The 55,773-nt window shown below is 63.2% G+C and carries 55 protein-coding genes and 2 riboswitches (2 of these 57 cut by a window edge); of the genes, 36 read left to right on the forward strand and 19 right to left on the reverse strand.

Going from position 1 to position 55,773, the window contains the following annotated elements:
• On the forward strand, positions 1–442 hold the 3' portion of the coding sequence (locus tag K3F44_RS08115) for a substrate-binding domain-containing protein (protein WP_188036110.1). Its footprint begins 866 nt before the window's first position; only the last 442 of its 1,308 coding nucleotides appear in the window; the start codon falls outside the window, past its left edge; the stop codon is at positions 440–442.
• A 164-nt stretch (positions 443–606) separates the two neighbouring features.
• Positions 607–1,698 (forward strand): TerC family protein, encoded by a 1,092-nt coding sequence (locus tag K3F44_RS08120; RefSeq protein WP_259407043.1) that lies wholly within the window; start codon positions 607–609, stop codon positions 1,696–1,698.
• On the opposite strand, the gene K3F44_RS08125 is transcribed toward K3F44_RS08120, so the two are convergent.
• Both K3F44_RS08125 and K3F44_RS08130 read right to left on the reverse strand, forming a co-directional pair.
• Entirely contained in the window at positions 1,695–2,171 is a 477-nt protein-coding gene (locus K3F44_RS08125; RefSeq protein WP_220633744.1) for a GNAT family N-acetyltransferase, read from the reverse strand. The two genes, K3F44_RS08120 and K3F44_RS08125, sit on opposite strands and share 4 nt — an antisense overlap.
• A 211-nt stretch (positions 2,172–2,382) precedes the next feature.
• A complete protein-coding gene (locus tag K3F44_RS08130) occupies positions 2,383–3,612 on the reverse strand; it encodes an acyl-CoA dehydrogenase (protein WP_220633745.1) in 1,230 nt (409 codons plus the stop codon).
• A gap of 139 nt (positions 3,613–3,751) precedes the next feature.
• Here K3F44_RS08130 and K3F44_RS08135 point away from each other — a divergent pair, with 139 nt between their 5' ends.
• Together K3F44_RS08135 and K3F44_RS08140 are read left to right on the forward strand one after the other, a co-directional pair.
• Positions 3,752–4,678 carry a LysR family transcriptional regulator gene (locus tag K3F44_RS08135; RefSeq protein ID WP_101319940.1) on the forward strand — a complete coding sequence of 309 codons (927 nt, stop codon included), beginning with the start codon at positions 3,752–3,754 and terminating at the stop codon, positions 4,676–4,678.
• Positions 4,679–4,810: 132 nt separating this feature from the next.
• The gene (locus K3F44_RS08140) at positions 4,811–5,965 is read left to right on the forward strand and encodes a cysteine desulfurase family protein (RefSeq protein ID WP_101319943.1); all 1,155 of its coding nucleotides are present in this window, start codon (positions 4,811–4,813) and stop codon (positions 5,963–5,965) included.
• 15 nt (positions 5,966–5,980) lie between these two features.
• Here K3F44_RS08140 and K3F44_RS08145 read toward each other — a convergent pair whose 3' ends face one another.
• Entirely contained in the window at positions 5,981–7,180 is a 1,200-nt protein-coding gene (locus K3F44_RS08145; RefSeq protein WP_220633746.1) for an MFS transporter, read from the reverse strand.
• Between the two features lie 113 nt (positions 7,181–7,293).
• On the opposite strand from K3F44_RS08145, the gene K3F44_RS08150 reads away from it, so the two are divergent.
• A complete protein-coding gene (locus K3F44_RS08150) occupies positions 7,294–8,229 on the forward strand; it encodes a LysR family transcriptional regulator (RefSeq protein WP_188036113.1) in 936 nt (311 codons plus the stop codon).
• Here the strand turns inward: K3F44_RS08150 and nfsB are convergent.
• Complete coding sequence (gene nfsB, locus K3F44_RS08155; RefSeq protein WP_101319950.1) at positions 8,216–8,866, reverse strand: oxygen-insensitive NAD(P)H nitroreductase; 651 nt, start codon at positions 8,864–8,866, stop codon at positions 8,216–8,218. The genes K3F44_RS08150 and nfsB overlap by 14 nt on opposite strands.
• A gap of 191 nt (positions 8,867–9,057) precedes the next feature.
• On the opposite strand from nfsB, the gene K3F44_RS08160 reads away from it, so the two are divergent.
• Together K3F44_RS08160 and K3F44_RS08165 are read left to right on the forward strand one after the other, a co-directional pair.
• Positions 9,058–9,888, forward strand: a complete 831-nt coding sequence (locus K3F44_RS08160) for an AraC family transcriptional regulator (RefSeq protein ID WP_101319953.1) — start codon at positions 9,058–9,060, stop codon at positions 9,886–9,888.
• A gap of 50 nt (positions 9,889–9,938) precedes the next feature.
• Positions 9,939–10,523: a LysE family translocator gene (locus tag K3F44_RS08165; protein WP_150569074.1), complete on the forward strand. Its 585-nt coding sequence runs from the start codon at positions 9,939–9,941 to the stop codon at positions 10,521–10,523.
• A gap of 8 nt (positions 10,524–10,531) precedes the next feature.
• Here the strand turns inward: K3F44_RS08165 and K3F44_RS08170 are convergent, their stop codons facing one another.
• On the reverse strand, positions 10,532–11,734 hold the full coding sequence (locus tag K3F44_RS08170) for a sugar transporter (RefSeq protein ID WP_101319957.1): 1,203 nt from the start codon (positions 11,732–11,734) through the stop codon (positions 10,532–10,534).
• Positions 11,735–11,934: 200 nt separating this feature from the next.
• On the opposite strand from K3F44_RS08170, the gene K3F44_RS08175 reads away from it, so the two are divergent.
• On the forward strand, positions 11,935–13,251 hold the full coding sequence (locus tag K3F44_RS08175; protein ID WP_220633747.1) for a hypothetical protein: 1,317 nt from the start codon (positions 11,935–11,937) through the stop codon (positions 13,249–13,251).
• A 15-nt stretch (positions 13,252–13,266) separates the two neighbouring features.
• On the opposite strand, the gene K3F44_RS08180 is transcribed toward K3F44_RS08175, so the two are convergent.
• A complete protein-coding gene (locus K3F44_RS08180; RefSeq protein WP_101319963.1) occupies positions 13,267–14,319 on the reverse strand; it encodes an NAD(P)-dependent alcohol dehydrogenase in 1,053 nt (350 codons plus the stop codon).
• Positions 14,320–14,498: 179 nt separating this feature from the next.
• On the opposite strand from K3F44_RS08180, the gene K3F44_RS08185 reads away from it, so the two are divergent.
• Positions 14,499–15,434 (forward strand): AraC family transcriptional regulator, encoded by a 936-nt coding sequence (locus K3F44_RS08185; RefSeq protein WP_101319965.1) that lies wholly within the window; start codon positions 14,499–14,501, stop codon positions 15,432–15,434.
• A gap of 31 nt (positions 15,435–15,465) precedes the next feature.
• Here the strand turns inward: K3F44_RS08185 and K3F44_RS08190 are convergent, their stop codons facing one another.
• The gene (locus K3F44_RS08190) at positions 15,466–16,062 is read right to left on the reverse strand and encodes a TetR/AcrR family transcriptional regulator (protein ID WP_220633748.1); all 597 of its coding nucleotides are present in this window, start codon (positions 16,060–16,062) and stop codon (positions 15,466–15,468) included.
• A gap of 90 nt (positions 16,063–16,152) precedes the next feature.
• Between K3F44_RS08190 and K3F44_RS08195 the strand changes: the two genes are divergently transcribed.
• The gene (locus K3F44_RS08195; protein WP_220633749.1) at positions 16,153–16,752 is read left to right on the forward strand and encodes an NAD(P)H-dependent oxidoreductase; all 600 of its coding nucleotides are present in this window, start codon (positions 16,153–16,155) and stop codon (positions 16,750–16,752) included.
• Positions 16,753–16,814: 62 nt separating this feature from the next.
• On the opposite strand, the gene thpR is transcribed toward K3F44_RS08195, so the two are convergent.
• Positions 16,815–17,360 carry an RNA 2',3'-cyclic phosphodiesterase gene (gene thpR, locus K3F44_RS08200; RefSeq protein WP_220633750.1) on the reverse strand — a complete coding sequence of 182 codons (546 nt, stop codon included), beginning with the start codon at positions 17,358–17,360 and terminating at the stop codon, positions 16,815–16,817.
• Between the two features lie 216 nt (positions 17,361–17,576).
• Between thpR and lpxO the strand changes: the two genes are divergently transcribed.
• From lpxO to K3F44_RS08215, 3 genes are all read left to right on the forward strand, one after another.
• Entirely contained in the window at positions 17,577–18,476 is a 900-nt protein-coding gene (gene lpxO, locus K3F44_RS08205; protein ID WP_220633751.1) for a lipid A hydroxylase LpxO, read from the forward strand.
• A gap of 155 nt (positions 18,477–18,631) precedes the next feature.
• The gene (locus tag K3F44_RS08210; RefSeq protein WP_181089237.1) at positions 18,632–18,976 is read left to right on the forward strand and encodes a carboxymuconolactone decarboxylase family protein; all 345 of its coding nucleotides are present in this window, start codon (positions 18,632–18,634) and stop codon (positions 18,974–18,976) included.
• A 77-nt stretch (positions 18,977–19,053) separates the two neighbouring features.
• Complete coding sequence (locus tag K3F44_RS08215) at positions 19,054–19,623, forward strand: GNAT family N-acetyltransferase (RefSeq protein WP_220633752.1); 570 nt, start codon at positions 19,054–19,056, stop codon at positions 19,621–19,623.
• A gap of 57 nt (positions 19,624–19,680) precedes the next feature.
• Here the strand turns inward: K3F44_RS08215 and K3F44_RS08220 are convergent, their stop codons facing one another.
• Entirely contained in the window at positions 19,681–20,427 is a 747-nt protein-coding gene (locus K3F44_RS08220) for an outer membrane beta-barrel protein (RefSeq protein WP_101319980.1), read from the reverse strand.
• Positions 20,428–20,590: 163 nt separating this feature from the next.
• A riboswitch (cobalamin riboswitch) is annotated at positions 20,591–20,795 on the forward strand.
• Positions 20,796–20,906: 111 nt separating this feature from the next.
• On the opposite strand from K3F44_RS08220, the gene K3F44_RS08225 reads away from it, so the two are divergent.
• From K3F44_RS08225 to K3F44_RS08255, 7 genes are all read left to right on the forward strand, one after another.
• Positions 20,907–23,030, forward strand: coding sequence for a TonB-dependent siderophore receptor (locus tag K3F44_RS08225; protein WP_220633753.1), 2,124 nt, complete (start codon positions 20,907–20,909; stop codon positions 23,028–23,030).
• A gap of 140 nt (positions 23,031–23,170) precedes the next feature.
• Positions 23,171–24,337 carry a DUF1624 domain-containing protein gene (locus K3F44_RS08230; protein WP_220633754.1) on the forward strand — a complete coding sequence of 389 codons (1,167 nt, stop codon included), beginning with the start codon at positions 23,171–23,173 and terminating at the stop codon, positions 24,335–24,337.
• Positions 24,338–24,365: 28 nt separating this feature from the next.
• A riboswitch (cobalamin riboswitch) is annotated at positions 24,366–24,568 on the forward strand.
• A gap of 126 nt (positions 24,569–24,694) precedes the next feature.
• Complete coding sequence (locus tag K3F44_RS08235) at positions 24,695–25,708, forward strand: ABC transporter substrate-binding protein (RefSeq protein WP_220633755.1); 1,014 nt, start codon at positions 24,695–24,697, stop codon at positions 25,706–25,708.
• Positions 25,705–26,721 (forward strand): iron ABC transporter permease, encoded by a 1,017-nt coding sequence (locus K3F44_RS08240; protein ID WP_220633756.1) that lies wholly within the window; start codon positions 25,705–25,707, stop codon positions 26,719–26,721. The genes K3F44_RS08235 and K3F44_RS08240 overlap by 4 nt, the downstream gene beginning before the upstream one ends.
• Positions 26,718–27,506 (forward strand): ABC transporter ATP-binding protein, encoded by a 789-nt coding sequence (locus K3F44_RS08245; protein ID WP_220633757.1) that lies wholly within the window; start codon positions 26,718–26,720, stop codon positions 27,504–27,506. Before K3F44_RS08240 ends, K3F44_RS08245 begins: the two co-directional genes overlap by 4 nt.
• Positions 27,507–27,523: 17 nt before the next feature.
• The gene (locus tag K3F44_RS08250) at positions 27,524–27,964 is read left to right on the forward strand and encodes a pseudoazurin (RefSeq protein WP_188036124.1); all 441 of its coding nucleotides are present in this window, start codon (positions 27,524–27,526) and stop codon (positions 27,962–27,964) included.
• The gene (locus K3F44_RS08255; protein ID WP_259407044.1) at positions 27,961–29,307 is read left to right on the forward strand and encodes an OprD family porin; all 1,347 of its coding nucleotides are present in this window, start codon (positions 27,961–27,963) and stop codon (positions 29,305–29,307) included. Before K3F44_RS08250 ends, K3F44_RS08255 begins: the two co-directional genes overlap by 4 nt.
• Before the next feature lie 139 nt (positions 29,308–29,446).
• Here K3F44_RS08255 and K3F44_RS08260 read toward each other — a convergent pair whose 3' ends face one another.
• A complete protein-coding gene (locus K3F44_RS08260; RefSeq protein WP_150572442.1) occupies positions 29,447–29,944 on the reverse strand; it encodes a GNAT family N-acetyltransferase in 498 nt (165 codons plus the stop codon).
• Positions 29,945–30,241: 297 nt separating this feature from the next.
• Between K3F44_RS08260 and K3F44_RS08265 the strand changes: the two genes are divergently transcribed.
• From K3F44_RS08265 to K3F44_RS08295, 7 genes are all read left to right on the forward strand, one after another.
• On the forward strand, positions 30,242–30,709 hold the full coding sequence (locus K3F44_RS08265; protein WP_101323038.1) for a hypothetical protein: 468 nt from the start codon (positions 30,242–30,244) through the stop codon (positions 30,707–30,709).
• A gap of 77 nt (positions 30,710–30,786) precedes the next feature.
• A complete protein-coding gene (locus tag K3F44_RS08270) occupies positions 30,787–32,382 on the forward strand; it encodes a sensor domain-containing diguanylate cyclase (RefSeq protein ID WP_181089250.1) in 1,596 nt (531 codons plus the stop codon).
• A 60-nt stretch (positions 32,383–32,442) separates the two neighbouring features.
• Entirely contained in the window at positions 32,443–33,474 is a 1,032-nt protein-coding gene (locus tag K3F44_RS08275) for a UV damage endonuclease UvsE (protein WP_220634162.1), read from the forward strand.
• 85 nt (positions 33,475–33,559) lie between these two features.
• Entirely contained in the window at positions 33,560–33,928 is a 369-nt protein-coding gene (locus K3F44_RS08280) for a hypothetical protein (RefSeq protein ID WP_150569058.1), read from the forward strand.
• Positions 33,929–34,124: 196 nt separating this feature from the next.
• Positions 34,125–34,898 (forward strand): ParA family protein, encoded by a 774-nt coding sequence (locus tag K3F44_RS08285; RefSeq protein ID WP_101323039.1) that lies wholly within the window; start codon positions 34,125–34,127, stop codon positions 34,896–34,898.
• Between the two features lie 72 nt (positions 34,899–34,970).
• On the forward strand, positions 34,971–35,378 hold the full coding sequence (locus tag K3F44_RS08290) for a DUF2946 family protein (RefSeq protein WP_220633758.1): 408 nt from the start codon (positions 34,971–34,973) through the stop codon (positions 35,376–35,378).
• Between the two features lie 66 nt (positions 35,379–35,444).
• The gene (locus K3F44_RS08295; protein WP_220633759.1) at positions 35,445–37,595 is read left to right on the forward strand and encodes a TonB-dependent siderophore receptor; all 2,151 of its coding nucleotides are present in this window, start codon (positions 35,445–35,447) and stop codon (positions 37,593–37,595) included.
• A gap of 7 nt (positions 37,596–37,602) precedes the next feature.
• Here the strand turns inward: K3F44_RS08295 and K3F44_RS08300 are convergent, their stop codons facing one another.
• From K3F44_RS08300 to K3F44_RS08320, 5 genes are all read right to left on the reverse strand, one after another.
• The gene (locus tag K3F44_RS08300; RefSeq protein ID WP_220633760.1) at positions 37,603–38,331 is read right to left on the reverse strand and encodes a bifunctional 2-polyprenyl-6-hydroxyphenol methylase/3-demethylubiquinol 3-O-methyltransferase UbiG; all 729 of its coding nucleotides are present in this window, start codon (positions 38,329–38,331) and stop codon (positions 37,603–37,605) included.
• An 84-nt stretch (positions 38,332–38,415) separates the two neighbouring features.
• Positions 38,416–39,153, reverse strand: coding sequence for an amino acid ABC transporter ATP-binding protein (locus tag K3F44_RS08305; RefSeq protein ID WP_103437627.1), 738 nt, complete (start codon positions 39,151–39,153; stop codon positions 38,416–38,418).
• On the reverse strand, positions 39,140–39,790 hold the full coding sequence (locus K3F44_RS08310) for an amino acid ABC transporter permease (RefSeq protein ID WP_181107562.1): 651 nt from the start codon (positions 39,788–39,790) through the stop codon (positions 39,140–39,142). The genes K3F44_RS08305 and K3F44_RS08310 overlap by 14 nt, the downstream gene beginning before the upstream one ends.
• Positions 39,787–40,452, reverse strand: coding sequence for an amino acid ABC transporter permease (locus K3F44_RS08315; RefSeq protein ID WP_181089255.1), 666 nt, complete (start codon positions 40,450–40,452; stop codon positions 39,787–39,789). Before K3F44_RS08315 ends, K3F44_RS08310 begins: the two co-directional genes overlap by 4 nt.
• Positions 40,453–40,475: 23 nt before the next feature.
• Positions 40,476–41,261 carry a transporter substrate-binding domain-containing protein gene (locus tag K3F44_RS08320; protein ID WP_150569052.1) on the reverse strand — a complete coding sequence of 262 codons (786 nt, stop codon included), beginning with the start codon at positions 41,259–41,261 and terminating at the stop codon, positions 40,476–40,478.
• A gap of 287 nt (positions 41,262–41,548) precedes the next feature.
• On the opposite strand from K3F44_RS08320, the gene K3F44_RS08325 reads away from it, so the two are divergent.
• Positions 41,549–42,241 (forward strand): FadR/GntR family transcriptional regulator, encoded by a 693-nt coding sequence (locus K3F44_RS08325; RefSeq protein ID WP_101323040.1) that lies wholly within the window; start codon positions 41,549–41,551, stop codon positions 42,239–42,241.
• A 164-nt stretch (positions 42,242–42,405) separates the two neighbouring features.
• Positions 42,406–43,731, forward strand: a complete 1,326-nt coding sequence (locus tag K3F44_RS08330; protein WP_101320020.1) for an MFS transporter — start codon at positions 42,406–42,408, stop codon at positions 43,729–43,731.
• A 37-nt stretch (positions 43,732–43,768) separates the two neighbouring features.
• Here the strand turns inward: K3F44_RS08330 and K3F44_RS08335 are convergent, their stop codons facing one another.
• Both K3F44_RS08335 and K3F44_RS08340 read right to left on the reverse strand, forming a co-directional pair.
• On the reverse strand, positions 43,769–44,020 hold the full coding sequence (locus K3F44_RS08335) for a hypothetical protein (protein ID WP_101320022.1): 252 nt from the start codon (positions 44,018–44,020) through the stop codon (positions 43,769–43,771).
• 85 nt (positions 44,021–44,105) lie between these two features.
• Positions 44,106–44,810, reverse strand: coding sequence for an SDR family oxidoreductase (locus K3F44_RS08340; RefSeq protein WP_101320024.1), 705 nt, complete (start codon positions 44,808–44,810; stop codon positions 44,106–44,108).
• A gap of 195 nt (positions 44,811–45,005) precedes the next feature.
• Here K3F44_RS08340 and K3F44_RS08345 point away from each other — a divergent pair, with 195 nt between their 5' ends.
• Complete coding sequence (locus K3F44_RS08345; RefSeq protein WP_220633761.1) at positions 45,006–47,654, forward strand: excinuclease ABC subunit UvrA; 2,649 nt, start codon at positions 45,006–45,008, stop codon at positions 47,652–47,654.
• On the opposite strand, the gene K3F44_RS08350 is transcribed toward K3F44_RS08345, so the two are convergent.
• Positions 47,640–48,356 carry a DUF72 domain-containing protein gene (locus tag K3F44_RS08350; protein ID WP_220633762.1) on the reverse strand — a complete coding sequence of 239 codons (717 nt, stop codon included), beginning with the start codon at positions 48,354–48,356 and terminating at the stop codon, positions 47,640–47,642. The two genes, K3F44_RS08345 and K3F44_RS08350, sit on opposite strands and share 15 nt — an antisense overlap.
• Positions 48,357–48,518: 162 nt before the next feature.
• Here K3F44_RS08350 and K3F44_RS08355 point away from each other — a divergent pair, with 162 nt between their 5' ends.
• The 4 genes from K3F44_RS08355 to K3F44_RS08370 are packed head-to-tail and all read left to right on the forward strand — an operon-like array spanning position 48,519 to position 51,983.
• A complete protein-coding gene (locus K3F44_RS08355) occupies positions 48,519–49,115 on the forward strand; it encodes a paraquat-inducible protein A (protein ID WP_101320028.1) in 597 nt (198 codons plus the stop codon).
• Positions 49,112–49,768 (forward strand): paraquat-inducible protein A, encoded by a 657-nt coding sequence (locus K3F44_RS08360; RefSeq protein WP_220633763.1) that lies wholly within the window; start codon positions 49,112–49,114, stop codon positions 49,766–49,768. The genes K3F44_RS08355 and K3F44_RS08360 overlap by 4 nt, the downstream gene beginning before the upstream one ends.
• Positions 49,749–51,404, forward strand: a complete 1,656-nt coding sequence (locus K3F44_RS08365) for an intermembrane transport protein PqiB (protein WP_220633764.1) — start codon at positions 49,749–49,751, stop codon at positions 51,402–51,404. Before K3F44_RS08360 ends, K3F44_RS08365 begins: the two co-directional genes overlap by 20 nt.
• A gap of 15 nt (positions 51,405–51,419) precedes the next feature.
• Positions 51,420–51,983, forward strand: a complete 564-nt coding sequence (locus K3F44_RS08370; RefSeq protein ID WP_220633765.1) for a membrane integrity-associated transporter subunit PqiC — start codon at positions 51,420–51,422, stop codon at positions 51,981–51,983.
• On the opposite strand, the gene K3F44_RS08375 is transcribed toward K3F44_RS08370, so the two are convergent.
• Positions 51,984–53,090, reverse strand: a complete 1,107-nt coding sequence (locus K3F44_RS08375) for a Gfo/Idh/MocA family protein (protein ID WP_150569046.1) — start codon at positions 53,088–53,090, stop codon at positions 51,984–51,986.
• Between the two features lie 225 nt (positions 53,091–53,315).
• On the opposite strand from K3F44_RS08375, the gene nikA reads away from it, so the two are divergent.
• Positions 53,316–54,878, forward strand: a complete 1,563-nt coding sequence (nikA, locus tag K3F44_RS08380) for a nickel ABC transporter substrate-binding protein (protein WP_220633766.1) — start codon at positions 53,316–53,318, stop codon at positions 54,876–54,878.
• 3 nt (positions 54,879–54,881) lie between these two features.
• Positions 54,882–55,773: the 5' portion of a nickel ABC transporter permease subunit NikB gene (nikB, locus tag K3F44_RS08385; protein ID WP_220633767.1), read on the forward strand. 50 nt of this gene lie beyond the right edge of the window; 892 of the gene's 942 nt are visible here — the first part of the coding sequence; the start codon lies at positions 54,882–54,884; the stop codon falls past the right edge of the window.

Consider the following 55,773-nt stretch of genomic DNA (forward strand, 5'->3'; position numbering starts at 1 on the left):
CCAGGTCATCGTTGCTGAACAAGGCTTCGTCAATCAGCAAGTCAAAGCTTTGCCGATCCCTACCCAGACAGACATGCCGGCGCGCTACCGCAGCCTTGCTCTGGAAGGGCGTCGGCTGACGGTGAACTTTCGCTTCCAGGAAGGCAGTGCGAGCCTGGACAGCAAAGCGCTGCGCGACGTACACCGCGTCGCAGACTTCCTGCAGCAGGCCGGCCACGAGCAAACCAGGACGCTATTGGTCGGCTTCGGCGATCCCAAGGAAACACCGGGCAGGGCCGCCTTGCTCTCGCGCCTGCGGGCCATGGCAGTGCGCCGCGAACTGGCCCATGAAGGCGTGCAGAACATCGACGTGCTGGGTATGGGCGCCGAGCTGCCGGTAGCGGGTAACGAGCAAGAGCAAGGCCGCCACCGCAATCGCCGGGTCGAGGTGTGGGTGTATTGAGGAATGCAGATGGCCACGCAAAGAAATGTAACAGGCTGCCACTCGGCAGCTCCGGCATCTGGGTCTAGGCTCTAACCCATGTGATACCGGGCCCCTCTGACGGCTGCCACGCCGCCATGTCGGATCACTGTTGCCATGCAACGTCGACAATCAAGGAGGGGCTCATGACAGCTCTACAGACCTACCTCACTACTCCCGTACTCGGTACCAGCGCCTGGCTGTGGCTGGTTTTCGTCGTCATCGTGGTTGGGCTGCTGGTGCTTGACCTTGGCGTCCTGCACCGCAAAGAACGCGAAATCGAAATGCGTGAAAGCCTGCTGCTGTATTCAGGCTATTTCAGCGTGGGTGTACTGTTCGGCGCCTGGGTCTGGTTCGAGTTGGGGGCGCAGTCGGCGCTGGAGTTCTACACCGGCTTCCTGGTCGAGCAATCGCTGTCGATGGACAACGTGTTCGTCATGGCGATGATCTTCAGCTACTTCGCCATCCCACGCCGCTACCAGCACCGCGTGTTGTTCTGGGGCATCCTTGGGGTGGTGGTGCTGCGCGCGATCATGATCGGCGTTGGCGCTGCGCTGGTGCAGAACTTCGCCTGGGTGCTCTACCTGTTCGGCGCGTTCCTGCTATTTACCGGGGTGAAAATGGCTTTGTCCAAAGAGGATAGCCAACCGGACCTGGCCAACAACCCGGTGCTGAAGTTTCTACGCCGGCATATGCGCGTCACTGACGACGTGCACGGGGCAAAATTCTTTGTCCGGCTGACGCCGCCCGGTGAAAGCAAAGCGCTGCGTTACGCCACACCGCTGTTTCTGGCGCTGGTGTTGATCGAACTGGCCGACCTGGTGTTTGCCGTCGACAGCGTGCCGGCGATCTTTGCCATTACTCAAGACCCGTTCATTGTCTACACCTCGAACATCTTCGCCATCCTTGGCTTGCGCTCGCTGTACTTCGCGCTGTCCGCCCTGATGCATCGGTTCGTCTATCTGAAGTACGCGCTGGCACTGGTGTTGATCTTCATCGGCTGCAAGATTTTCTATCACGGCCTGATAGGCAAGGTGCCGGCGCTGCTCTCGCTGGGGGTGACCTTTGCACTCTTGCTGGGCGGGGTCGTGCTGTCGTTGCTCAAGACCCGCAATGAGGCGACAGCGGGTGGTCCGGCTTACCATGGACCAGGCCCGGTCGCCCATGATCAACCCGCACCTGACACATCTCAGGATAGAGAGATCGCTGATGACCCTGGCTCGCTCAGGAATCGCTAGCCTGGAGCATGCAGGGCCTTGCGCATCGGCACGCAGGCCAGCTGCAGCCCGGAGGGTGAGTGGTAGATGCCTTGGTCATCACCAGCGAAGCCACAGGACCGGTAAAACGCAGCTGCATTCAGCGTCGCGTCAAGCGTGATCTGGGTCAGCCCCGCCGCCTGCGCCAGCCCCTCCAGATGGGCCATCAGCAGGCGGCCGATACCACGCCCCATGTAATCCGGGTGCACAAAGATCGCACCGATTTCAGTCCTGGCCACGTCGAGCATGCCAGTGGCAACCACCATGCCCTGATCGCAGACCAGGTAAAAGTGCGCCGCAACCAGATCGCTGAATGCTTCGCTGAGCGAACCCTGGGTCCACCTCAGCATTGCTTCTTCGCTGTAGGCGCCAATGCACTGCGCACGGATGGCCAGGCGGCGGATATCGAAAGCGGTCAGCGCATCCTGGCGCGTGGCACGGCGAATCTCGAACATACTCTGTCTCCAAGTGGTGGCGCGGACAGAGCAACAAAAGGCCCCGTCCATTGCTGGCGGGGCCTCAGGGTTCAAACGGGGTGCAGGGCAGCCGTTACCTCATGGCCCGCCAGAGGCGGTCATGCAGGGGCACATCATTCGGCTAGCGGCTGAGTAGCTCATAGCGCCTGACTATAGATCGAATGCCAGGGCGCTGCCTAGGGCACAATCATCAGCGGCCCATGCGCAGTAACTCCGCCGGCACATACTTGCCGATTTCATATTTGCCGATGGCGGCCCGATGCACCTCGTCCGGCCCGTCCGCCAGGCGCAGGGTGCGCTGCATGGCGTACATATAGGCCAGCGGGAAATCAGCGCTGACCCCTGCCCCGCCATGGATCTGGATTGCCCGGTCGATCACTTTTAGCGCGACATTGGGCGCGACCACCTTGATCTGCGCGATCTCGCTGCGGGCGACCTTGTTGCCAACGGTGTCCATCATGTAGGCCGCCTTCAGCGTCAGCAGGCGGGCCATGTCGATCTCCATACGCGAGTCGGCGATCTTGTCGATGTTGCCACCAAGCCGCGCCAGGGGCCGGCCAAAAGCCGTGCGCTCGACCGAGCGCCGGCACATCAATTCCAGCGCGCGCTCGGCCATGCCCACCGAACGCATGCAGTGGTGAATCCGCCCCGGCCCCAGCCGCCCCTGGGCAATCTCGAAGCCGCGGCCTTCGCCCAGCAGGACGTTTTCATAGGGCACGCGCACATTGTCGAACAGCACTTCGGCGTGGCCATGGGGGGCGTCGTCGTAGCCGAACACCGGCAATGGCCGGACGATCTTCAGCCCGGGCGTGTCGGTGGGTACCAGAATCATCGAGTGCTGTTCATGGCGCTGGCCATCCGGGTTGGACAGGCCCATGAAGATCATCACCTTGCAGCGCGGGTCGCAGGCGCCGGAGGTCCACCACTTGCGCCCGTTGATCAGCCACTGATCACCATCACGCATGGCCGTGGCCGCCATGTTGGTGGCGTCGGATGAGGCAACATCCGGCTCAGTCATGGCGAACGCCGAGCGAATCTCGCCGCGCAGCAGCGGCTCCAGCCACTGACGTTTCTGCGCCTCGCTGGCGTAGCGCACCAGCACTTCCATGTTGCCGGTATCGGGCGCCGAGCAGTTGAACGGCTCCGGCCCCAGCAGCGAGCGTCCCATGATTTCCGCCAAAGGTGCGTATTCAAGGTTGCTCAGGCCGGCGCCGTATTCCGAGTCGGGCAGAAACAGGTTCCACAGGCCTTCGGCGCGAGCCTTGGCCTTGAGCTCTTCCATCACCGCCGTCGGCTGCCAGCGGTCACCCTCGGCAACCTGGCGGTCGAACACTGCTTCGGCAGGATAAACGTGCTGGTCCATGAACGCAGTGACGCGCTCTCGCAGGGCCTGAACCTTGGGCGAATAGGCGAAATCCATCGGGCTTACCTTCACAGGATGAAGAACATGGGCCTGAGCCTAGAACAAGCGCGCCAATCCACCTAGCCTATTTTCAGCGTGTATAAACATTCATAACCGATATATGATCCAGCGATAACATCACGTCGAGCGGCGCCCAATGAATCTCAGCAAGGTTGACCTCAATCTGTTCATCGTCTTCGATGCGATCTACACCGAAGCTAACCTGACCCGCGCCGGGCAGATCGTCGGCATTACCCAGCCGGCGGTGTCCAACGCATTGTCGCGGCTGCGCGAGACCTTCAACGATCCGCTGTTCGTGCGCACCGCCCAAGGCATGGTGCCGACGCCGATGGCGCAGAACATCATCGGCCCGGTACGCAACGCGCTGGCGCTGCTGCGGGTTTCGGTGCAGGAAAGCCGCATATTCAATCCGCAGCAGGCCAATAAGACCTTCCGCATCAGCATGACCGACCTGACCGAAGCGGTAGTGCTGCCGCCGCTGTTCCAGCGTCTGCGCCGGCTGGCACCGGCGGTGATGATCGAAAGCTTCCTGTGCAAACGCCGCGAAACCACCAAGGAGCTGGCCGCTGGCCGCCTCGATTTCGCCGTCGATGCGCCGCTCAACACCGACCCACAGGTGCGCCACGTCAAACTGATGCAGGACCGCTTCGTCTGCGCAATGCGTCAGGGCCACCCACTGGCCGAGGCCAAGCTGACGCTGGAGCAGTACCTGGGCATGAGCCACATCCATATCTCCAGCCGGCGTAACGGCCTGGGTTATGTCGACCTGGCGCTGGGCAAGATGGGCCTGCAACGCAAGGTTGCGCTGCGCTCGCAACACTACCTGATGGCCTCGCAGGTGTTGCAGCAGACTGACATGGTAATGACCGTGCCAGAGCGTTTCGCCCGCCGTCATCAACTGCGCCACTTGCCACTGCCGGTTGACGTACCGCCGTTGGAAACTCACCTGTACTGGCATGAAAGCACCGATCAGGACCCAGCCAATCGCTGGATGCGCGAACAGATCATCGAGCTGTGTGAGCGGGTTGTGGTGGAAGAGGAAAAAATGTTTGATCCTGCTTGAGAGGCTTTAGGAGAATTTTCTCCTACCAGACCGGGATTAGCGGGAAAACAAGGGAAAAAGTTTTTGGCTGTAGACCGATAGCATGTCGCTAACGTTCGCCACCATCAGGCGACATGCCCGGATCAGTCCATCATGCCCAGCGCCCCACTGTACTTTGACTACGCCGCCACAACCCCCGTCGATGAGCGGGTTATCGAAACCATGCTCGCCTGCCTCGGCCACCACGCCAACTTCGGCAACCCTGCCTCCAGCGGTCACGCCTATGGTCAGGCGGCACGTGCCGTGGTCGAGCAGGCCCGCCGGCAGGTCGCCGAGCGGGTTGGCGCGCAGCCAGATGAGCTGGTCTGGACCTCAGGCGCCACCGAGTCCAACAACCTCGCCCTGAAAGGAATCGCCGATGGCGCCGACAAGCCTGGGCACCTGCTTACCAGCGCGCTGGAACACAAGGCAGTGCTCGACACGGTGGCCGAGCTTGAGCGTCAAGGCTGGGCAGTGACCCGCCTGATGCCCGATCAGGCCGGGTTGATTCAGCCCGATGCGGTTCGCCAGGCGCTGCACGACGACACGCGGCTGGTGTCGCTGATGGCGGTCAACAACGAACTGGGCACCGTCACCGACTATGCCGCGATTGGCGAGATCGTTCGCGCCCATGGCGCGATACTGCACGTAGACGCTGCCCAGGCAGTCGGCAAGGTCGCGCTCGATCTGCGCGAGCAGGCCGTCGATCTGATGTCCTTCTCAGCGCACAAGGTCTACGGCCCCAAGGGCATCGGTGCACTGTATGTCGGCCCGCGAGCGCGGCCACTGATGCGTGCCCAGATGCATGGTGGCGGCCATGAAGGCGGCCTGCGCTCGGGCACCCTCGCGACCCACCAGATCGCCGGCATGGGCAGCGCCTTCGCCTTGGCAGGCGAACCTGCCGAGGCCGAGCAACAGCGCATCCATCAACTCAGCGAACGCCTGCTCAACGGCCTGCTGGCGCTGCCGGGTGTCGCACTCAATGGCTGCCCGCGGCAACGCATCGCCAACACCCTGAACCTGCGCATCGCCACCCCAGGCTTCAACAGCGCAGCACTGGCCAGCGAGTTGGCGTTGTCGACGACTTCAGCCTGTAACTCCGCCAGCAATGCTGCGTCACATGTGCTGCTGGCGCTGGGCCTTACCGATCAACAAGCTCGCAGCAGTGTGCGCATCAGCCTAGGCCGTTACACCACAGAGACTGATGTGGATGCTGCAATCAAGGTGTTTACCCGCGTGCTGGCGACCGCTGCGCCGACCTTCTGGTAACCACACGCGACATGTTCAGGCGCGCGGCCTCGCGCCTGCCATCAACAGCAGCGTGGCCAATACGGCCAAGCCAGCCACCGCGCTGGCGACGTAGCCCAGCGCTGCAGTGCCGTACCATTGAATCACCAGCCCGCCCAGCGCAGCGCCAACCGCGATGCCACCGTTTGCAGCAGACACGTTCAATGTGCCGGCCAGGGCCTGAGCCTTGGCGCCGGCTTGCATGACGCGCACCTGACACACCGGGAACAACGCCGTGTAGGCAACGCCCCACAGCGCCAGGGCGATCAGCAGCAGCGCTGGATTGCCGACCACGGGAGCAACCGCGCCCATGCCAGTCGCGAGAATGACAAGCAACAGTACCGTCGCCCCGAGCGGGCTACGGTCAACGATGCGCCCGGCCAGGCTGTTGCCAAGCATGCCGACCACACCAAAGCCCATCAGCCACCAACCGACCTGAGCCGCAGGCACGCCCGCCACCTGTTCGAGGATTTCTGCCAGGTAGGTGTAGGCGGTGAACATCGCGGTAAACACCAGCACCGACAACAGCACATGGGCAATAAAGCGCCGGTCACGCAAGATCACTGTCTGCCGTTCGCCTTGCGCCCGCTGCGGCGCGGGCGGCAACTTCGGCAACCAGGCCCACATCAGCAGCGCGACCAGCAGGCACAACCCGGCCAGCAGCCAGAAGCTGCCACGCCAGCCGACCAGCCCGGCGGCGACGGTGCCCAGCGGAATGCCGAAGACAAACGCCGCAGTGATGCCCAGATAGACCTTGGCCACTGCCCAGCCCTCACGGCCGGGCCCTGCCAACTGCCCTGCACTCTCGCTGGCGGTACCCCAATACACCGGCAACGCCAGTGCGCCGACGACCCGTGCCAGCGCCAGCACCCAGACGTTTGGCGCCACTGCGGCGAGTGCGTTGGAGGCGGCAAACACCAGCACGATGGCAATGAACAGGGTCTTGCGCGGATAGGCTGACAACCAGGCGGTGAGAAACGGCCCGAACAGCATGACAGTCACCGCAAACAGGGTCACCAACTGGCCCGCTGCTGCAATCGACAGGCCCAAGTCGCGGGCCAACCCCGGCAGCAAGCCAAGGATGATGAATTCAGTGGTCAGCAGGGCAAAGCCGCCGACCGCGAACAACAGAATGGACAGCCCGGTGCGCTGCCCGGAGTCGGCGACTGCAGGAGGAGTCAGGGAAGAATTTTGCATCGTCTATCGCTCGGAAACTTTCAGCCGCGAAGCTTAATATGGAATTACACGCCTATTACGGGTAGATTTTCCGTAATTTGCTGAACCATTTTCACCAATCAAGGCCCTCCTCCATGCCTGTAGCCGAGCATCTCAAGGACATCGACTTCTTCGTCAATGTCGCCAACGCAGGTAGCTTCATCGCCGCCGCCGAGCGCATGAATCTGACCAGTTCAGCCGTCAGCAAGGGTGTGGCGCGCCTGGAGAAACGCTTGCAGGTCAGGCTGTTCGAGCGCACTACCCGGCGCCTGCTGCTCAGCGACAGCGGCGCTGCGTACTTGCGAACCTGCAGCCGAGTGCTGGCCGAGATCGCCGAAGCCGAGATGGCCCTGCATGATGAACTGAACGAGCCATGCGGGCCGCTGCGGGTCGATCTGCCCGCAAGCTTCGGCCGCCTGCATGCGCTGCCCGCCGTGCTCGACTTCGCCCGGCGCCATCCGCGCCTGCAGCCGCACATCACTTTGTCTGATCGCTTTGTCGACATGCTCGAGGACGCCATCGACGTCATCGTTCGCATTGGCGGGCCGCAGGTGTGGCCGGCTGGTGTCGAGCATCGCTATCTGGGCAGCCAGCGCACGGTGTTCTGCGCCGCCCCCAGCTACCTCGCCGAGCACGGTACGCCGCATGATGAGCGCGACTTGCAGGCACTTGGTTGCGTGCTGTACGCCTGCGCCGATGGCAGCACGCCGCCCCTGCATTTCGCCAGTGGCCGGCAAGGCGCGACGCAACTGAAAAGCATCAGCGGCCGCCTGGCCATCGGTGACGCCGAAGGCCAGGCGATAGCGATCATGGCCGGCCACGGCATCGCCCAGTTACCGACCTGGCTGGTTCAGCGCCAATTGGATGAGGGCAGCCTGGTCGAAGTGCTGCCAGAGTTCGCCAGCGAGGGCCTGCCGATTCACCTGGCCTGGCGCCGTAATCGGCGCCATTTGCCCAAGGTCAGCGCATTGGTCGAAGCGCTCAGCGCACAGCTGATAACGGTGCTGGACCCGCAGGTCAAAGGAAGGTGAATACACTCGATGCCGGCAAGCGCGACTTGCCCAGCCCAGCGTTGAAGTCGTCGGCACTGCGGTAGCCCAGACTGAGCAGCACCACACTGGTGAAGCCGCGCTCGCGCAGGCCAAGCTCGGCGTCCAATAGTTTGCTGTCGAAACCTTCGATCGGCGTGGCATCCAGTTCCAGCGCAGCAGCGCCCAACAGCGCAGTGCCGAGGGCAAGGTAGGTTTGTTTTTCCATCCAGTGCTGCAGGTCTTTCTGATCGAAGCGGTGCAGGTCGACATAGCTGCGTCGGGTCAGGTCCTGGCCGGCCTTGGCCTGCTCGGTGTGAAAACGGCCGTCACGGGCTTCCTGTTCCAGCAGGGCCTGCAGATGCGCTTCAGGCATTTCGGTGCGCGCGGCAAATACCAGCACATGCGAGGCATCGCGAATCTTTGCGGTGTTGTAGGCAAACGCTTCGGTGCTCTTGGCTATCCGAGCCTTGCCTTCAGCGCTGTCGGCAACGATGAAGTGCCAAGGCTGGGTATTGACCGAAGACGGGCTGTGGCGCAATTGCTCGAGCAAGGTATCGATGGTCGCTTGCGGGATTCTGCGGCTGGCGTCGTAGGCTTTGGTGGTGTAACGGCGCTTGGCCAGGGTAACGGTGTCCATCGAAAAGCTCCTGAGGTGTGCGGATTCGACGCGCATCTTAGCGCTGTTGCAGCCAATAGAAACCGCTGAAAATACAGCAACACTTTCATGCCAATGACGAAAATGCTGCGCAACCTGCTGCACATCCGTTCTAAACCTGACCAGCCCTGGTGGGTTAAGGTAGTGGGCCCACTCACCAGCAGCTGCCGCCCATGACCAACTGGATTGATCTGAGCCAGGACGCCGATACCGGCATCGAGTCGGTGCGCGCGCATTTCACCGGGCACGCCTACGACCCGCACTGGCATGACAGCTACCTGGTCGGCGCCACCGAGCAAGGCGTGCAGCAGTTCAACTGCCGCCGCGCCCGCCATGTGAGTACGCCCGGCCAGGTATTTCTGCTCGAACCTGGCGAGATCCACGATGGCCTGGCGCCGACTGCCGACGGCTTCACCTACTTCACCTTGTACCTGGAGCCAGACTGGCTGCAGGCCGAGCTGCCGAGCTTGTTCGAACAAGCGCCGGCCAATAGCCTGCCCAGTTTTGCCGACACCCAATGCAACGATGTGCGCTTGAGCGGGGCGATCATGCGCGCCTTCGACGCCGTGCACAGTCAGGACCTGCGCATCGTGCGCCAGACGGCCATGGACGACATGCTCGCCTGCCTGACCCAGCACCTGCACTGGCGCAAGCGGCTCAATCCCGACCCACGCCTGCCGTTGACTGCGCAGCGCGCGCGGGACTACCTGCACGCGCATATCGATCAGGATATCGGCCTGGTCGAGCTGGCCCAGGCCTGCGGGGTCGATCGTTTTCGTCTGAGTCGCGCGTTCAAGGCGGCCTTCGGCCTGGCCCCGCACGCCTACCTGATTCAGCTGCGCCTGGCTCGGGCGCGGCGCCTGCTGGCCTTGGGCGAGAGCCCCGCTGCAGTGGCCACGGCGCTTGGCTTTGCCGACCAAAGCCACCTCGGCCGCTGGTTCCGCCGGGCGTATCGCCTGACCCCAGCAGCCTACCAGCGGCGCTGCTCAAAGCTTCCAGACTGAGCCGCCGGCGGCAGCGACCATGGTGCTCCATCCCTCTGGAGTTACCGTTGATGCTGCAGTCCCTGTTGCCCTTTACCTTGTTTGCGCTGGTCACCAGCATCAGCCCCGGGCCGACCAACGTGCTGATCCTCGCCCATAGCGCCCGCGCCGGGCTGCGTGCCAGCGTGGCGCCGATTGTGGCGGCCTCCACGGCTGCGGCGGCGATCGTCTGGGCGGTTGGCCTGGGCCTGGGCGAAGTGCTGCTGCGCTATCCGCTGGCGCAGCAAGTGATGAGCTGGCTCGGCGTGATCTGGCTGACGTGGCTGGGCTGGCAGTTGCTGCGCAGTGCCGGCGAGCCGATCCAGAGTGCCGAACAACAGCCCTTCGGCGCGCTCAGTGCCGCGTCGCTGCAACTGATCAACCCCAAGGTCTGGTTGCTGGCCGTGGCGGTAATCGGCGTGTATGCAGCGCCGGGCCAGCCGGTCTGGCAGCTGGCGCTGGTGCTGCTGCTGGTGGCCCTGCCGAGCATGACCAGTTGGGCCCTGCTCGGTGCTGGTAGCGCCCGCTGGTTGCAGTCGCCGCAGCGCCTGCGCCGGTTCAATCAGCTGCTGGCGTGCTTGCTGATTGCCTCGGCGTGGTCGGCGCTGCTGCTGTAGCGGCCGGCTCAGCCGAGCGCAGGCGCCTCGCGCAAGCGCTTGAGGCTGACCAGCGCCAGGATCAGGCCGAGCACAGCAACCGAACCACCAGCCAGGCCGATGTAAGCCACGCCCAACTGGCCGCTGACGATGCTGCCAAGCAACGCGCCGCCGCCGATCCCGATGTTGTAGATGCCAGAGAACAACGCCATGGCTACATCGGTGGCGTCCGAGGCCAGCTTGAGGGTCTTGGACTGCAACGCCAGACTGAAGCTAAGGATCGCCACCCCCCAGAACATGCTCAATACGGCGAATACAGTGAAGTTGCCCGAGAGTGGCCAGAGCAGCAGCAGGCAAGCGGCCAGGCACCCCATCGAACCGAGCAGGAACAGCTGCGGGAAACGCTCGCTGTAGCGGCTGAACAGCACCGAACCAATCACCCCGGCACCGCCAAACAGCAGCAACAACAAGGTGGTGCGATCGCCGCCGATCTGCGCGACATGCAAGGCAAATGGTTCGATATAGCTGTAGGCGGTGAACTGTGCGGTGATCAGCAAGGTCACCAGCAGGTAGGTAATCACCAAGGCCGGACGCTTGAACAACACCGGCAAGCTGCGCAGCGAGCCGGAGTTCTGGCTCGGCAGCAACGGCAGCGACTTCATCAGGCAGAGCATGGTCACCAGCGCCACGCCGGCGATGCTCAGGAACGTCACCCGCCAGCCCAGCGCCTCGCCCACCACCCGGCCAAGCGGGATGCCCAGGACCATCGCCAGGGTGGTACCGGTCGCGAGCAGTCCCAATGCCTTGGCCTGCTTGCCCGCTGGCGCCACCCGCACGGCCAGCGAAGCGGTAATTGCCCAGAACACCGCATGCGACAGGGCAATGCCGATACGGCTGAGCACCAGCATGGTGAAACTTTGCGCGAGCCAAGACAGCAAGTGGCTGACGATGAACACCAGAAACACCCACAGCAGCAAGCGGCGCCGCTCGATATTGCGCGTCAGCAACATCATCGGCAGCGACGCCAGCGCGACTATCCAGGCATAGATGGTCAACATCAGGCCGACCTGAGCAGTGCTCATGTCGAAACTGCGGCCGATGTCACTGAGCAGCGCCACCGGTACGAACTCGGTGGTATTGAAGATAAACGCAGCCAGGGCCAACGCAATGACGCTGAGCCAGCTGCCGCCGCCCACCGGTGCGGGCATGGATGTAGGGATCGGACCATTCATGGATGGGAATTACAGCTCCTGAAAAAAGACGACAAGCGCGCAACCCAGCCCGCTGCGAAAGCATGCGGCAGGTGCGGATAGATATGTATCAAGGATGGCGGCCATGGTACGCGCCAAGCCAAGGCCTCACAACCGCAGTGCGGGCGGAGTAACATGTGCACTCTAGAGACAGACCGCGGAACAAGGAGTCCGATCCGTTCATGGACAAGCAGCACGCCCAGCAACAATGGCAGCAGGCCGTAATCGCCTATGCCAAGGCCATCAACCACTACGTCGCGCAAGGCCGCACGCAGGGCTGGGACAACCTCGAGGAGCCGGTCGCGCCTGCCACCGAGCACCTGCTGCCGGCCTGGCAGGCGGCGCTGCAGGCGATCAATCAGCCCTATGTCGATGAGCAGCAACGCCGCGCATTTCGCAGCGACTGGCCGCCCGCCCACCTGCCGCTGGTACCGCTGCTGGAGCAGCACGGCCAAGGCATCGCCAGCGTGCTCATGCTCGATGACGGCAGCCTGCTGGCACGGATTGGCATGCCTCACGAAAAAGGCCAGGTGGTACGCATCGATGGGCGCACGGTGACCCCGGTGATCGGCGTCGAGCACTTTGGCCGCTGCCCGCAGCGGCGTTATTTCGCCCTGGCCAACGCCGAGGGTATCCGCGTCACTGACGGCTGGGGTGGCCCGCAGGTGGCGCGGATGGCCTGGCCCCATGGCCTTGAAGGTTTGCCCAGAGGCTATCCGTTCGAACCGTTCGATTTGCCGCCCACACCGAGCGCGCTGATCCCCTTCCCGGATGGGCAGCGGGTATTGCTGGTCAGCGGCGAAGGGATATTTGTGCTCACCGGCGAACGGGCGACTCGCCTGTTGCCGCAGCAGCAGACGATTCTCGATGATCTGGCAGAAGGGATCGACCCCGACGATATCGCCCTGGGCCTGTCGATGGAGCATGGCGCAGTCTCGCCCGATGGCCGCCTGCTCGCCATCGGCGAACAAGGCGTGCGCCATCTGGTGCTGGATGATCAACTGCAGGTGGTCGCCGAAGTCGGCCCCGTCGGTGAATACCCACACTTTGCCTTGTTCAATCAGCGCGGCGACCATTTGATCCTGAATGCCTGCCATTTCTACAACGGCAACACCCTGGGTGTGCGCACGGCTGACCTGCCGGGGCTCGATACCGACTACTACAGCGAAGACCCGCGCACGCCGCTGGTCGAGGATGGCGCGCGGATCTACGCTGGCGTAGCCCGCGCCGGCGAGTACATCGTGGGTGATGCGCACGGCTATCTGCGGGCATTTGGCGAAGACGGTCAGGAGCACTGGCAGCACTACCTGGGCTCGACCTTGTGCGCCATGGACATCAGCGCAGATGGCAAAACCCTGGTCGCCGCCAGCTATGCCGGCTTCATCTCGCTGATAGCCCTCGACAGCGGCCGACCTGACTGGCAGATCGGCACTGGCGAGCACGGCGAGCTACGCCGCTGGCTGTTCTGGAAGGGCCTGGACAAGCCACTGGCCTGGTGACCCTTCACCTGCCAGTCAGGCTTTCAGCGTGGCCATGTCGATGACGAAGCGGTATTTCACATCGCCAGCGATCACCCGCTCGAACGCTTCGTTGATGCTGCGGATATCGAGCATCTCGATGTCACAGGTGATGCCATGCTCGGCGCTGAAGTCGAGCATTTCCTGGGTTTCGGCGATGCCACCGATCAACGAACCGGCCAGTACGCGACGCTTCAGCACCAGGTTGGCTGCATGCAGCGGTGGCTCGACCGGCTCGATCAGGCCGACCAGGATGTGCACGCCATCAAAAGTCAGGGTGTCGAGGTAGGGGTTCAGGTCGTGCTGCACTGGGATAGTGTCGAGCAGGAAGTCGAAACGCCCGGCGGCGGCGCGCATCTGCTCGGCATCGCTGGACACGATGACGTGATCGGCGCCCTGGCGGCGAGCTTCTTCAGCCTTGGCTGCGGAGCGGGTGAACAAGGTCACTTCAGCGCCCAGTGCCTTGGCGAACTTGATGCCCATGTGGCCCAGGCCACCCATGCCGAGAATGCCGACCTTGTGGCCAGGGCCGACGCCGTGGTGCTTGAGCGGCGAGTAGGTGGTGATGCCGGCGCACAGCAGCGGCGCGGCGCTGGCCAGGTCCAGCCCTTGCGGCATGCGCAGGACGAAATGCTCGCTGACGACGATGCTGTTGGAGTAGCCGCCCATGGTGTTGCTGCCATCGACCCGGTCCGGGGTCGCGTAGGTCATGGTCGGGCCGGCCAGGCAGTACTGCTCGAGGTCCTTGGCGCAGGCCTGGCACTCGCGGCACGAGTCGACCATGCAGCCAACCCCGACCAGGTCGCCGACTTTGTGCTTGCTGACGTTGGCACCGACCGCCGTCACCCGGCCGACGATTTCGTGGCCCGGCATCAGCGGGTACACAGCGATGCCCCACTCGTTGCGCGCCTGGTGAATGTCGGAGTGGCAGACGCCGCAATAAAGGATCTCGATGGCGACGTCATCGGCACGCGGGCTGCGACGCTCGAAGCTCATCGGCAGCAGCGGGCTGGTCGGGGTTTGGGCGGCATAACCGATTGCGGTATACATGGCGAAGACCTCTCAAGTGAAACGATTCAATGCCAGCCATTCTCCTGCCAGATGGCGAGCGAGACCACCGTGAATTCTCCGGCATGCTTGCCTGATTCTCCGAAACCGCCACATCCGATATGGCGCCAGGCTATCAATCTGCGAGAATGCCAGTGTCTGATTCTCTGCCCAGGCCCTTTATGCAGCTTACCCGCCACGTCGACGCCAACGCCCCGCTCTGCGACCTGATTCGCCGCCTGGCAACGCGCCCGGGGTTTGTCCCCACCCATCTGCCGCAGGTGCAGGTGCTCAGCTGGGATCACTACGTCGCCAGCAGCCCGCAGATCTATGAACCGAGCCTGATGATCCTCGCCCAGGGCAGCAAACTGGCAAGGCTGGGACCGCGTACCCTGGAGTACGGCGCCGGTCATTACCTGGTGCAGGCGCTGTCGGTGCCGTTCATGTGCGAGACCTTCGCGACTGCCGAAGCGCCGCTGCTGGGCGTGGCCGTGGACATCGACCGCAGCGTACTCAGCGAACTGGTGCAGAGCATGCAGCTGGCGCCAGATGCCCGTGTGCAGGCGCAAACCCCGCAGTCGATGACCTCGGCGGCACTCGATGCGGCCATGCGGGATAGCGTCGAGCGCCTGCTGCAGTGCCTGCAGGACCCGCTGGATGCCCAGGTGCTGGGCCCGGCGCGGGTGCGCGAAGTGCTCTACACCGCTCTGCGTGGGCCGCAGGCCGGTGTGCTGAGGGCCTTGGTCGAGCAGCAAGGGCACTTTGCCCGAGTAGCTGCCTCGCTTGCTTATCTGCGCGAGCATTACGCCGAGCCGCTCAGCGTCGAAGCCTTGGCCAGCTGCGCCAACATGAGCGTGTCGACCTTCCATGAGCACTTCAAGCGCTGCACCGACATGGCGCCAATGCAGTACCTCAAGCGCCTGCGCCTGCTCAAGGCGCAGCAGATGCTGATCGGCGAAGGCCTGGGCGTGGCACAGGCGGCGCACCGGGTCGGTTATCAGAGCACCTCGCAGTTCAGCCGCGAGTACAAGCGCCAGTTCGCCCAGAGCCCGGGAGATGAGCAGCCTTATCAACGCTTTGCTCCGGGCAGCCTGAACGATCTGTCCGCTTCGGTCTGAGCAGCTCAGCCAGGCAGCGCGCTGCAAAGCGTTACTGACGCAGGACCATGTCGACAATCGTCGCCTGCAACTCCTGCCTGGCCTCCTCTGGTTCAAGCGCGCCGGTTGCTGCGGCCTGCGACAAGGCATCCGCCGCTCCCACCAGCACGCGCAACCCTGCCGCAGCAATATCGCCACTCGGCGCGAACGGCGCCAGCGCGAGCCTGCATTTGTCCAGAAACGGCGCTTCGCACTGGTTTTTCAGCGCTTCCATCTCGGGCGAACCGGTCAAGGCTGCACTGACGCCGGGAATCTCCCGCCCCTGGCTGATCACGCAATCGATATACGCCGCGGCAATCACCCGTGCGCGATCCGCCAGCGTCGGTTCACAGCTCGCCAGCAATGCATCCAGCATCGTCGACTGACGCGCGTCGTATTCCTGATAGAGCGCAACCAATAAGCCGTTTCGCGATACGAAATGGTCGTAGACCACTGGCTTGGTCACACCGGACTGCTGTGCCAGCCGGCCGAGGCTGAGCGCATCGGTGCCCTCCAGCCTGACTATTTCCCGAGCCACTTCCAGCAATTGGCTCCGGCGCTGCTCCCGCGACAGGCGCTTGCGCGACTGCGGATTTTGCTCACTTGACATCACAACCTACCAAAAGTAACTTACCTGCGGTAACTTACCGAAAGTATATAGCGACACCTGGCGTCTCGCAGCCCTTTGTGGAGAAACTTCATGCACGCACTGATCGTCATCGGCCACCATGATCCTGAGTCCCTTACCCATGCGCTTGCCGCCCAGATCGCGGAGGGCCTTGCCGACGCAGGCCACAGCAGCAGCCTTGCTGACCTGGCCACTGAGAGATTCGACCCGCGCTTTGGCCTTGCTGACCACGCCGTACATCGGCGCCTGGCGACAGCCCCGGCTGATGTCCTGCGCGAACAGGCGCGGATCGAACGCGCCGATGCTCTGGTGCTGGTCTACCCCGTTTATTGGTGGTCGATGCCAGCTTTGCTCAAGGGCTGGGTCGAGCGGGTATTCAGCAACGGCTGGGCCTTCGACTATTTGCCAGACGGGCGTTTGATCAAAAAGCTCAACGGCCTGCCGGTACAGCTGGTTGGCCTGGCTGGCGCCGACGCGGGAACGTTCGTTCGGCATGGTTACGGCCATGCCATGGCGACTCAGATCGAGCATGGAATCTTTGATTACTGCGGTGCTCGGGTGCTTGGCTCGGCGCTTCTGGATGACAGCGAGAGCGGCCAGAGCCTTGCCCATCTGGCGAGCGCGCGCTCGATCGGGAACAAGCTGTTCGACAAGGTTGCGGTAAGCGCCTGACTTCCCTAATCCCGAAATGGCAGTGAGACGCCAGCACTCTGTCTGCGGTTCTGAGTCGTCGCTCAAGCCTCCAGCGGCCACTGCGCCAACGGCCAATAGCGGCCCTTGCGTGACTCGTACAAGGTGAAGTGCCGCGCACTGAGGTAAAAATCCGCCGGCACGCTGGCCTCCGGCACCTGCCCCTGAAAGTCCCGCGCCAGGGTCAGGTGCGCACGGTACTCACGGCTGCTGCGGGCGATGCCCAGGCCCAGCGCGGCCTGTTCCAGGGCGTACACCAACTGGCGCAGGGCGGGCGGCGCATCACTTGCCTGCAACACCAGCGCTTGCGCCCGTGGCCACACCTGCAATTGATCGAGCAGCACGCGTAACGGCGCGACCGGCCGTTTGATCTGGTCGACCGCAGCGCACAGAGCGGGTAACTGCGCACTGTCGACATCCCCGAGAAACAGCAAGGTCAGATGGAAGTTGTCGGCGGGCACTGGCTTGCCGCTGCGCAACTCAAGTTCACGGCGCCACTGAGCGACGCTGCGGCGCTGGTCATCACTGACTGGCAGGGCAAAAAACAGTCGCTTGAACGGGCTGCCGCTGGGGCGCGTTTCCTTGGCCATGTTCGCTCCGGATTAATGAACGGATTAGTCGAGTGTACCGGCCTCGCGGATCGGAGATGAGCCGAAAATCCTAGCGGAAACGTTTGCGCGACACCTAGGCAATGCCACCAAAGTACCGTCGATCAAATGTAACAATAAGTACAAAGTCGTACGCGGTTTGTTTATGCTGGCGCGCTCTAGCCATGGCTCATGGCCATTCTCTACAAGTGTTTGTCGATGAAAATTGCTTTCGTACTAATCTTCGTCCTCTCGATTGCCTATGTGCATCTGCGTGGTCGTGTGCGCCACAAACTGACGCGCCAGCTGGGCGATCATTCGAGTTTCCTCGCGCCGATCAACAGCTTCCTCTACCTGTTTTCCAGGCTGCCGGCCAAACCCTACCTGCCGGTCGATGCCTTCCCTGAGCTGCAACCACTCAAGGACAACTGGCAGGAAATCCGCGCTGAAGCCCAGCAACTGTTGCACGTTGGCGAAATCAAAAAGTCCGACAACCATGACGACGTCGGCTTCAATTCGTTCTTCAAGACCGGCTGGAAGCGCTTCTACCTGAAGTGGTATGGCGAGACCCACCCGTCGGCGATGACCCTGTGCCCGCGCACCACCGAGCTGCTGCAAGGGATCGGTACGGTCAAGGCGGCCATGTTCGCCACCCTGCCCCCAGGCGCCAGGCTGGTTCGCCACCGTGACCCGTATGCCGGCTCCTATCGTTATCACCTGGGCCTGGACACGCCGAACGACGATGGCTGCTATATCGATGTCGACGGCGAAAAATACTCGTGGCGCGACGGCGAGGCGGTGATTTTCGACGAAACCTACATCCACTACGCCGCCAACACCACCGAGCACAACCGCATCATCCTCTTTTGCGATGTCGAGAGGCCGCTCAAGTACCGCTGGGCTAGCGGCTTCAACCGCTGGTTCAGCCGCAAGGTGATGGCCGCGGCTGCAGCGCCCAACAACGCCAATGACAAGACTGGCGCAATCAACCGCCTGTTCACCCGCATCTACAAAATCCGCGAGCGTGGCAAGGCGTTGAAAAAACGCAACCGCATGCGCTATTACCTGGAAAAGTGGCTGGTGGTAGCGGCGCTGGTGCTGGTGTTCATCTACATCTGAGGCAGCCTGGCAAGGCGCCGTCATACTGGCGGCGCTGATTTTTGCGAGGCGACTGCTACCTAAGTGCAACAGCCTTTCGACTATTTTCCCGCTCGCCAACGCGCCCCGCTCGACTAGCCTGAAAGCTCCTGCCGCAACCCTACAAGGTGAAGACAATGAGCATGATGGACTGGGACGCCTACCGTAAGCAGCTGATGGCTGGCATCGGCGACCTCAAGCAACTCTCACCGGACACCGTCGCGGGCTACATGACCGCCAGCGGCGCCGGGGCCAAGACCAACCACTTGGATGCCAAGACCCGCGAGTTGATCTCGCTGGCGGTTGCCGTCACCACCCGCTGCGACGGCTGCATTGCCGTGCACTCCAAGGAAGCCCTCAAGCAGGGCGCGACCCGCGAGCAGATCGCCGAGGCGCTCGGTGTCGCCGTGGCGATGAACGCTGGAGCTGCGCTGGTCTATTCGACCCGAGCTCTGGATGCACTGGGCAAAGCCGACGAGTAAGCCTGTCGGCGTCGCCGCACTTGCGCGGCGGCGCCTGCACCACCAGACTTGCCGGCTCAGCCCGTGCAGGTACCGCCATGATCCACATTCGCCCCATGACCGCCGCCGACTTCGAGGCCTTCTGGCCCACCTTGCAAAGCATCGTCCAGGCCCGCGAAACCTACGCCTTCGACCCGCAGATCAGCTTCGAGCAGGCGCGCCAGCTGTGGCTGGAGGCACCGCTGCATACGCTGGTGGCGGAGCAGGACGGCGAGCTGCTTGGCTCGTATTACCTCAAAGCCAATGCCGCCGGACCCGGCGCCCATGTGGGCAATTGTGGCTACATGGTCTGCCCGGTTGCACGCGGGCGTGGCGTGGCCAGGTTGATGTGCGAGCACTCACAGAAGCTTGCCCGTCAGGAAGGGTTTCTGGCGTTGCAGTTCAATTCGGTGGTGGCTAGTAACGAGGTGGCCGTGGCGCTGTGGCGCAAGCTTGGCTTCGATGAGGTCGGCCGCCTGCCCAAGGCCTACCGGCATGCCCGGCTGGGGCTGGTGGATTGCCTGGTGATGTACAAATGGCTGGCGGATGAGCCGGTGGTGGAGAAACCTGCGCTGCTGATCGGGCGCAAGAACATTGAAGCGCGGGTGTCGCGGCGGCGTGGCAAGTAGCCGCGGATCTGCGTAGTAAACGGGGACCGCTATGCGGCCCCCTGCTAACGCGCTGAATCAGAACGCCAGACCTACCTTCACGCCGAACTCATCACGCTTGAGCTTGGTATTGTCGGCTGCATCCGACTCTTCATCGAGTTTGTACTCGGTGCGGGTGTAGTAGACGCTGCCGTAAATGGGCATACCGCCCTGCTGGTTCATCAGCAGGCTGACTTCGGCATAAGGGTTGGTGCGGTCTTTCATATCGACGGTGTCGCTGCCGAAATCGTCGACCTTGAGCTTGGCGCGGCCGTCGAGGGTGCGGCGGGCACCGACTTCCACGCGCAGCGTCGAAGCATCGAACTGGTGGTTGTAGCCGACGGCAGCCTTGGCGAACGGCGACTTGTAAGTCAGCTCGGTATCCAGGTCGTTGAGCTCCGGTTCGAAGCGCGACCAGTCATAACCACCGCCCACGGTGAAGTCGAGGAAGTTGCGCGCGTCCATCGCAGCACGCCAGCCCAGGTCCAGATCAACCTTGGCCTCCTTGAGCTTGTTGTCGCTCTTCTTGCCATACTTGGCGTCCGCGCCAATCTGGTAGATGAAACCGGATTCGGCGGTCATCTTGTTGCCATAGTTGGCGAACAGGCCACCTTGACCGAGGTGATCGGTCTCCGATTCAGAACCGCCTTCGAACTTGAATTTGTCGTAGCTGCCGAGCAGGCCGAAAGTGAACAGCGGATCGGTACTTGGCGCAGCGCTGGCAGCAAGCGGGGCAGCGATCAGGGCCAGCAGGCAAGAATGACGCAACAGGTTACGGGTGGACATTGGTAAAGGTCTCCATGACGTGGGTGTTTCTGTGACAATCGAGCGGTTCGATGCACACCAAATGTGAAAAGTTCGAAAAAGAATCAGTAAAAACTCGCAAACCTCTAATGCGTCACAAATTTTTCTTAGCGCCAAGGTTTGACTAAGGCCACTTTCGATGCTCAGATGCGCGCCAGTTTCAGGTGTCCTGCGCCGCCGTGCGCAGGGTGAAACGGGAAGCCGGTGCGTCATCTGCATGACTAGTCCGGCGCTGCCCCCGCAACGGTAAGCGAGTGAAACCTTCGACACACCACTGTGCCCGTGCACGGGAAGGTGAAGGTTTCCAGCCCTCGCAAGCCCGGAGACCGGCCTGCAACTTTCAGTTGGCAAACCCGCGGTGGGCGGGCGCAGGCCGGTTTGCGCGTGCGCCCAGCGTTCGTGCCCGCTTGTCTTTGCGTTGTTTCCACCGGGATCCTTACTTCCTGCACCAGTGGAACGACATGTCCCGTACCAATACCTTTACTCTTCTGGCGGCCTGCATTGCCGCCGCTTCGCCAGCCGTGGCCGCAGAGCCGACGAGCAAGGTCGTCGCCCTGCCCTCTATCGCGATCAGCGAACGCCGCGACGCAAGCGCCGACCTCACCAGCAGCAGCGAGACCGGCTCGCGCCTCGGCCTGACTGCCTTCGAAACACCAGCCAGTGTCAGCAGCCTTAGCGTCGAACAGATCCAGCAGCGCAGCAACCTCACCGTGCAGGATGCGGTCACCCGCACCCCCGGTATCACCTCCATCGGCACCCCAGGCGATGGCGGCACTGGCCTCAGCGCACGCGGCTTCAACGGCCATGGTTCGGTGATGACCCTGTTCGACGGCGCGCGCCTGTACACCGGTGCCGGCACCCAGACTTTCCCGGTCGACCCATGGCTGGTCGAACGTATCGAAGTGCTGCGCGGTCCGGCGTCGGTGTTATACGGCGAAGGCGCCACCGGCGCGGTGGTCAACGTCATCCCGAAAAAGCCCGTGCAAGGCGAGATCCACAACCAGCTGCGCCTGGGCTACGGCTCATGGGACCGCCAGCAACTGGGCCTGGACAGCGGCGGCAGCCTGAGCGAGCGCCTCAGCTACCGTGCCACCATCAACAAGCAGCAAGGCAATGGCCATATCGACCGCGGCGACTCACGCAACCTGGCCCTGAGCCTGGCACTGCGCTTCGATGCCAACGAAGACCTGAGTTTCACCCTCGCCCACGAACGCGGCGACGCCGAGCCGATGAACTACTTCGGCACACCGCTGATTGCCGGGCACTACCGTGACAGCCTGCGCGACAAGAACTACAACGTGCGTGACGCCGAATTGCGCTACCACGATGAATGGACCCGCCTGAGCAGCGAGTGGGCTATCAGCGACAACGTCAGCGCCAGCAACCAGCTCTATTACATCAAGAGCCGTCGCCACTGGCGCAACGCCGAAAACTACAACTGGGACGCAGACGTCGGCCAACTGCTGCGCAATGGCTTTCTCGAGATCAAGCACAACCAGGAGCAGATCGGTGATCGCCAGAGCTTCACCTTCCAGCACAGCCTGTTTGGCCTGGCCAGCACGACCGTGGTGGGCGCCGAATACAACAAGATCCGTTTCCGCCTGACCAACAACTGGCCCTACACCGATATCGGCAACGACTACATTGACCCGTGGCAGCCCGCGCCCGGCCAGTTCGTCAGCGCCACGCCGCTGCAACCGCGCTCGTTCAGTACCACCCACAGCGCAGCGCTGTTCGCCGAAAACCGCACGCAGTTGACTGAGCAGCTGTCGCTGGTCACCGGTATTCGCCGTGATCAAAACCACATCGAGCGCGATAACCTGGTCGACGGCAGCCGCACCGACCGCAGTCTCAGCGGCGGCAACTGGCGCGCAGGGCTGGTCTATGCGCTGACGCCGGACCTGTCGCTGTACGGCCAGTACTCGACCAGTGAAGACGGTGTGGAAAACCTGGTCAGCCTCAGCTCGGCACAGATGAACTTCGACCTGACCGAAGCGCGCCAGACCGAACTTGGCGTCAAGCAGCGCTTTCTTGATGGCCGTGGCGAGTGGACCTTGGCCGCTTATCACATCGTCAAGAAAAAGCTGCTGGTCGACGACCCTGTCAGCCATCAACCGCAACAGGCCGGCCAGCAGACCTCCGATGGCCTGGAAGCGACCCTCGAATTGGCCCTGGCCAACCAGTGGCAGCTGTCGGCCAACGCCGCCCTGCTACGGGCCAAGTACGACGACTTCAATGAAAGCGTGGCAGGCGTTGCCACCGACCGCAGCGGCAAACGCCCGGCCAATGTGCCGCGACGCAGTGCCAACCTGTGGCTGAGCAAAGGCTTTGGCCAGAACGTCGACGCCGGCGTCGGTCTGCGTTATGTCGACACACGTTACGCCGACACCGGCAATAGCCAGAGCATCCCCAGCTACACCGTGGTCGATGCCAACCTGGGCTGGCAAGTGCTGCCTGATGTGCGCCTGGGCCTGCAGTTGAACAACCTGTTAAACCGCAACTACGTGACGGCCGCCTACAGCGGCGAGCAGTGGCTGCTGGGCGCACCACGCTCGTATTTCGCCACGCTGGACTACAGCTTCTAAACCCGATTTACCCTGGCTGGCCGCGCAGCAACGGGCTAGCCAGGGCCTTCATGGGCACTACGCTCGCCGACAAAAGACTTTCAACAGGAAAACCAATAGTTATAAGATAACGTTACACAAAACTTCACCAGCGAAATTTCATGACAAGCGCTCTGACCTCCCCCACCCTCGTCAGCCAACGCCTGCAGAGCATCGATGCCCTGCGCGGGCTGGTCATTCTGTTCATGCTGCTCGATCACGTACGCGAGACCTTCTTCATGCATCATCAGGTGGTTGACCCGATGACCATCGAAAGCACCGAACCTTCGCTGTTTTTCAGCCGCACCCTGGCGCATCTGTGCGCCCCGGTGTTCGTCCTGCTGACCGGTCTTTCGGCCTGGCTGTATGGCGAGAAGTATCAAGGCCGCGGCGCCACCTCGGCGTTCCTGTTCAAGCGCGGGCTGTTTCTGGTGGTGCTGGAATTCACCCTGGTCAACTTCGCCTGGACCTTCCAGTTGCCCCCGACGGTGATCTACATGCAGGTGATCTGGGCGATCGGCGTGAGCATGATCGCGCTGTCACTGCTGGTCTGGCTGCCACGCCCGGCGCTGATCGCGCTCAGTGCGCTGATCATCGCCGGGCATAACCTGCTCGACGGCGTGCACTTTGCGCCCGGCTCGGTCATGCATGTGCCGTGGGCGATCCTGCATGACCGCGGCTGGCTGGAAGTGTCCGACAGCCTGCGCATGCGCACTTCCTACCCAGTGCTGCCGTGGATTGGCGTGATTGCCCTTGGCTACGCCCTCGGCCCCTGGTTCGCCCGCAGCAGCGTCGCCAGCGTGCGTCAACGGCGCTTGCTGCTGGCGGGTGTAGCGGCCCTGCTCGGCTTCGTCGGCCTGCGCCTGCTCAATGGCTACGGCGAAGCGCCGTGGAGCAGCTACCCGAGCCTGATGCAGACCGTGATGAGCTTTTGCAACATCACCAAGTACCCACCGTCGCTGCTGTTCCTGGCGCTGACGCTGGGCGCCGGGCTGCTGTTGCTGCGCGGTTTCGAACGCGCCGGCCAGGCGCGCTGGATCAGTGTGTTGGCAGTGTTCGGCGCGGCGCCGATGTTTTTCTACCTGCTGCACCTGTATGTGCTCAAGCTGCTGTACCTGGCCTGTGTCGCGCTGTTCGGGTTCAATCAGGGTGGTTATTTCGGCTTCGACAGCATCGGCTTCATCTGGCTGACTGCCGGCTTGCTGGCGGCGGCGTTGTACCTGCCGGTGCGCCAGTTTGCCCAACTCAAGGCACGCCGCCGCGACATCAGCTGGCTCAAGTATCTCTGAAAAGCGTTTTCCCCCGGCGGCGTGATGGTCTACCATGCCGCCCGCCGGTTTCCATCACGGAACTAACAGGGAATCCCAGGCCTGCCCTTGAATGCAGGCGAAACGGAACTGCCCCCGCAACTGTAAGTGCCGAGCCTGCTCCATTGATGCCACTGGGTTGCTGACCCGGGAAGGCTGGAGCCAGGCCATGACGCACCAGTCAGGAGACCTGCCGGCAAACATTTACCAACCGGCGGGGTGTCCGGGCTGGCCATCTCCACCCTTCCCAGGGTGCTGCCTATTGCCGTGCGCAATGGGCAAGGCGATGCCTGTCCGTGGGTTCATTCCCCGCATTGTTCGATAGGAGATCGCCCACCCATGCTGCCCCGTTTCGTGACCCTGCTGGCAGGCCTGAGCCTGTCTGGCTTGGCCCAGGCCGCCGCCACCCACTATCCGCTGACCATCGACAACTGCGGCGCGGTGCAGACCTTTGCCCAGGCGCCGCAGCGCGCAGTGACCATCGGCCAGGCCGGTACCGAAATGCTCTATGCACTGGGCCTGGGCGACAAGCTGGTGGGCACCTCGCTGTGGTTCAACAACGTGCTGCCCGAGTTCAAGGCGCAGAACGACAAGGTCGAGCGCCTCGCTGACAACGACCCAAGCTTTGAAGCAGTGGTCGGCAAGCGCCCGCAACTGGTAGCTGCGCAGTTCGAATGGATGATCGGCGCACAGGGTGTGGTCGGCACCCGTGAGCAGTTCAACGAGCTGAACGTGCCGACCTATGTGCTGCCGTCCGATTGCGAAGGCAAGGACAACCTGGTCGGTGCCGACGGCACCCGGCTGCAGCCGTTCCAGATCGCCAGCATCTACAAAAGCGTCAGCCAACTGGCCGAGATCTTCGACGTGCAGGCGCGTGGCGAAGCGCTCAACAACGAGCTCAAGCAGAGCCTGGACAATGCCCGCAAACAACTGGCCGGCCACGACCTGTCGCAGACCTCCGCCCTGTTCTGGTTCTCCAGTGCCGACCTCGACATCGACCCCTATGTCGCCGGCCGCCAGGGCGTGGCCGACTTCATGCTGCAGACCCTGGGGGTGCGCAACGTGGTCGAGTCCAGCGAAGAGTGGCCAACCGTTGGCTGGGAAACCCTGGCCAAGGCCAACCCGACCTGGCTGATCATCGCCCGCATGGACCGCCGCCGCTTCCCTGCCGATGACTACCAGAAGAAGCTCGAATTCCTCCGTAGTGACCCCGTCACCAAACACATGGACGCCGTTCGCGAGGGCCGCATCATCGTCCTCGATGCCGACGCGATGCAGGCCGGTATTCGCCTGTTCCGTGGCCTGGAGACGCTGTCCAACGCGTTTGCTTCGGGGAAAGCCGAGCAACCATGATGCGTCTGCTGCCCTACTGCGCCGCTGCCCTGCTCGCCTTGCTGGGGGCGATGCTTGCCGGTATCGCCATTGGTGAAACGCCAGTCGCGCCCAGCGTGGTCGTGCAGGTCCTGGCCAACCACCTGTGGGACGCCGGTTACCCAGTCGACCCGATCGACGCGGGCATCGTCTGGAACTATCGCCTGACCCGCACCCTGGTGGCTGCCGCATGCGGCGCCGGGCTGGCGACCTGCGGGGTGATCCTGCAGGCGCTGCTGCGCAATCCGCTGGCCGAGCCGTATCTGCTTGGGTTGTCGGCGGGCGCCTCGACGGGTGCGGTCGCGGTAGCCCTGCTCGGGCTTGGTGGCGCTGCGCTGTCGATGTCGGGCGGCGCGTTCATTGGTGCACTGGCAGCGTTCGGCCTGGTCCTGTTGCTGTCGCGGGCCAGCGGTGCTGGCGGCGGCAATGCCCAGGTGATTCTGGCCGGGATCGCTGGCTCGCAGTTGTTCAGCGCGCTTACGGCATTCTTGATCACCAAGTCGGCGACTGCCGAACAGGCGCGCGGCATTCTGTTCTGGCTGCTGGGTAACCTCAGCGGCGTGCGTTGGCCGTCGGTGTGGCTGGCGGTGCCGGTGGCGCTGCTGGGTTTGGCGGTATGCCTGTGGCATCGGCGCACCCTCGACGCCTTTACCTTCGGCGCCGACTCGGCGGCCTCGCTGGGTATTCCGGTGCGCCGCAGCCAACTGCTGCTGATCAGCTGCGCGGCGCTGGTTACGGCAGTGATGGTATCGATTGTCGGCGCCATCGGTTTTGTCGGCCTGGTCATTCCACACGCACTGCGCCTGCTGCTCGGCACCGGGCACAGCCGCCTGCTGCCGGCCAGTGCCCTGGGAGGTGCGCTGTTCCTGATCAGCGCCGATATCCTCTCGCGGACCTTGATTCCTGGGCAGGTGATTCCGGTCGGCGTGGTCACTGCGCTGATTGGCGCGCCGCTGTTCGCCTTGATTCTGGTAAGCCGCCGGGGGCGCGCATGACCAACCTCAACAGCGTGAGTCTCGCGCCGCTCAGTTGCCGAGGCCTTGGCCTGCGTCTGGGTGGCAACGATGTGCTCGAAGCGGTCGAGCTTGAGGTGATCGCCGGGGAAACCCTCGGCGTGGTTGGCCCAAATGGCTCCGGCAAATCGACCCTGCTCAAACTGCTTGCCGGCCTGCTCAAACCGAGTAGCGGCGAAGTGCAACTGCTCGGCCAGCCACTGGCGCGCATGCCCCGGCGGCAGATCGCCCAGGCTTTGGCTCTGGTCGAGCAGCAAGCCGACACCAGCGATGCCATCAGCGTGTATGACGCCGTGGCCCTGGGCCGCACACCATGGCTATCGGCGCTGGCGCCGTACTCCCCCGAGGATCGGCGCATCGTCGAGCAGGCCCTTACCGATCTTGACGCCCTGCACTTGCGCCAGCGTCTCTGGCACAGCCTGTCCGGCGGCGAGCGGCAGCGCGTGCACATCGCCCGAGCGCTGGCCCAGCGGCCAGGCGTATTGCTGCTCGATGAGCCAACCAACCACCTCGATATCCAGCACCAACTGAGCCTGCTGCAACAGGTCCAGGCACTGCCGGTGACGACCTTGGTGGCTTTACATGATTTGAACCAGGCGTTGACCTGCGACCGCCTCGCGGTGCTCGACCAAGGCCGCTTGGTAGCACTCGGCAAGCCGCATGACGTGCTGACCCCAGAGCGCCTGCTGCTGACCTTCGGCGTGCACGCTCACTACCTGACCGATCCTTATGACGGCGCCCGCATACTGCGTTTTCGCGCCCCTTGAACACGGATGTTCCCACTATGTTTTCGCGCCCTCTCGCCTTGCTGCTGTGCAGCGCCCTACTCGCCCCGCCGGCTCACGCCGAAATCCATGAAGTAAAGATGCTCAACCGCGGCAGCGACGGCGCCATGGTCTATGAACCGGACCACCTGCACATCGCTCCCGGCGACAGCGTGCGCTTTGTGCCGAGCATGAGCGGGCACAATGCCGCGACCCTGGCCGAGCTGCTGCCAGCCGGCGCCGAAGCCTTCAAGAGCAAGCTCAATCAGCCCCACGAGCAGCAGTTCAGCGTACCGGGGTTGTATGCAATTCAGTGCATTCCGCACTTGGCGATGGGCATGGTCATGTTGATCCAGGTTGGCGAACCGGCGGTCGATATGCCGGCCCTGCCGGCGACCTTGCCAGCCCGGGCCAAGGCCCGTCTGCAAGTACAGCTGGAGAAACTGGGAACAGGTCAGTGAGCCATTTCAAGCGCGCTGCTGCTCTGCTCCCGCTGATCACTGTCGCCCCTCTGGCAGCCGCCGAGTCTGCCCAGGCAAAGGCCAATGGGCTGATTGAAGACAGCAGCTGGAGCCTGCTCAACCGCAGCGTATTCGACCAGCGCGATTATCGTCACGGCGCCAGCAACAGCGGCGCGCGCAACGCCTACAAACCGCGTAGCGAGCGTAGCGGCAAAGCCGAAGAGTGGGGCTATGGCCTGATGGGTACGTTGCAGTCAGGGTTCACCCAGGGCCTGATCGGGGTTGGCGTCGATGCCCATGCTTACCTCGGCGTGCAACTCGACAGCGGCGGCGGCCGCGCAGGCAAGGCGCGCTTGCTCAGCGTGGACAATCAAGGCCACCCGAAAACCGAGTACAGCCGCGCTGGCGCCGCACTTAAACTGCGAATGGCCGACACGGTGCTGAGCTACGGTGAACAACGGGTAAAAACGCCGGTATTCAACGCCTCCGATAGCCGCCTGCTGCCAGAGACTGCAACCGGCTGGTTGCTGACCAGCAACGAAGTTGACATCTTGAAACTGGTTGCCGGGCACTTCACCGAGAGCGCCGACCGTAACGCCAGCAGCCACAACCTAGGCCTGGTGGTGAACTACTCGAATGCCCTCAAGGGCGACAGCTTCGACCTCGCCGGCATGGTCTGGAACCCGAGCGACTCCGTCAGCGCCAGCCTGTACACCTCGCGCTATGAAGACACCTGGAACCAGCACTACTTGGGCAGCACCCTCAGCCACGCGCTGAGCGACCAACGCAGCGTCAGCCTCGACCTCAACCTGTACCGCACCCGCGACACCGGCAAGGCCTTGTCCGGGCAGATCGACAACACCACCTGGAGCCTGGTCTCGCGCTACAACCACGGGCCACACGGTTTCAGTCTCGGCTGGCAGCAAGTGCACGGCGACACCCCGTTCGACTACGTCAGCCGCGGCGCCATTTTCATCAGCAACGCGGTGCAGCTGTCCGACTTCAACGCCCCCAACGAGAAGTCCTGGCAGGCGCGCTACGACCTGAACATGGGCGCCTACGGCGTGCCTGGGTTGAACCTGACGGCGCTGTATGTACGCGGTTTCGACATCGACGGCAGTCGTGTCGATCCACGCGGCGGTTATGCCTATCTCGGTTATGGCCGCAGCGGCAAACATTGGGAACGCGACTTTGAAGCGCGCTATGTAGTACAAAGCGGCAAGGCCAAAGGCACGGTGTTCTCTCTGCGGCATGACGTGCATCGTGGGAACACGGCGCAAGCTGAGCTGGATGCGGATCAGATTCGGGTAGCGGTGGAGTATCCGCTTACGGGTGGGTTTTGAGGCAGGCAGAGCATAGCTGACCAGAACGAGAAACTCTGACTGCGTCTTCGCTTATCTACCTCAGTCGGTTCGCCAAACGGTCCCGGCAACCTGCCGACGGCGACGCCTTAGCTCAACCCCCAGAGTGCCTTCTCACCCACTACACCAGCAGCAACTGCATATGCGTCGTTTGCCATACAGGGTCCTGTTCAATATCGGTGACGACAAACCCTTGCCGCTCCCAGAAGCGAATCGCTCCTGGCAGAAACGGATGCGTATGCAGATACAAACAGTCGATTCCAGCAGCCTTGGCCCGCAATCGCAGCTCTGCAAACAGCGCTGCGGCCAGACCACAGCGGCGGTACTCGGGCAAAACGAACAGCCGCACCACTTCCACCACAGTGAAGTCGTGATAATTCAGCTGGCTGAAGCGGTGGTCGTAAGGCAGGTAGCCGATGGCTGCGACCAGCAGGCCGTTGTCGCGCGCGGTCAAGAAACAGCCGCCACCTTGCAGGTAGGTATCGCTGAACCGGGCAAGGTCAGCCGGCAGCGGTGCGTCAGCCAGCAGCGGAAACAGCTCCCGCCGCGAGTCGTTGACGAACGCGACCACCTCGTCGATGGCATCGGCGGCTACCGAAGTGATGATCCAGTCTGTCATTGCGCTCAGGCCTTGAAGCGAGGTGAAAGCCAACTTCTACCCGATCGCCAGCCCGTGCGCAATTGCACGGGCGCGCTCAAGCTGACTGGCGAAACGGCAGGCGCTGCGGATCAGTCCGCAACGTCGCGGCAAAACTGTTCTTGAGGGGGTATTCAGCTGCAGCTGGGCAGCCGCTGTCAAAAACGATGTGTTTACCTTCCGGACATCTGTGCAGGCCGTTTCCCACGCAGCGCAACTGCCACGCAGGCCCTGGAAAAACGGTAAACTTGCCACCCCACTGTGCCCAAGGGCTGCTCGATGAATCGCTTGCTCAACCTGCTGCTGCCCGTGCTCTTGCTCGGTGCCCTCGCTGCCTGCGACCAGCAGCCCAGCCGCGAACAACAGATCCTCGCCAAGCTGCCCTTGCAAGCCGCCTACGAGCACAACATCGGCAGGATGGCCTCACTGCTGGCCATGACCCACCCGCAGGTCCCCGAAGAGCAGATCAAGCAGGTACTGCGCAAGCACCTCACCGTCGAGGACCAGCGCAACGACCTGTTCAAGCTGTACAGCACAGCCAACTTCAGCGATGCCGAATTCGAGACCATCGTCGAGGCAACGCAAAACCCCGAGAAAGCCAAGGCACTCGGCGACACCGAGCAGGGCAAACGCCTCAGCGAGAAGCTCACCGGTCTGATGCGCGCCAGCGCCCAGGACAAAGCGGTACAGGCCCTCGCCGCGCAACGTATGCAGCAGGTCGAGGACGATCTGCAAGCGCTGCCTTGAACAGCCCGGTTTAGCTGTAGCTGTAATCACGCGAAACGCATAAGGTATTTCGCAGTAACCCGTCAGTGAGGTCAGGATTGCCACACGCCAAGAAAGGACTGCGCCTGGATCTGCGCACACTCATCCTCGTACTCTCGGCGCTGACTGCAGTGACCATGCTGCTGACCAGCTATTTCGCCAGTTACCGGGTACAACGCCAACTGCTGATCGACCATTCACTGGAAGCAAACCGGGTCTACGCGGCAAAACTTGCAGCAATCACCGATACGTTTCTGGGCAACGCGCTGCAGCAACTGGGCTTCAGTGCCGGGGTGCAGGCGCACAACCTGAACGATGCGCCCTCGCTGCTGGCCGAGACCGAGCGGGTGCTGCAGCAGAGCATCGCCTTCAACTCGACCTTTCTGGTCGACGCCCAGGGGTTTCTGCGCGCCGTTTCGCCCGCGCCACTGCGCCACCTGATCGGCACCCATGTGCAGACGCCAGGCTCGCAAGAGGCCCTGCGCGAACGCCGCCCGCTGGTATCAACACCCTTTCTGTCGGCAGCCAATAACCTAGTGGTGGTGCTGTCACAGCCGATCTTCGATGGGCAAGGCAAATACCTGGGCTATGTCGGCGGCAGCGTGTACCTGCGTGAACGCAACTTTCTCAACAGCATGCTCGGCGAGCACTACTACAAGGATGGCTCGTACCTGTACGTGGTCGACCGCAACCGGCGCCTGCTCTATCACCCGGATCCGGAGCGGGTCGGTACAGTGGTCGAGGGTAATTCCCTGATCGATCAGCTCCCCGCCCTGTCTGAGGGCACCCGGCAGATCCACAACAGTGCCGGCGTGGAGATGCTCGCCGGTTTTGCCACAGTGCCAAGCACGGGCTGGGGCGTTATCGCGCAGCAGCCGCTGAGCCAGACAGTAGCGCCAATGCGTCAGCTGATTCTGAATGTGGTGCTACTGTCGGCGCCGTTGGCATTGCTTGGTTTTCTCGCCCTGTGGTGGTTTGCCCTGGCCATCACCCGGCCGCTGTGGCAACTGGCGGCGGGCGCGCTGGCGCTGGACCGCCCTGGCACGGCCGAACATCTGCACAAGGTGCGTGCTTGGTACTTCGAAGCGGCCGAGTTGAAGCGCGCTTTGCTGTTTGGCCTCAATCTGCTGCAGGAGCGCATCGGCCGGCTCAACCGGGACGCGCAAACCGACCCCTTGACCGGGCTCGGTAACCGCCGCAGCCTTGAATACAACCTGTCGCTGCTCAAGGCCGAGGAGCGTAACTTCGCCGCTGTCGTGCTCGACATCGATCACTTCAAACGGATCAACGACACTTACGGCCATGCAGTGGGTGATCAGGCCCTGCGCCAGTTGGCCGAGCTGATGCGCAGCTGTTGCCGTGAAGTCGACGTGCTCTGCCGCACCGGTGGCGAGGAGTTCATCATGATCCTGCCTGGCGCCAGCCTGGAGATCGCCACCGTGGTTGCCCAGCGGTTGCGCATTTGCGTGCAGGACACACCGCTCGCTGCGGTCGGTGCGATCACCGTGTCGCTGGGCGTAGCCCATTGGCAGGCCAACTCTGGCAGCCTGCCGGCCGAGGTGCTCAGCGAGGCCGACGCTGCGTTGTATGTGGCCAAGCAGAACGGGCGCAATCAGGTCCAGGTCGCGCGCAGTGGCGAGGCGGCGCACAGCTGAACTGAGCGTTTGCCGCGGCGCTGATGTCCAAGCTGCAGCCCCATCGACCCGGAGATGACCATGCCCCGTCTGGGCTTTGCCTGTATGTACCGCCACCCGCATCGCAGCCTGGCGATCAAGGAACTGGAGGCCATCGAAAAGGCCTTCAATCCGCGCACCACGACCTTGCGCTGGCTCAACAGCGCCAGCGTCGAAGCCGCTGCGGCAAAGCTGCTGGAGCTGGTCGAACACAATCTCGATGCCCAGTTGCGCCTGCTGGCGTACGTGGCGGAGCTGCCGCCAACCCTGCGCATGGTGCGTTTGAGCAGCGACCTGCTGCAGCTCTACAGCCACCCGCAAGTGGCGGAGTTCTACCGTAACCCGAACGTTCAGGCTGACCTGCAGACACGCCTCGGCGCGATTGGCGCGTTTGCCCGCAGCGCGGATATTCGCCTGTCGTTTCATCCCGGCCAGTACTGCGTACTCGGCTCGGACCGCCCCGACGTGGTCGAGAACAGCCTGGCCGAGTTCGAGTACCACGCCGACATGATCCGCATGATGGGCTACGGCCAGCGCTTTCAGGACTTCAAGTGCAACGTGCACATTGCCGGGCGCTTGGGCGCCGCTGGCGTTCGTGCCGTATGGCCGCGGCTGTCGCAGGAGGCGCGCAATGTCATCACCTTCGAGAACGATGAAAAGACCTACGGCGTCGACGATTGCCTGGGCCTGGCCGACCTTGCGCCGGTGGTGCTGGATATCCATCACTGCTGGATTCACGAGAACGACTACATCGCCCATGACGACCCACGGCTGGCGCCGATCATCGCCAGCTGGCGCGGCGTGCGCCCGGTGATGCACTACTCGCAGCCGCCCGAGCGCCTGCAGGAACTGGGCTTTACCGCGCAGCAGAAGCTGGAGATTCCAGCCTTGCTGGAGCAGGTCAACAAGCGTGATCTGTACCAGCACAGCGAGCGCATGTGGAACGACTGGACCAACCGTTACGCGCTGGGCTTCATGGGCGACTTCGACATCATGTTCGAGGCCAAGCACAAGAACCTCGCCACCCTCGACTTCTATCAGCGCTACGTTGATGGCGCTGCCGCCGGCATTTGATTGGAACACCGTCCGTCAGTCCCGGGGCACCCTCATCGACGAGGCAAGGCCCAATGCATGTACTCACATGAACGGGAGATACACCATGAAGCGGATGCATGCACTTTGTCTCGCAGTCTGCCTGGGCGCCACCGCGCCACTGGCCATGGCCGCGACCAACATGAATGACAACGACGCGCCAAGCACCCAGACCGGCGGCGCTACCGGCGTTGGCCCGGGCACCATGAACAGTGACGGCACGGGCACCGGCACCATGCAGCGTGACGGCACTGGCAGTGGCACCATGAACGGCAGCGGTACCGGTGGCAGCGGCATGGGCGGCAGCACTACTGACAGCGATGACAACCAAGGCGGCACCGGCGGCAGTGGCATGGGCGGCTCAGGCAGCGGCACTGGCTCGGGCAGTTCCGGTAGCGGCAGCTCCGGCGGTGCAGGCGGCGGTGGCGGCGGCTAATTCACTGGTCGTTGCACGTTAAACGCCGGCATGTTCGAGTTGCGATTCGTGCGTGCCGGCTTCGCTCAGGATGCGGGTTTCAAGCACCGGGCAAAATGTAACAACCCTTGTCTTAATACTGTCATGTTTACTTCATAGGATTGTCTCTGAACTGCCATCTATGGCCCCACGGCTTATTTCAGGGATGAACCGCAGCATGCGTCGAGTCGTATTCAATCAAAAAGGTGGCGTGGGCAAATCGAGCATTGCCTGCAATCTCGCCGCCGCCAGTGCTGCAGAGGGTTACCGCACGCTGCTGGTCGATCTCGATCCCCAGGCCAATGCCACCTACTACCTGACCGGTCTGAGCAACGATCAGATCCCCCCCGGCATTGCCGACTTCTTCAGGCAGACCCTCAGTACCAGCCCTGAAGGCAAGAAGAACCGTGTGGCCATCAGCGAGACACGCTACGCCAACCTGCATCTGGTCACTGCCAGCCCTGAGCTGGCCGATTTGCAGACCCGTCTGGAAAGCAAATTCAAGATCAACAAGCTGCGCAAGCTGCTGGTCGCGCTGTCGGAAGATTACGAGCGGATCTATATCGACACCCCGCCTGCGCTGAACTTCTATACCTTCAGCGCCCTGCTTGCCGCCGAGCGCCTGCTGATTCCGTTCGACTGCGACAGCTTCTCGCGCCAGGCACTGCTCAACGTCATGGCCGAAGTTGCAGAGCTGCGCCACGACCACAATGCAGAACTTACCGTCGAGGGCGTGGTGGTCAATCAGTACGCCGGGCGCACCGCACTGCACCAGACCCTGGTCGAGCAACTGCGCGGTGAAGGCTTGCCGATTCTGCCGGTGTACCTGAGCGCCTCGATCAAGATGCGCGAGTCGCACCAGGCGGCCGTGCCGCTGGTCCATCTGGCACCCACGCACAAATTGGCCCGCGAGTTCGTCGACCTGCTCGATGTATTGGAACGCGCCGCCTGACACCCAGGTGCGACAATCCACCACAGGCAGTCAGCACTCAGGCGATGCTGAGCTGATGGTAGATTCACCGCCATGAAAATCCCCCGCCAGAGCCGCGCGCTGACTGCCTGGGCGCTGTATGCCAGCGTCCTCTTCAGCCTATTGATCTGCGGTTTGCACCACGGCCAGATGAGCGGCCTGCAACTGTCCGGGCTCAACGGTGGCTTCTGTTCGCTGTCCAGCGAGCACGGGCCGGCGGTCGACCTTGGCGACTCCAGCGGTGATCAGCACATGGCGCAGCTGGACTGCCCGGTGTGCTCATCGTTTGTTCAAGCGGTGGCACCGAGCAGCACCGGCTGGTGGTTCGAGCGCCAACGCGGCAACGCGCCGTCGCCGATGGTCCAGCGCAGCTGGGCCCAACCGCCGCCACGCTATGTGCGCCCTGCCCTCAACCCACGCGCCTCCCCTGCCATCCACGCAGCGCCAGCAACCTTCGTCTGAGCCGCCCGGGCCACTTGCCCGCAGGTGTGTGCTCAGCCATGACTTTTGCGTGGAAACCACAACAACATGATCCGCCAGACTTCCCTGGTGCTCCTGGCGAGCACCTGCAGTATTGCCTGGGCCGACCACTCGGCCATCGAACTCACCGCCACCAGCATCGACGCCAGCCGCGCAGCGCCCTCGGGCGTGCAACTGGACGAGCCGATCCGTACCGGCTCCAAGCTCGGCCTGACCGCGCGGCAAACGCCCGCCTCGGTCAGTGTTTCCGACCGCAGCGTGATCGAACAACGCGGGGCCAAGGACACCCAGGACGTGATCAACGCCATGACCGGCGTAAACGCCTCGGCCAACCCCGGCTACGGCGGCTTTGTCAGCTACCGCGGCTTCACCCAGAACCAGGTCACCCAGCTCTTCAACGGCATCAACCTCGGCTATAGCAGCGCTACTCGCCCGGTGGACGCCTGGGTCATTGATCGCGTCGAACTGATCGGTGGGCCGTCGTCGTTCCTGCATGGTGCCGGTGCAGTCGGCGGCTCGATCAACTACATCAGCAAGCTGGCCAGCCGCGATCAGCAGACCATCGATGGCCGCCTGCGCTATGGCAGCTTCGACGATTCGGAAATCGCCTTCGGTATCAATCAGGCGCTGGCCAGCAACCCGGCCGAGGCCCACCACTTCGTGCGCCTGGATTTCAGCCGCGGCCACAGTAACGGATACATCGACCGCAATGAGCGCGATACCGACAGCCTGGCGTTGTCCTTGCTCAGTGAGCTGACCCCCGACCTCACCCACACGCTGGCCATCGAGTACCAGCAGGACAAGGAAGTCAGCCCCTACTGGGGCGCGCCGATCCTGCCGGGGCGCAGCACCATGAAGATCGACAACAGCCGCCGCTTCGAGAACTACAACGTCGCCGACGGCCGCTATGAACAGCGCGTGCGCTGGTTGCGGTCGATGCTCGACTACCAGATCAGCGACGCCACCAGCGTGCACAACACCCTGTACCACTACGACGCCCAACGCGATTACCGCAACCTTGAGCGGTACAGCTACAACGCCGCGGGCAATGTGCAGCGCGCCAGCCCATACCTGCAGCGCCATGAGCAAACGGTACTGGGCGACCGTATCGAACTGCGCCACGCCAACAGCCTGCTTGGCCTGTCGAGCCAGTGGGCGATGGGCGTGGATTACTCGCGCATGCGCCAGGACCTCTACCCCACTGCGGGCAGCTGGAGCGACGTGGTCGACCCAGACCATTTCGACCCTGGCAGTTTCGGTGACATCCCGGGGGTCAATACCGGCCTGACCCGCCAGCGCCATCACCAGATCGACAATCGCGCAGTGTTCGCTGAAAACCGCCTGCAGTTGACCGATCGCCTGGCCTTGCTCACAGGCCTGCGCTACGACTACCTGGAAATGCAGGTGGACAACTACGGCACGGTTTCGCCCACCAGCCCAGCCTACTTTGAACGCCGTTGGGAACCGCTCAGCGGGCGGGTCGGCTTGACCTATGAACTGACACCTAGCGCCAACGTGTACCTGCAGTACAGCACCGCTGCCGACCTGCCGGCCGGGTCGTTGGCCGCCGCCACCTATTCCAACGTCGGCCTGTTCGATCTGTCCAAGGGCGAGCAGTGGGAAGCCGGCAGCAAGTTCGACTTTCTCGAAGGTCGCGGCGCGGCAACCGTTGCGCTGTATCAGATCGTGCGCAAGGACTTTGCCGTGCGCGATTCGAGCAACCCCAACCTGACGGTGCAAGCCGGTCAGCAGACCTCACGCGGGATCGAACTGGCTGGGCGTTTTCAAGTCACGCCAACGCTGCTGGCCGAAGCCAACTATGCCTATGTCGACGCGCAGTACGATGAGTTCAACGAGGCCGCCAATGGCGTCTCGGTATCGCGTAAAGGCAACGCGCCGGTCAACGTGCCGGCCAATGTCGGCAACCTGTGGCTGACCTACAGCTTCGATACGGTTTGGTCGATGGGCGTTGACGGACGTTATGTCGGCTCGGTCTACGCCGACAACGCCAACACGTTGAAGGCGCCGGCCTATACCCTGTTCGGTGCATTCGCGCGCTATCAGGTCGACCGCAACACCGCACTGACCGCACGGGTGCGCAACCTCACCGACGAGGTCTACGCCAAGCAGGCATACGGCCTGCAGTACTACATGGGCGCGCCGCGTACGCTCGAGTTGGCCATGGACGTGCGTTTCTGATGGTGCCTCAACGTCGTGCCGAGACCAGCAACATCATTGGCCGTTCAAGCTCTTCAGCCAGCGCCGGCCAGGCCTCGATCTGCTCTGGGCTCGGTGCAAACTCCTCGATCCGGGCAATCTGGAAACCCGCCTCGATCAAGCTGTTGAGTGTGCTGGCCAGGGTGCGGTGATACTTCAACACATCTTTGGCAAACCAGTCACTGCGCCGCTCGCCTTCAACTGCGTAGCGGCTCACCGGCCAACTCAGGCTGCCGTTCTCGGCGTGCTGCCAGTGCGCGCCGGCAGCGGCCATGTAGATCGGGTGTTCACAACTGAACACCAACTGGCCGCCCGGTACCAGTGCCTGGTACAGCGTTGCGATCAGGCGTGGCAAGTCTTCGATGTAGTGGAAGGTGAGCGCACTGTAGGCCAGATCGAACGCTGCTGCTGGCAGCGTGAGGCTCTCCAGATCAGCGATGCGGTACTCGATCGCCGGATCATGGGTATCGTGCCGGGCACGCGCGAGCATGTTCTGCGACAGGTCCAGGCCTAGCACCGAGGCCGCGCCTTGCTCGCGCATCCAGCGCGACGCCCAACCAAAGCCGCAACCCAGATCGACCACCCGTTTGCCGGCGAGTACAGGCAACATGGCGCGCAAGCTGGGCCACTCGGGAGCGCCAGCGAGCCCCTGAGTCTGACGTGGCAACTGGCTGTAACCGGCGAAAAATGCAGGGGTGTCGTAGATATTCTGGGCCATGACAGGGTCCGTGAGTGGCACAAGCACGAACTCTAACCTGAGATCGCAGAGCACGGCCACTAGCTGCTCAGTTGGTCGAGCAGCTCAGGACGCTTGCGCCACCGCACCAATGAAGTTGGCCAGCTCAGCGGTTTGCGGCGCGGCGAACACCTCCCGCGGATTGCCCACTTCATGCACCTTGCCCTGGTGCATGAACACCAGCTTGTCGCCCACTTCCCGGGCAAAGCGCATCTCGTGAGTGACCATGATCAGGGTCATGCCCTCCTTGGCCAGCTGGCGTACCACCCCCAGCACCTCGGTCACCAGTTCCGGGTCCAATGCCGAAGTGATCTCGTCACACAGCAGCACTTTCGGCGACATCGCCAGCGCACGGGCGATGGCCACCCGCTGTTGCTGGCCGCCGGAGAGTTGATCCGGGTAGGCGTTGAATTTCTCGCCCAGGCCGACCCGCGCCAGCATCTGCTCAGCCAGTTGCCGCGCTTCGCCCTTGCTGGTCTTCTTCACCACCTGCGGCGCCAGCATCACGTTCTCGCCGACGCTCAGGTGCGGGAACAGGTTGAACTGCTGAAACACCATGCCCACCTTCTGGCGCAGGCTGCGCAGGTCGGCGCGGGCAGCGTCGAGGTACTCGCCGTCGACTTCGATGACGCCGTCACTGATCGACTCCAGGCCGTTGAGGGTGCGCAACAAGGTGCTCTTGCCCGAACCGCTGCGGCCGATGATCGCGACCACTTCGCCCTCTTCGATGCTCAGGTCAACGCCCTTGAGCACGTGGTTGTCGCCGTAATACTTGTGCAGCGCAGACACTCTAAGCAGGGGCATGCAGCCTCCTTTCCAGATAACGGGCGCTCAATGAGAGCGGGTAGCAGAGGATGAAGTAGCCCACGGCGACCAGGCCGTAGGTCAGGAACGGCTCGAAGGTGGCGTTGGCGAGCATGCCGCCGGTCTTGGTCAGTTCGGTGAAGCCGATGATCGACGTGACCGCGGTGCCCTTGACCACCTGCACCGAGAAGCCCACCGTCGGCGCGATGGCGATGCGCATGGCCTGCGGCAGGATCACATAGCGCAGTTGTTCGAGCCGGCTCAGCGCCAGGCTGCCGGACGCTTCCCACTGGCCACGGCCGATCGACTCGACACAACCGCGCCAGATCTCGGCAAGGAACGCGCTGGTAAACAGCGTCAGGGCAATTGCTGCTGCCATCCACGCCGAAACGTCGATGCCGAACAGCGCGATGCCGAAGAACACCATGAACAGTTGCATCAGCAATGGCGTGCCCTGGAACAACTCGATATAGCCCCGGGCCAGGCCGCGCAGATAAGGGTTTTCCGAGATCCGTGCGAGCAGCAACAGCAAGCCGGCAACGCCGCCGCAGACAAACGCCACCAGCGACAGCAACAAGGTCCATTGCAAGCCGGTCAGCAGGTTGCGGACGATATCCCACAAGGTGAAGTCCATCAGCGTCTCCCCATCAGCCAGCGCTGGCCGAGCCAGGCCAGCAACTGCCGCACGCCGATGGCCATGAGCAGGTACAGCAGGGTGGTCAGCAAGTAAGTCTCGAACGCGCGGAAATTACGCGATTGAATGAAGTTGGCCGCGAACGACAACTCCTCGGTGGCGATCTGCGAACACACCGCCGAGCCGAGCATGACGATCACGATCTGGCTGCTCAGCGCCGGCCAGACCTTGGCCAGTGCCGGCCGCAGAATCACATGTCGAAACGCCTCGAAGCGGCTCATGGCCAACGCTGCAGCCGCTTCCAGCTGGCCCTTGGGGATGGCCATGATGCCGGCGCGGATGATCTCGGTGGAGTACGCGCCGAGGTTGATTACCATCGCCAGCACTGCCGCTTCCCATTCACTCAGGCGCACGCCAAGCGCCGGCAAGCCAAAGAAGATGAAAAACAGCTGGACCAGGAACGGCGTGTTGCGGATCAGCTCCACATACACCCCGAACACCGCGGAAAACGGCTGCAGACGCCAGGCCCGGACCACCGCGCCGAGCACGCCGATGGCCAGCCCCAGCACGGTGCCGACCACCGTCAGTTGCAGGGTGAACAGCGCGCCCTTGAGGAGCAGGTCAGCCTGGGCCAGCACCGGGGCGAAATCAAATTGATAGGCCATCGAACAGCAACTCCAGGCGCGGCTTAAAGGTCAGCCGGAAGCGGCTGCTTCAGCCATTTTTCCGCATTGCGATTGAGGCTGCCGTCAGCCTTGGCTGCATCCAGCGTGGCGTTGACCTTGTCCAGCAGTGCCGGCTCCTGCTTGGCCAGGCCGACATACACCGGCGAGTCCTTGAGCTTGACCTTGAGTACCGGCACCTTGGCCGGGTTCTTCTCGGCGATCACCGCCATGACCACGCTGCCACTGGCGATCAGCTCGACCTGCCCAGCCAGGTAGGCGGCGATGGTCGAGTTGTTGTCTTCAAAGCGCTTGATGGTTGCGCCCTTGGGGGCCACTGCCGACAGCTCCATATCTTCGATCGAGCCGCGGGTGACGCTGATGGTCTTGCCAGCAATGGCATCGATGCTGTCGATCTTGGTCTCGGCCGGGCCGAACACAGCCAGGTAGAACGGTGCGTAGGGTTTCGAGAAGTCGATCACCGCCGCCCGCTCCGGATTTTTGCCCAGGCTGGAAATCACCAGGTCAACCTTGCCGGTGGTGAGGAACGGGATACGGTTGGTGCTGTTGACCGGCGTCAGCGCCAGCTTGACCCCAAGCTTGTCGGCCAGCAGCTGCGCGGTGTCGATGTCCAGGCCGCGCGGTTTGAGGTCAGGGCCGACCGAGCCGAATGGCGGGAAGTCTTGCGGCACAGCGACTTTCAATACACCACGGGCGGTGATGTCGGCCAGCGCATCGGCTTGGGCCTGAACTGCGCCAAGGGCACCGCCGCAGAACAGGGTAGCCAGAAACAGGGTACGGAACTTGGTCATGCACGAGCCTCGCAGGGTCAGAGTGGGCAACTGGACAGGCAGTTACACAGGACAAGTGCACGGGCCATGCCAGAAAGCTCCCGAAACCCCGCAAAAGCAGGCCAGCCCGTCTGCGCCACGGTCTTACTGGTCTGAACAGTTGCCTGCTGATTGAGGTAAGCACGCCGCGCTGCGCCCTGCATTTGTGCAAAGCCCGTTCACCCTGCGCCAGCACGGAGCAAGGCTTGCCAGCGCCGCGCATTGCCCGTAAAAGGGTCGAACCCTGCCCTCTGACCGGTCTGAACTGCATGCTCGATACCCTCCCCCGCGCCGTCCCGGAAATCGCCTTGCAGGCAATCCGCAAACTGATCGATGACGGTGGTTATCTGCCCGGTGATGCCCTGCCCTCGCAGCGCGACCTGGCCGAGCAACTGGGGGTCAGCCGGGCCTCGTTGCGCGAAGCATTATCGACCCTCAGCGCGTTGGGCCTGGTCAGCGTGCAGCCCGGCAAGGGCGTGTTCGTGCTGGCCCCGGTGCCGGCAACCCCGGTGGGCTTCAGTTGGCCGTACGCCGAGCAGGTGTCTGCCGCCGACACCTTCCAACTGCGCTATGCACTGGAAGGCTTTGCCGCCGGGCAGGCGGCGCTGAACCTGACGGCCGACGATCTCGACCGGCTTGCCGCCAATGTCGAGGCCATGCGCCAGGAGTTGCGTGCGGGTAACTTCGAAGCGGCAGCGCGGCTGGACTTTGCCTTCCACCAGGCGCTGCTGCAGGCCGCCGGCAACCGCGCCATGCTGCATGTGATCACCGCCAGCCAGGACATCTTTCTGGAAAGCCAGAAGCTGCCGTTCATACGTCCGGAGCGGGCCATGGAAACCTGGCAGGAGCACAGCAAGATCCTCCGCGCCCTGGCCCGACGCTCGCAACTGGGCGCGCAGCGGGCCATGCAGGAGCATATCCGCAACGCGGCTTCGCGTACCGGCGTCGTGTTCCCGGTCTAGGCCGGCGCAACCGCTTGCCTGCTGGTTGAAACAGATAGCTCAGTGTCGCCCCCGAATATGCGCGCGGCGCAACCTGCCGATCTACTGATAGCCATAACAACGATGCTGCGGCCCGACTGCGGCACTTTCAATCAGGCTGCCATGGCAAATCGGAGCGTATCCGCATGTCCACTTCCCATGAGGTATCACCGGCCACCTTGCGCCGGGTCATCGCGGCCTCGGCCGTTGGCAATTTCGTCGAGTGGTTCGACTTCGCCGTCTACGGCTTCCTTGCCACACTGATCGCCAGCCAGTTCTTCGCCAGCTCCGATCCAGGCGCCGGCCTGCTGAAAACCTTTGCCGTATTCGCCGTGGCCTTTGCCTTGCGGCCATTGGGCGGCATCGTGTTTGGTGCTTTGGGAGATCGGCTCGGGCGCAAACGCGTGTTGTCGATGACCATTCTGCTGATGGCGGGCTCGACCACCCTCATCGGCCTGCTGCCCACCTACGCCAGCATCGGTATCGCCGCGCCGCTGTTGCTGACCCTGGCGCGCTGCCTGCAAGGCTTTTCCGCTGGTGGCGAGTACGCCGGTGCATGCGCTTATCTGATGGAACACGCACCGCAAAACAGACGCGCGTTCTATGGCAGCTTCGTGCCGGTGTCGACCTTCTCGGCGTTTGCCTGCGCAGCAGTGATCGCCTACGCCCTCGAGGCAAACCTGAGCAGTGACGCGATGAACAGCTGGGGCTGGCGTGTGCCGTTTCTGATCGCGGCGCCATTGGGCCTGGTCGGTCTGTACCTGCGCTGGCGCATGGAGGAAACCCCAGCGTTCCGCGCGGCCATCGCCGAAGGCAAGGTGCACAGCCATTCGCCGCTCAAGCAGACCCTGCGCAATCACGGCCGGGCGATCCGCAACCTCGGCGCGTTCATTTCGCTGACGGCGCTGTCGTTCTATATGTTCACCACCTACTTTGCCACCTACCTGCAACTGGTCGGCAACCTGACCCGCGCGCAGTCATTGCTGGTGACCACTGTGGCACTGCTGTTCGCCGCTGCCGGCTGCCCACTGGCCGGGTTGCTTTCGGACCGCATTGGCCGACGCAAGACCATTGGTTTTACCTGCCTGTGGGTGATGGTTGCGGTGTTCCCGGCCTACTGGCTGGCGAGCTCGGGGTCGATGTCCGGCGCCTTGCTCGGCGTGATCCTGCTGGCGGTCGGTGCGCTGATGAGTGGCGTAGTCACTGCCGCGCTGCTGTCGGAAAGCTTCCCTACCCGCACCCGCTACACCGCTTCGGCGATCACCTACAACGTTGCCTACACGCTGTTCGGCGGCACCGCGCCGCTGGTTGCGACCTGGCTGATTGGCCAGACCGGCAGCAGCCTGGCACCTGCGTTTTATCTGGTGGTGATCGCCTTGCTGGCGTTGATCGGTGGCCTGGCGCTGCCGGAGACTGCGCGGGTTTCACTGCATGACGAGGTGCCGACAGGGCAGCCTAATCCCGCCGTTTAAGCTATGTGTGCGGGGTCGTTGAGGCCCCGTGGCACAGTTAGTTGCGGTAGTCGCCACCGTGCACGGCCCAAAGGTAGGCCTTGTCTGCCTCAAGCCTCAGGTCACGCCACTCTTGCCACGTCACCAAGCCCAGGCGGTCCATTTCGTCAGCCTGATAGAGCAGCCGCTCGTGGTAGGTGTTGGGGCAGTCCATGCGCTGCTGGCGGTCCTCAAGCAGGTGATACCACCCCGACAGTGCCGAGATCCGCTGTTCATCCTGTGGCTGCAAGGAGGCATCGAAGACATTCATTGGCAGTTACCCGGCGCTGGTTTCCCGGTTGAGTCAGCCCAGCGCCGAGGGGTTCCTGCGAACTTGCCCATGGCCTGCTCAGCGGTTAGAGGCTGCGGGTAATGCCGCCATCGACGCGGATGTTCTGCCCAGTAATGTAGGCGGCGCCTTCACTGGCCAGAAATGCCACGGTGGCGGCGATTTCTTCGCTGGTGCCATAGCGCTTGAGCGGTACGCTGTCGCGGCGTTGCTCGGTGCTGGGCAAGCTGTCGATCCAGCCGGGCAAGACGTTGTTGATGCGCACGTTATCGCCGGCAAATTCGTCGGCAAAAATCTTGGTGAACGCGGCCAGCCCTGCGCGGAATACCGCTGAAGTCGGGAACAGGGAGCTAGGTTCAAAAGCCCAGGCGGTAGAAATATTGATGATCACCCCACCTTGCTGGCGCTGCATGATCGGGGTAATCAGGCGACTGGGACGGATTACATTGAGCAGGTACGTGTCCATGCCAAGCTGCCAGTCCTGATCGCTCAGCTCCAGAATCGGCGCCCGTGGGCCGTGGCCTGCGCTGTTGACCAGCACATCGACGCGGCCCCATTTGGTCATGACCGCATCGACCAGTGCTTGCAGATCGGCAGGGGACTGATTGCTGCCGGTCAGGCCGATACCGCCTAGTTCAGCGGCAAGGGCCTCGCCTTTGCCGGAAGAGGACAGGATCGCGACGTGAAAGCCGTCGGCGGCGAGTCGGCGGGCGGCGGCGGCGCCCATGCCGCTGCCGCCGGCGGTGATAATGGCTACTTTGTCTGCTGACATGATTGCTCCTGAGTACACATTGATGACGCTTAAAGGCTACACCCGAGAGCAGGCTCGTCAGCAGTCATGAATAATCACGAGAGCCAGTAGAAAAACTTCTGGGTAGATCCGGATTTGAAACTCACCCGCACGGCCATTGGCCGATGCGGTCCTACTCATCAAGGTGTTATTTTCAGCAGATCAGGGCCGTCTTCCATGCCACCACGCAGCACATCCCCAGAGCACGCCTTCACCGGCTTCGTCAGCGTGCGCGGCGCCCGCGAGCACAACTTGCAGAACGTCGACGTCGACATCCCTCGCGACGCGCTGGTGGTGTTTACCGGTGTGTCCGGCTCAGGCAAATCCTCGCTGGCGTTTTCCACCGTGTATGCCGAAGCGCAGCGGCGTTATTTCGAATCAGTGGCGCCTTACGCACGGCGCCTGATCGATCAGGTCGGCGTACCCGATGTCGACGCCATTGAAGGCTTGCCGCCAGCGGTAGCCCTGCAGCAGCAACGCGGCAGCCCCAGTGCGCGCTCCTCGGTGGGCAGCGTGACCACCTTGTCGAGTTCGATCCGCATGCTCTACTCGCGCGCCGGCAGTTACCCCGACGGGCAACCAATGCTGTACGCCGAGGACTTCTCGCCGAATACGCCGCAGGGCGCTTGCCCGGAGTGCCATGGCCTGGGCCGCGTCTATGAAGTCACCGAGGCGAGCATGGTGCCCGATCCTTCTCTGACTATCCGCGAGCGTGCGGTGGCGGCCTGGCCGCTGGCCTGGGGCGGGCAGAATCAGCGCGATATCCTCGTCACCCTCGGCTACGACATCGACAAGCCATGGCGCGATCTACCGCAAGAACAGCGTGACTGGATCCTGTTCACCGAGGAAACCCCGACTGTGCCGGTGTACGCCGGGCTGACTCCCGAGCAGACCCGCACAGCGCTCAAACGCAAGCTGGAGCCGAGTTATCAAGGCACATTCAGTGGCGCCAAGCGCTATGTGCTGCACACCTTCATGCACTCGCAAAGCGCGCAGATGCGCAAGCGCGTCAGCCAGTACATGCGCCCAAGTGCATGCCCGCTGTGCGCCGGCAAACGCCTCAAGCGCGAAGCCCTGACCGTCACCTTCGCCGGCCTGGACATTGCCGAGCTGTCGCAACTGTCGTTGCAGGACCTGGCCGTGGTATTGCGCACGGTGGCCAACCCCGACTACCTGGCCAACGCAGAGCAAAGCGGCGCTACCCTCTCCCATCAGCAAACCCGCGAGGCCCGCCAGCAACGCGCAGCCAAGGGCGAGCCGGCGCACAGCGGCGGCCCGGACGTGCGCCACACGCCCAATCTGTCGCTGGAGAAACGCCTGGCCGCGCAGCGCATTGCCGCCGAACTGCTGGAACGGATCAACACCTTGATCGACCTTGGCCTGGGTTATCTGGCACTCGAGCGCAGCACGCCCACGCTGTCGTCCGGCGAGCTGCAGCGGCTGCGCCTGGCCACTCAGCTCAACTCGCAACTGTTCGGCGTGATCTATGTACTCGACGAACCCTCGGCCGGCTTGCACCCGGCCGATAGCGAGGCGCTGTACGCGGCCCTGCAACGGCTGAAAAGCAGCGGCAATTCAGTGTTTGTGGTTGAGCACGACCTGGACACCATGCGCCGCGCCGACTGGCTGATCGATGTGGGCCCAGCCGCCGGCGAGCACGGCGGGCAGATTCTCTACAGCGGCCCGCCAGCGGGCCTGGCCGAGATCGAGCAGTCGTGTACCCGCGCGTATCTGTTCGCCGAGGCCGGGCCGCAACATCAGCAACCAAGGGCCCCCCAGGGTTGGCTGGCACTGGAGGGTGTAACCCGCAACAACCTGCAGGACCTCAGTGCGCAGTTCCCGCTGGGCTGCTTCACGGCGGTTACCGGGATCTCCGGCTCGGGCAAGTCCAGCCTGGTCAGCCAGGCGCTGCTGGAACTGGTCAGCGCTCACCTAGGCCAGCCGGAGCAAGCCGCAGAGCCTGACGAACAGAGCCTGGAAGACGAGCCTGAGCATGCCAGCAGCGGCCGCATAGTCGCCGGTCTGGAGGCGATCAAGCGGCTGGTCAAGGTCGACCAGAAGCCGATCGGGCGTACCCCGCGCTCCAACCTGGCCACCTACACCGGGCTGTTCGATCACGTCCGCAAACTGTTTGCCGCTACCGAACAGGCCAAGGCGCAGGGCTTCGACGCCGGACGTTTCTCGTTCAACGTTGCCAAGGGCCGTTGTGAAACCTGCGAAGGCGAAGGTTTTGTCAGCGTCGAGTTGCTGTTCATGCCCAGCGTCTACGCGCCCTGCCCGACCTGCCACGGCGCCCGCTACAACCCGGCAACGCTGGCAGTGACCTGGCAGGACATGAGCATTGCCGATGTGCTCGGCATGACCGTCGAACAAGCGCTGCAGGTGTTTGCCGAACAGCCGCCCGTGCGGCGCAGCTTGCAGGTGCTGGCCGATATTGGCCTGGGTTATCTGCGCCTTGGCCAACCGGCTACCGAGCTGTCCGGCGGCGAAGCGCAACGGATCAAGCTGGCCACCGAGCTGCAACGCAGCGCGCGCGGCGCCACCCTGTATGTGCTGGATGAGCCCACCAACGGCCTGCACCCGCAGGACGTCGACCGCCTGCTGCTGCAACTGAACCGGCTGGTCGACGGCGGGCACACGGTGGTGGTGGTCGAGCATGACATGCGTGTGGTGGCGCAAAGCGACTGGGTCATCGACATCGGCCCTGGCGCCGGCACTGCGGGTGGCCAGGTCGTCGCCAGCGGCGCGCCCGCCGAGGTCGCCCGCTGCAAGCAAAGCCGGACGGCGCCATTTCTGCAAAGTGTGCTGTGCTCAACTACCCAGTAGCGTTTGCAGTTCAAGGGCATCGCCCAAGGCTGCATCGCCTGCCGTGTTGTCAAAAATGCACCAGGTCGCCGAGCCGGACTCGGCGCGGGCCAGCAACTGCGGCCCCAGCGCCTGCAGCCAGGTGCTGGGGTAATCGCTGAAATAGGTACGCGGTGAGCCATGCAGGCGCCAGTACGCAAGGCCTGGCCAGCCACGCGGCTGCGCGTCCAGGGCAAAGCGCGCCGGGTCTGCGCCCACCAGTGCCACCTGCAACTGCTCCATCAGCGCTCCGGCCTCGGCCCAGCTGGGGTGGCGCGCTTCCAATGCCACAGGCCCTGGATACACCTCGCGCACATCAGCCATGAAACGCTCCACTAGCAGCGGCTCGAAAGCCAACGACGGCGGCAGTTGCACCAGCACGCAACCCAGCGCTGACCCGAGCGCCGTGCACTGTGCAAAGAACTCAGCCAAAGCTTGCGCGCAATCGACCAGACGCCGTTCATGGCTGATGGCACGCGGCAGCTTGACCGAGAAGCGAAACCCCGGCGGCACCGCACCTGCCCAGCGCGCATACGTGGCTGGGCGATGCGGTCGATAGAACGAACTGTTGATCTCTACCGCCGTGAGCTGGCGGGCGTAGCGCTGCAGATGGCTGCCCTCGCCTGCCAGCTGTGCAGCGTAAGTACGTGAGATGCTCCAGCCGGCACAACCCAGATAAATCATCAGCCCCTCCCTGCTTGACTTGCCCGTCAGCCAGTGGATTTGCAGAACGGGGTCGAGGTTCAGCCGGCATCACCCGTTGTCAGCGGATTACCTCTAGGAAAAAGTTGCCGAATAAGCCAGCACTTCTATATTCACTTAACCCTGCCTCATGCGATGGCGACCATGGCCAGCACCGCCCAGCTGATCATTTGCGAGCACTGCGACTGCGTTTATCAGCAGGTTGTGCTCGGCAAACATCAAAAGTCCTTGTGTGTGCGCTGCGCCGGCGTGCTGGAGCGCTACAACGGCCTGACGGTGGAACAACGCCTGGCGCTGACCATCACCGCAGCCATGCTGTGGCTGTTCGCCAACTTCTATCCGATCATGACCATCAGCCTGCAGGGCCTGAAAAACAGCGCCACCTTGTGGGATTCAGTACTGGCGCTGAGCCAGGGACCCATCACCTTCATTGCCATGGTCGCAGCCATCGCCATCATCATCGCGCCGGCGTTTCAGTTGATGCTGCTGATCTGGGTGCTGGCCTTTGCCCTCAGCCAGCGCCGCGCGCCGGCGTTCAAACTGTGCATGCGCTGGCTGGAAACCCTGCGCCCGTGGAGCATGCTCGAAGTCTGCCTGCTCGGCGCCATGGTCGCGGTGTTCAAGCTGGCCGGGATGCTGGCGGTGCTGCCCGGTATCGGCCTGTTCGCCCTCGCCGCGCTGAGCCTGCTGCTGATCCGCATCGCTGGTCGCGATATCCGCGAACTGTGGGCGCTGCCGTGAACCGCACTGTCAGCAATCGCCCACCGACGGCCGCCGAGCTCAACCTGTGCCTGTGTCACAGCTGCGGCCTGGCCTGCGACATGCGCGACGAGCCACACAGTTGCCCGCGCTGCGACGCACCACTGCACCGGCGCAAGGTCAACTCGCTGGCCCGCACCTGGGCGTTCATGCTGGCTGCGCTGGTGTTCTACATCCCGGCCAACCTGCTGCCGGTGATGAAGACGACCATGCTCGGCGACGGTGCCGACAGCACCATCATGAGCGGCGTGCTGGAGTTCTGGGCGCACGGCGCGTGGGACATCGCGCTGATCATCTTCATCGCCAGCATCGCGGTGCCGGGGGTCAAGTTCGTCGCGCTGTCGCTGCTGCTGATCACCGTCCAACGGCGCAGCCGGTGGGCGTGCCGCGAGCGTTCGCAGTTGTACCGGTTTGTCGAGTTGATCGGCTACTGGTCGATGCTCGACGTGCTGGTAGTGGCGCTGGTTGCAGCGCTGGTCAAGTTCCAGGCGCTGGGCGATATCGAGCCGCGCGTGGGGATTCTGTTCTTTGGCCTGGTGGTGGTGTTCACCATGCTCGCGGCGATGAGCTTTGACCCGCGTCTGATCTGGCAAGCAGGACCTGAGGAGGCCATGGATGAAGTCGCCCGCCACTGAAGCACCGGCAGAACCGGGACCGCCACCGATCAAGACGCGCCGTTTCAGCGTGTCACTGGTGTGGCTGGTCCCGCTGGTGGCGGTACTGGTCGGCCTGTCGTTGGTGATTCACAGCAAACTGCAGGAAGGCCCGACCATCACCCTCAACTTCAAGACCGGCAGTGGCCTGGTGGCGAACAAGACCGAGGTCAAATACCGCAGCGTGGTCATCGGTCACGTTGCGGCGGTGGCCCTGAGCGATGATCAACGCAGCGTCAACGCCACCGTCCAGCTGGACAAGCAAGCCGAGGGCTTCACCCGCGAAGACTCGCAGTTCTGGGTGGTACGCCCGCGCATTGGCGCCGGCGGCGTGTCCGGTATCGATACGCTCCTGTCGGGTGACTATATCGGCGCCGACATCGGCCAGGCCGAGGGCCGCGCCAAGCGCTTCAAGGGCCTGGAAAACCCGCCGCCGATCACCTACGGCGAACCCGGCAAGCGCTTCACCCTGCACACCCAGGACCTCGGCTCGCTGGATATTGGCTCGCCGGTGTACTACCGCAAGATCCCGGTCGGCCAGGTAGTCGCCTACGCGCTGGATGCCGACGGCAAAGGCGTCAATATCGAAGTGTTCATCCACGCCCCCAACGACGCCTATGTCACCGACAACACGCGCTTCTGGAACGCCAGCGGCATCGACGTCAACGTCGGCGCCAACGGCGTGGCGATCAAGACTGAATCGCTGTCGACCCTGCTGGTTGGCGGCATCGCCTTCCGCGCACCGGAGTACAGCCCCAACGATAGCGCCGCCGCCGAAGACCGCACCTATGAGCTGTTCGATGATCAGCAAACCGCGCTGGCCCCGCCGAGCGGCAAAGCCCAGTACCTGACATTGCGTTTCGACCAGGCCATGCGCGGCCTCAAAGTGGGCGCGCCGGTGGAGTTTCTCGGTATCGAGATCGGCCGAGTGGTCTCGGTCAATCTGGACTTTGATGAAGTGCAACGCAGCTTCCCGATCAACGTCGGCATCGTGGTGTATGCGCAGCGATTGGGCCAGGCGCACCAGAAAATGCTCAAAGCGCTCAAGCATGATCCGGATGACATGACCGCCACCGCCCAGGTGTTCAGTTCGTTCGTTGCCAACGGCCTGCGCGCGCAGGCACGCAATGGCAACCTGCTGACCGGTCAGCTATACATCGCCCTGGACTTCTTCCCCAAGGCGCCCAAGGTCGCCTTCGACCTGAACGCCAGGCCAATTGCGATCCCGACCCTGCCCGGCAGCCTGGAAATCCTCCAGGAGCAACTCCAGGCGATGCTGGAAAAAATCAACAAGCTGCCGGTCGAGCGCATCGCCGGCAACCTTGACGGCAACCTGGTCGAGCTGCGCAAAGGCCTGATGCAGTTCAACAGCCGCACCCTGCCGGGGGTGCAGAGCACCCTGGCGGATGTCAGCAAGACCTTGCAGTCGGCCAGCGCCACCCTCGCTGAAGACTCGCCGCAGCGTGAGAAGCTCAGTGAGACCCTCGACGAACTCGGGCGCATGTCGCGCTCGTTGCGCGATCTGTCCGATTACCTGGGGCGTAACCCAGAGGCGTTGATCCGTGGTCGACCAAGCAATGCGCCACCAATCGACCTACAAGGCCCGCCGCGCAACTGACCCGGAGCGATAGCCATGACTTCACCCTGCAAGCTCATGCTGCTCGTCACGCTGGCGCTGATGGCAGCGTGTCGCAGCGAGCCGATCCAGTTTCACACGCTGATGCCAACCCAGGTCAGCCGCTCCCCGGCCGGCAGCGAGATCGCCATCGAAAGCGTCAGCGTGCCCGCGCAGGTCGACCGTGCCCAGATCGTGGTCCGCCAAGGTGCCAGCGGGCTGGCCATTCTGGAAACGCAATGGTGGGGCGCCAGCCTGGCCGATGAGCTGCGCAGCGCCTTGGCCGAGCAACTAAGCAGTGGCGTGCCTGGCCAGCAACGCTCGGTAAGAATCATTGTGCAGCGCTTTGATTCCGTGCCCGGCCAATACGCGCTGCTGGATACCAAGTGGCGCCTGCGGGTCGCCGCAGGCGCCAGCCTGGATTGTCGCAGTGTGGTGCAAAGCCCGGCCGGCGCATCAATCGATGCAGTGGTTACGGCCCATCAGCGCAACCTGATGCGGCTGGCCTCGCTGATCAACCAGACCGCGCGCAATCCGCAAGCAGGCTGCGCGGCCAGCCCAAGCCTAGGCCCGGGCGTCTGACTACTCGGTAGGCGATTCGGTATTCACATAGGGCGGCACTTCGGCGAGGGCCAACGCGCGACGCTGCTCACGCTGCGGCAGGCGCCTGGCCGGCAGCGGCTCGAGCATCTGCGCCTGGCCGGTGATCAACGCCCGCTCGATTGCCATGATCACGCGGACATCGCGCCATCCCTCCTCCGCGTCTGGCTCCGGCGCCTGGTCGTTGAGGATGCAATCAGAAAAGTACGCCGTCTCGCCAGCAAACTGATCCACCACTGGATGCACATGCACGCGGGTGGTGTCGTCGAGGGTTGCGCGGTAGCTGATCGCGACATCTTCACCATAGCCATAGCAAGGCGAGGCTTCGATTTCGCCCCCGCTACCAAGCAACTGGAAACGCTCCGAGTCGGGTAGGCAGTAGCTGACGGTAAATTGCGCCAGGCGCTCGTCAGGAAAACGCAGCGACACGCTGACAGTGTCCCAGGTGTCGATCCGACTGCCTGGAGAATGGCTGCCCTGCGCACTGACCTCGATCGGCTCGGCATTGAACAGCTGGCGCACCATGTTCAGCGGGTATGGGCCCATGTCAGCTACCGGGCCTGCGGCAAAGCCGCTGTGGGCACGGTGATTGCTCGGCTTGACGGTCTGGGTGAAGATCGAGGTGAACAACCGTGGTTGGCCAAACTCGCCGCTATTCACACGCTCGATCATCTCCAGCGTGCCTGGCTCACAATGCAAACGGTAGGCGACCATCAATTTAGTGCCTGTGCGTTGCGCCACATCGCGGATGGCCACGCAGTCGTCATCGCTGGCCGCCATGGGCTTTTCCAACAGCACATGAATGCCGGCTTCCAGCGCCGGGATGACGAACTCGCGATGGCGGTAGTTGGGCGTGGCAATGTAAACCGCATCTATTTCACCTGAGGCGAGCAGTGCTGCGTAATCGGTGTAGGCCCACGCCTTGAGCTGATAGCGGCTGGCCAGCTGACGGGCCTTCTCAGGGTCGCCAGTCACCAGTGCAGCGAGCGCCGAATTGTCGGTCTGGCCGACCCCAGGCATGAATGCACCCTGTGAGATCGAACCGCCGCCAACCACTGCGTAGCGGATTTTGCCATCTGAACTGGGCATTGCTGTCTCCTTGCGGGAATTATTCACTAGCTAGGAAGTGGGCAAGCAAGCCGGGGCGCGAGTTCGATTTTTTTCTTTGTGGTTCTCACCAGGCGCGTACAAGTAATGCACCGCAATCAGCTTGTGCTGTAGTCGTATTTTGTTACCTGCAGGCCAGTGATTTTGTCTGGACTCCCCCCGGCGACCTCTCTAGGCTACGGCCTCCGTCAAGATAGGGTCCCACCTGTGAAGCAGTCCTCCGGCACATTAAAGTCCGCCCTCTGGGGCTTGCTGCTGGCTACCAGCCTGTGCGCGCACGCCGGCCGCGCGGCACCAACGCTGGTTTATTCGTGGCCGGTCAATGCGGGCCCGCTCGACCCGCGCGGCTACGCACCCGACCAGATGTACGCACAGGCCATGGTCTACGAGCCGCTGGTGCGCTACACCGCAGCCGGCACGGTCGAACCCTGGCTGGCCAGTAGCTGGCACGTCAGCGACGACGGCAAGACTTACACCTTCACCCTGCGCGACGGCGTGCGCTTCAGTGACGGCACGCCGTTCGATGCGGCTGCCGCCAAGGCCAATCTGGATGCGGTGCTGGCCAACAGCAAACGCCATCGCTGGCTGGAGTTGGTCACTACGCTGGAGCGGGTCGAAGCGCCCGACCGGCGGACCCTGCAACTGTTCCTCAAACACCCCTACTACCCGACCCTGATGGAACTGGCCCAGGTACGCCCACTGCGCTTCGGTGCGCCGCTGGCCAAACCTGGCGAGCCAGTCGGCACCGGTCCTTGGCAGCGGGTCGAGAGCCGCCTGGGCGAATTTGATCGGTTCACCCGCAACCCGTATTACTGGGGCGCGCAACCCGCCTACGGCGAGGTGCTGGTCAAAGTCATCCCCGACCCCAACAGCCGCGCGCTGGCTCTGCAGACGGGGCAGATCGACCTGATCCAGGGCGCTGCCGGCGAGATCACCGCCAGTACTTTTGTGCGTCTGCGCGATCAGGGCTTTGCCAGTGCACTGTCAGCACCGTTGGCGACTCGCAGCCTGGCGATCAATACTGGCAGAGGCGCAACCCGCGACCTGGCGGTGCGCAGGGCGATCAACCATGGCCTGAACAAACAGGCGATCATCGACAATATTCTGTATGGCCTGGAGCCCCGCGCCGACACACTGTTCGCGCCCAACCTGCCTTATGCCGACCTCGGCCTTGCGCCGTATGCCTACGACCCTGCCCTCGCCGCCCGCGAACTGGATGCTGCAGGCTGGCAACTGGTGCCCGGGGCAAGCGTGCGCAGCAAGGGTGGCGAGCCACTGGCAGTCGAACTGGTGTTCCTCGGCACCAGCGCTCTGCAAAAGAGCCTCGCCGAAGTGTTCCAGGGCGAGCTGGCCAAGCTTGGCATGCAGATTACCCTGCGCGCTGTTGAGGAAGGTGCGCTGGTGAGCCGCCAGCGCGAAGGCGACTTCGGCATGATCTTCGCTGACACCTGGGGCGCGCCCTACGATCCACACTCGTTCGTCAGCTCGATGCGCTACCCCGGCCATGCCGACTACATGGCCCAACGTGGCTTGGCGATCAAGGACCAACTCGACCAGCGCATCACCAAGGTACTCGCCAGCACCGACCCACAGCAACGCGCCGAGCAGTACCGTTTCATCCTCACCACCCTGCACGAGCAGGCGGTGTATGTGCCGATCTCCTACCTGACTGCGATCAGCCTGCGCCGCGACGTGGTCGACCACGTGCAGTTCGGCAGCACCCTGTTCGATGTGCCGTTCGAAGCCATGACTCCCAGCCAGGAACATTGACCGATGCTGCGCTATATCCTGTTGCGCCTACTGTTGCTGGTACCGGTCATGCTGGCCGTGTCGTTGCTGGTATTTGTCTTGCTGCATCTGGGCAGTACCGACCCTGCGCTGGACTACCTGCGCCTGTCGCATATCCCGCCCACCGACGCGGCAGTCACTGAAGTGCGCCAGGCGCTGGGGCTGGATCTGCCCCTGTACCAGCAATACTGGATCTGGCTGTGCAAGGCGCTGCAGCTGGATTTCGGTATCTCTTACCTGACCGGTCGGCCGGTGCTTGACGATCTGCTCTATTACCTGCCGGCGACTTTGCAATTAGGCGGCCTGGCGCTGGCCTGCACCCTGCTCTTCGCAGTGCCGCTGGGCCTGCTGGCGGCGCGTTGGCAGGGGCGCTGGCCAGATCACGCAGTGCGCGCAGTGACCTTCATCGGCGTGTCGATGCCAAACTTCTGGCTGGCGTTTTTGCTGATTGCGCTGTTCTCGCTGTGGCTGGGCTGGCTGCCGGCGCTGGGCCGCGGCAGCCCCGGCCAGCTGGTGATGCCAGTACTGGCGATCGCGCTGATGTCGATGTCGATCAACGCCCGCCTGCTGCGTGCAAGCCTGCTTGAAGCCAGCGGCCAACGGCATGTCACCTACGCCCGTGCCCGGGGTTTGCCCGAGCGGCGGGTGTGGCGCGGGCACATCCTGCGCAATGCCTGGCTGCCACTGGTGACCGCGACCGGCATGCACGTTGGCGAACTGATCGGCGGTGCGCTGGTGATCGAAACCATTTTTGCCTGGCCCGGGGTCGGCCGCTTTGCCGTATCGGCGGTGCTCAACCGGGATTTCCCGGTGATGCAGTGCTTTACCCTGCTGCTGACCGGCCTGCTGATGCTGTGCAACCTGCTGGTGGATATCT

The organism is Pseudomonas sp. S07E 245, assembly GCF_019599025.1.
Classification (GTDB): Bacteria; Pseudomonadota; Gammaproteobacteria; order Pseudomonadales; family Pseudomonadaceae; genus Aquipseudomonas; species Aquipseudomonas shirazensis.

Coding starts and splice junctions, on each gene's coding strand:
- K3F44_RS08260 (WP_150572442.1), bottom strand. CDS start 29,944: ATGACAGACTGGATCATCACTTCGGTAGCCGCCGATGCCATCGACGAG.
- K3F44_RS08265 (WP_101323038.1), top strand. CDS start 30,242: ATGAATCGCTTGCTCAACCTGCTGCTGCCCGTGCTCTTGCTCGGTGCC.
- K3F44_RS08165 (WP_150569074.1), top strand. CDS start 9,939: ATGCTGCAGTCCCTGTTGCCCTTTACCTTGTTTGCGCTGGTCACCAGC.
- K3F44_RS08160 (WP_101319953.1), top strand. CDS start 9,058: ATGACCAACTGGATTGATCTGAGCCAGGACGCCGATACCGGCATCGAG.
- K3F44_RS08345 (WP_220633761.1), top strand. CDS start 45,006: ATGCCACCACGCAGCACATCCCCAGAGCACGCCTTCACCGGCTTCGTC.
- K3F44_RS08240 (WP_220633756.1), top strand. CDS start 25,705: ATGATGCGTCTGCTGCCCTACTGCGCCGCTGCCCTGCTCGCCTTGCTG.
- K3F44_RS08290 (WP_220633758.1), top strand. CDS start 34,971: ATGAAAATCCCCCGCCAGAGCCGCGCGCTGACTGCCTGGGCGCTGTAT.
- K3F44_RS08250 (WP_188036124.1), top strand. CDS start 27,524: ATGTTTTCGCGCCCTCTCGCCTTGCTGCTGTGCAGCGCCCTACTCGCC.
- K3F44_RS08285 (WP_101323039.1), top strand. CDS start 34,125: ATGCGTCGAGTCGTATTCAATCAAAAAGGTGGCGTGGGCAAATCGAGC.
- K3F44_RS08225 (WP_220633753.1), top strand. CDS start 20,907: ATGTCCCGTACCAATACCTTTACTCTTCTGGCGGCCTGCATTGCCGCC.
- K3F44_RS08195 (WP_220633749.1), top strand. CDS start 16,153: ATGCACGCACTGATCGTCATCGGCCACCATGATCCTGAGTCCCTTACC.
- K3F44_RS08355 (WP_101320028.1), top strand. CDS start 48,519: ATGGCCAGCACCGCCCAGCTGATCATTTGCGAGCACTGCGACTGCGTT.
- K3F44_RS08330 (WP_101320020.1), top strand. CDS start 42,406: ATGTCCACTTCCCATGAGGTATCACCGGCCACCTTGCGCCGGGTCATC.
- K3F44_RS08170 (WP_101319957.1), bottom strand. CDS start 11,734: ATGAATGGTCCGATCCCTACATCCATGCCCGCACCGGTGGGCGGCGGC.
- K3F44_RS08210 (WP_181089237.1), top strand. CDS start 18,632: ATGAGCATGATGGACTGGGACGCCTACCGTAAGCAGCTGATGGCTGGC.
- K3F44_RS08280 (WP_150569058.1), top strand. CDS start 33,560: ATGAAGCGGATGCATGCACTTTGTCTCGCAGTCTGCCTGGGCGCCACC.
- K3F44_RS08215 (WP_220633752.1), top strand. CDS start 19,054: ATGATCCACATTCGCCCCATGACCGCCGCCGACTTCGAGGCCTTCTGG.
- K3F44_RS08150 (WP_188036113.1), top strand. CDS start 7,294: ATGCCTGTAGCCGAGCATCTCAAGGACATCGACTTCTTCGTCAATGTC.
- K3F44_RS08220 (WP_101319980.1), bottom strand. CDS start 20,427: ATGTCCACCCGTAACCTGTTGCGTCATTCTTGCCTGCTGGCCCTGATC.
- K3F44_RS08175 (WP_220633747.1), top strand. CDS start 11,935: ATGGACAAGCAGCACGCCCAGCAACAATGGCAGCAGGCCGTAATCGCC.
- K3F44_RS08230 (WP_220633754.1), top strand. CDS start 23,171: ATGACAAGCGCTCTGACCTCCCCCACCCTCGTCAGCCAACGCCTGCAG.
- K3F44_RS08340 (WP_101320024.1), bottom strand. CDS start 44,810: ATGTCAGCAGACAAAGTAGCCATTATCACCGCCGGCGGCAGCGGCATG.
- K3F44_RS08140 (WP_101319943.1), top strand. CDS start 4,811: ATGCCCAGCGCCCCACTGTACTTTGACTACGCCGCCACAACCCCCGTC.
- K3F44_RS08125 (WP_220633744.1), bottom strand. CDS start 2,171: ATGTTCGAGATTCGCCGTGCCACGCGCCAGGATGCGCTGACCGCTTTC.
- K3F44_RS08185 (WP_101319965.1), top strand. CDS start 14,499: ATGCAGCTTACCCGCCACGTCGACGCCAACGCCCCGCTCTGCGACCTG.
- K3F44_RS08120 (WP_259407043.1), top strand. CDS start 607: ATGACAGCTCTACAGACCTACCTCACTACTCCCGTACTCGGTACCAGC.
- lpxO (WP_220633751.1), top strand. CDS start 17,577: ATGAAAATTGCTTTCGTACTAATCTTCGTCCTCTCGATTGCCTATGTG.
- K3F44_RS08325 (WP_101323040.1), top strand. CDS start 41,549: ATGCTCGATACCCTCCCCCGCGCCGTCCCGGAAATCGCCTTGCAGGCA.
- K3F44_RS08315 (WP_181089255.1), bottom strand. CDS start 40,452: ATGGCCTATCAATTTGATTTCGCCCCGGTGCTGGCCCAGGCTGACCTG.
- K3F44_RS08135 (WP_101319940.1), top strand. CDS start 3,752: ATGAATCTCAGCAAGGTTGACCTCAATCTGTTCATCGTCTTCGATGCG.
- K3F44_RS08320 (WP_150569052.1), bottom strand. CDS start 41,261: ATGACCAAGTTCCGTACCCTGTTTCTGGCTACCCTGTTCTGCGGCGGT.
- thpR (WP_220633750.1), bottom strand. CDS start 17,360: ATGGCCAAGGAAACGCGCCCCAGCGGCAGCCCGTTCAAGCGACTGTTT.
- K3F44_RS08190 (WP_220633748.1), bottom strand. CDS start 16,062: ATGTCAAGTGAGCAAAATCCGCAGTCGCGCAAGCGCCTGTCGCGGGAG.
- K3F44_RS08295 (WP_220633759.1), top strand. CDS start 35,445: ATGATCCGCCAGACTTCCCTGGTGCTCCTGGCGAGCACCTGCAGTATT.
- K3F44_RS08370 (WP_220633765.1), top strand. CDS start 51,420: ATGACTTCACCCTGCAAGCTCATGCTGCTCGTCACGCTGGCGCTGATG.
- K3F44_RS08235 (WP_220633755.1), top strand. CDS start 24,695: ATGCTGCCCCGTTTCGTGACCCTGCTGGCAGGCCTGAGCCTGTCTGGC.
- K3F44_RS08365 (WP_220633764.1), top strand. CDS start 49,749: ATGAAGTCGCCCGCCACTGAAGCACCGGCAGAACCGGGACCGCCACCG.
- K3F44_RS08350 (WP_220633762.1), bottom strand. CDS start 48,356: ATGATTTATCTGGGTTGTGCCGGCTGGAGCATCTCACGTACTTACGCT.
- K3F44_RS08305 (WP_103437627.1), bottom strand. CDS start 39,153: ATGCCCCTGCTTAGAGTGTCTGCGCTGCACAAGTATTACGGCGACAAC.
- K3F44_RS08275 (WP_220634162.1), top strand. CDS start 32,443: ATGCCCCGTCTGGGCTTTGCCTGTATGTACCGCCACCCGCATCGCAGC.
- K3F44_RS08180 (WP_101319963.1), bottom strand. CDS start 14,319: ATGTATACCGCAATCGGTTATGCCGCCCAAACCCCGACCAGCCCGCTG.
- K3F44_RS08145 (WP_220633746.1), bottom strand. CDS start 7,180: ATGCAAAATTCTTCCCTGACTCCTCCTGCAGTCGCCGACTCCGGGCAG.
- K3F44_RS08335 (WP_101320022.1), bottom strand. CDS start 44,020: ATGAATGTCTTCGATGCCTCCTTGCAGCCACAGGATGAACAGCGGATC.
- K3F44_RS08300 (WP_220633760.1), bottom strand. CDS start 38,331: ATGGCCCAGAATATCTACGACACCCCTGCATTTTTCGCCGGTTACAGC.
- K3F44_RS08375 (WP_150569046.1), bottom strand. CDS start 53,090: ATGCCCAGTTCAGATGGCAAAATCCGCTACGCAGTGGTTGGCGGCGGT.
- K3F44_RS08130 (WP_220633745.1), bottom strand. CDS start 3,612: ATGGATTTCGCCTATTCGCCCAAGGTTCAGGCCCTGCGAGAGCGCGTC.
- K3F44_RS08245 (WP_220633757.1), top strand. CDS start 26,718: ATGACCAACCTCAACAGCGTGAGTCTCGCGCCGCTCAGTTGCCGAGGC.
- nfsB (WP_101319950.1), bottom strand. CDS start 8,866: ATGGACACCGTTACCCTGGCCAAGCGCCGTTACACCACCAAAGCCTAC.